The 57671-nt window shown below is 44.5% G+C and carries 47 protein-coding genes (2 of these 47 running past the window's edge); 16 read left to right on the top strand and 31 right to left on the bottom strand.

Annotation, left to right across the window (positions count from 1 at the left end; genetic code table 11):
* Positions 1–309 carry the 3' portion of a TMEM164 family acyltransferase gene (locus BLR82_RS20600; RefSeq protein WP_083334839.1) on the top strand. The gene continues 57 nt to the left of window position 1, outside the view, so 309 of the gene's 366 nt are visible here — the last part of the coding sequence; its start codon lies off the left edge, out of view; the stop codon is at positions 307–309.
* Positions 310–386: 77 nt separating this feature from the next.
* On the opposite strand, the gene BLR82_RS21080 is transcribed toward BLR82_RS20600, so the two are convergent.
* The 4 genes from BLR82_RS21080 to coxB all read right to left on the bottom strand — a co-directional run bounded on the left by BLR82_RS21080 (position 387) and on the right by coxB (position 3937).
* Entirely contained in the window at positions 387–524 is a 138-nt protein-coding gene (locus tag BLR82_RS21080) for a hypothetical protein (RefSeq protein ID WP_175486806.1), read from the bottom strand.
* 205 nt (positions 525–729) lie between these two features.
* A complete protein-coding gene (locus BLR82_RS12680) occupies positions 730–1302 on the bottom strand; it encodes a cytochrome c oxidase subunit 3 (protein ID WP_074599833.1) in 573 nt (190 codons plus the stop codon).
* Positions 1295–3214, bottom strand: coding sequence for a cytochrome c oxidase subunit I (locus BLR82_RS12675; RefSeq protein WP_074599832.1), 1920 nt, complete (start codon positions 3212–3214; stop codon positions 1295–1297). Before BLR82_RS12675 ends, BLR82_RS12680 begins: the two co-directional genes overlap by 8 nt.
* A 27-nt stretch (positions 3215–3241) precedes the next feature.
* On the bottom strand, positions 3242–3937 hold the full coding sequence (gene coxB / locus BLR82_RS12670; RefSeq protein ID WP_074599831.1) for a cytochrome c oxidase subunit II: 696 nt from the start codon (positions 3935–3937) through the stop codon (positions 3242–3244).
* 177 nt (positions 3938–4114) lie between these two features.
* On the opposite strand from coxB, the gene BLR82_RS12665 reads away from it, so the two are divergent.
* Positions 4115–4954: an STAS domain-containing protein gene (locus BLR82_RS12665; protein ID WP_074599830.1), complete on the top strand. Its 840-nt coding sequence runs from the start codon at positions 4115–4117 to the stop codon at positions 4952–4954.
* Positions 4955–5027: 73 nt separating this feature from the next.
* On the opposite strand, the gene BLR82_RS12660 is transcribed toward BLR82_RS12665, so the two are convergent.
* Together BLR82_RS12660 and BLR82_RS12655 are read right to left on the bottom strand one after the other, a co-directional pair.
* Complete coding sequence (locus BLR82_RS12660) at positions 5028–5336, bottom strand: phasin family protein (RefSeq protein WP_074599829.1); 309 nt, start codon at positions 5334–5336, stop codon at positions 5028–5030.
* A complete protein-coding gene (locus BLR82_RS12655; RefSeq protein ID WP_245693802.1) occupies positions 5337–7022 on the bottom strand; it encodes an ABC1 kinase family protein in 1686 nt (561 codons plus the stop codon).
* 242 nt (positions 7023–7264) lie between these two features.
* On the opposite strand from BLR82_RS12655, the gene BLR82_RS21485 reads away from it, so the two are divergent.
* Complete coding sequence (locus BLR82_RS21485; RefSeq protein ID WP_281242193.1) at positions 7265–8875, top strand: immune inhibitor A domain-containing protein; 1611 nt, start codon at positions 7265–7267, stop codon at positions 8873–8875.
* The gene (locus tag BLR82_RS21480) at positions 8823–9392 is read left to right on the top strand and encodes a choice-of-anchor J domain-containing protein (RefSeq protein ID WP_281242192.1); all 570 of its coding nucleotides are present in this window, start codon (positions 8823–8825) and stop codon (positions 9390–9392) included. The genes BLR82_RS21485 and BLR82_RS21480 overlap by 53 nt, the downstream gene beginning before the upstream one ends.
* A 1040-nt stretch (positions 9393–10432) precedes the next feature.
* Here the strand turns inward: BLR82_RS21480 and BLR82_RS12635 are convergent.
* The 4 genes from BLR82_RS12635 to BLR82_RS12620 form a co-directional block, all read right to left on the bottom strand.
* On the bottom strand, positions 10433–12751 hold the full coding sequence (locus tag BLR82_RS12635) for a glycoside hydrolase family 65 protein (RefSeq protein WP_074599825.1): 2319 nt from the start codon (positions 12749–12751) through the stop codon (positions 10433–10435).
* 95 nt (positions 12752–12846) lie between these two features.
* A complete protein-coding gene (locus BLR82_RS12630) occupies positions 12847–13638 on the bottom strand; it encodes a carbohydrate ABC transporter permease (RefSeq protein WP_425440902.1) in 792 nt (263 codons plus the stop codon).
* A 68-nt stretch (positions 13639–13706) separates the two neighbouring features.
* Entirely contained in the window at positions 13707–14921 is a 1215-nt protein-coding gene (locus BLR82_RS12625; protein WP_074599823.1) for a carbohydrate ABC transporter permease, read from the bottom strand.
* A gap of 116 nt (positions 14922–15037) precedes the next feature.
* Complete coding sequence (locus tag BLR82_RS12620; RefSeq protein WP_074599822.1) at positions 15038–16324, bottom strand: extracellular solute-binding protein; 1287 nt, start codon at positions 16322–16324, stop codon at positions 15038–15040.
* A 126-nt stretch (positions 16325–16450) separates the two neighbouring features.
* Between BLR82_RS12620 and BLR82_RS12615 the strand changes: the two genes are divergently transcribed.
* The 3 genes from BLR82_RS12615 to BLR82_RS12605 all read left to right on the top strand — a co-directional run bounded on the left by BLR82_RS12615 (position 16451) and on the right by BLR82_RS12605 (position 19634).
* Entirely contained in the window at positions 16451–17185 is a 735-nt protein-coding gene (locus tag BLR82_RS12615) for a helix-turn-helix domain-containing protein (RefSeq protein ID WP_074599821.1), read from the top strand.
* Between the two features lie 85 nt (positions 17186–17270).
* Positions 17271–18140, top strand: a complete 870-nt coding sequence (locus tag BLR82_RS12610; protein WP_074599820.1) for a fructosamine kinase family protein — start codon at positions 17271–17273, stop codon at positions 18138–18140.
* Positions 18141–18284: 144 nt separating this feature from the next.
* On the top strand, positions 18285–19634 hold the full coding sequence (locus BLR82_RS12605; RefSeq protein WP_074599819.1) for a YjiH family protein: 1350 nt from the start codon (positions 18285–18287) through the stop codon (positions 19632–19634).
* Positions 19635–19765: 131 nt separating this feature from the next.
* On the opposite strand, the gene BLR82_RS12600 is transcribed toward BLR82_RS12605, so the two are convergent.
* On the bottom strand, positions 19766–20767 hold the full coding sequence (locus tag BLR82_RS12600; RefSeq protein WP_074600080.1) for an acyltransferase family protein: 1002 nt from the start codon (positions 20765–20767) through the stop codon (positions 19766–19768).
* Between the two features lie 209 nt (positions 20768–20976).
* Positions 20977–21831, bottom strand: coding sequence for a non-homologous end joining protein Ku (gene ku / locus BLR82_RS12595; RefSeq protein ID WP_074599818.1), 855 nt, complete (start codon positions 21829–21831; stop codon positions 20977–20979).
* 145 nt (positions 21832–21976) lie between these two features.
* Between ku and BLR82_RS12590 the strand changes: the two genes are divergently transcribed.
* Positions 21977–23800: a DNA ligase D gene (locus tag BLR82_RS12590; protein ID WP_074599817.1), complete on the top strand. Its 1824-nt coding sequence runs from the start codon at positions 21977–21979 to the stop codon at positions 23798–23800.
* 1 nt (position 23801) lies between these two features.
* On the opposite strand, the gene BLR82_RS12585 is transcribed toward BLR82_RS12590, so the two are convergent.
* The gene (locus BLR82_RS12585) at positions 23802–25043 is read right to left on the bottom strand and encodes an aminopeptidase (RefSeq protein WP_074599816.1); all 1242 of its coding nucleotides are present in this window, start codon (positions 25041–25043) and stop codon (positions 23802–23804) included.
* A gap of 227 nt (positions 25044–25270) precedes the next feature.
* On the bottom strand, positions 25271–26299 hold the full coding sequence (locus tag BLR82_RS12580; protein WP_245693801.1) for a metal ABC transporter solute-binding protein, Zn/Mn family: 1029 nt from the start codon (positions 26297–26299) through the stop codon (positions 25271–25273).
* 674 nt (positions 26300–26973) lie between these two features.
* Here BLR82_RS12580 and BLR82_RS12575 point away from each other — a divergent pair.
* Positions 26974–27231 carry a hypothetical protein gene (locus tag BLR82_RS12575; protein ID WP_074599814.1) on the top strand — a complete coding sequence of 86 codons (258 nt, stop codon included), beginning with the start codon at positions 26974–26976 and terminating at the stop codon, positions 27229–27231.
* A 416-nt stretch (positions 27232–27647) separates the two neighbouring features.
* Here the strand turns inward: BLR82_RS12575 and BLR82_RS12570 are convergent, their stop codons facing one another.
* The 3 genes from BLR82_RS12570 to BLR82_RS12560 form a co-directional block, all read right to left on the bottom strand.
* Positions 27648–28097, bottom strand: coding sequence for an OsmC family protein (locus BLR82_RS12570; protein ID WP_074599813.1), 450 nt, complete (start codon positions 28095–28097; stop codon positions 27648–27650).
* Between the two features lie 212 nt (positions 28098–28309).
* Positions 28310–29077, bottom strand: coding sequence for a TerC family protein (locus tag BLR82_RS12565; protein ID WP_074599812.1), 768 nt, complete (start codon positions 29075–29077; stop codon positions 28310–28312).
* A gap of 319 nt (positions 29078–29396) precedes the next feature.
* Positions 29397–31130 (bottom strand): phospho-sugar mutase, encoded by a 1734-nt coding sequence (locus BLR82_RS12560; RefSeq protein WP_074599811.1) that lies wholly within the window; start codon positions 31128–31130, stop codon positions 29397–29399.
* Positions 31131–31458: 328 nt separating this feature from the next.
* Here BLR82_RS12560 and BLR82_RS12555 point away from each other — a divergent pair, with 328 nt between their 5' ends.
* Complete coding sequence (locus BLR82_RS12555; RefSeq protein WP_342721559.1) at positions 31459–32514, top strand: AI-2E family transporter; 1056 nt, start codon at positions 31459–31461, stop codon at positions 32512–32514.
* 167 nt (positions 32515–32681) lie between these two features.
* Here the strand turns inward: BLR82_RS12555 and ehuA are convergent, their stop codons facing one another.
* The 5 genes from ehuA to BLR82_RS12530 form a co-directional block, all read right to left on the bottom strand.
* Positions 32682–33452 carry an ectoine/hydroxyectoine ABC transporter ATP-binding protein EhuA gene (ehuA, locus tag BLR82_RS12550; RefSeq protein ID WP_074599810.1) on the bottom strand — a complete coding sequence of 257 codons (771 nt, stop codon included), beginning with the start codon at positions 33450–33452 and terminating at the stop codon, positions 32682–32684.
* Positions 33452–34162 carry an ectoine/hydroxyectoine ABC transporter permease subunit EhuD gene (gene ehuD, locus BLR82_RS12545; RefSeq protein WP_074599809.1) on the bottom strand — a complete coding sequence of 237 codons (711 nt, stop codon included), beginning with the start codon at positions 34160–34162 and terminating at the stop codon, positions 33452–33454. The genes ehuA and ehuD overlap by 1 nt, the downstream gene beginning before the upstream one ends.
* Positions 34159–34821: an ectoine/hydroxyectoine ABC transporter permease subunit EhuC gene (gene ehuC / locus BLR82_RS12540; protein ID WP_281242202.1), complete on the bottom strand. Its 663-nt coding sequence runs from the start codon at positions 34819–34821 to the stop codon at positions 34159–34161. Before ehuC ends, ehuD begins: the two co-directional genes overlap by 4 nt.
* A gap of 80 nt (positions 34822–34901) precedes the next feature.
* On the bottom strand, positions 34902–35792 hold the full coding sequence (gene ehuB / locus BLR82_RS12535) for an ectoine/hydroxyectoine ABC transporter substrate-binding protein EhuB (RefSeq protein ID WP_074599807.1): 891 nt from the start codon (positions 35790–35792) through the stop codon (positions 34902–34904).
* 791 nt (positions 35793–36583) lie between these two features.
* Positions 36584–37435, bottom strand: a complete 852-nt coding sequence (locus tag BLR82_RS12530; protein WP_074599806.1) for a GNAT family N-acetyltransferase — start codon at positions 37433–37435, stop codon at positions 36584–36586.
* Positions 37436–37566: 131 nt separating this feature from the next.
* Here BLR82_RS12530 and BLR82_RS12525 point away from each other — a divergent pair, with 131 nt between their 5' ends.
* Positions 37567–37749, top strand: coding sequence for an SE1832 family protein (locus BLR82_RS12525; RefSeq protein ID WP_074599805.1), 183 nt, complete (start codon positions 37567–37569; stop codon positions 37747–37749).
* Positions 37750–38046: 297 nt separating this feature from the next.
* Here the strand turns inward: BLR82_RS12525 and BLR82_RS12520 are convergent, their stop codons facing one another.
* Positions 38047–39900, bottom strand: coding sequence for a cation:proton antiporter (locus tag BLR82_RS12520; protein WP_074599804.1), 1854 nt, complete (start codon positions 39898–39900; stop codon positions 38047–38049).
* Positions 39901–40203: 303 nt separating this feature from the next.
* Here BLR82_RS12520 and brnQ point away from each other — a divergent pair, with 303 nt between their 5' ends.
* Positions 40204–41499, top strand: coding sequence for a branched-chain amino acid transport system II carrier protein (gene brnQ, locus BLR82_RS12515; RefSeq protein ID WP_074599803.1), 1296 nt, complete (start codon positions 40204–40206; stop codon positions 41497–41499).
* Positions 41500–41884: 385 nt separating this feature from the next.
* Complete coding sequence (recQ, locus tag BLR82_RS12510; RefSeq protein ID WP_342721554.1) at positions 41885–44044, top strand: DNA helicase RecQ; 2160 nt, start codon at positions 41885–41887, stop codon at positions 44042–44044.
* Positions 44045–44378: 334 nt separating this feature from the next.
* Here recQ and BLR82_RS21075 read toward each other — a convergent pair whose 3' ends face one another.
* From BLR82_RS21075 to BLR82_RS12480, 6 genes are all read right to left on the bottom strand, one after another.
* A complete protein-coding gene (locus BLR82_RS21075) occupies positions 44379–44546 on the bottom strand; it encodes a hypothetical protein (RefSeq protein ID WP_175486805.1) in 168 nt (55 codons plus the stop codon).
* A gap of 87 nt (positions 44547–44633) precedes the next feature.
* Positions 44634–45875 (bottom strand): aminopeptidase, encoded by a 1242-nt coding sequence (locus BLR82_RS12505; RefSeq protein WP_074599802.1) that lies wholly within the window; start codon positions 45873–45875, stop codon positions 44634–44636.
* A gap of 1037 nt (positions 45876–46912) precedes the next feature.
* Positions 46913–48796, bottom strand: coding sequence for an ABC-F family ATP-binding cassette domain-containing protein (locus tag BLR82_RS12495; protein WP_074599800.1), 1884 nt, complete (start codon positions 48794–48796; stop codon positions 46913–46915).
* A gap of 188 nt (positions 48797–48984) precedes the next feature.
* Entirely contained in the window at positions 48985–50403 is a 1419-nt protein-coding gene (locus BLR82_RS12490; RefSeq protein WP_074599799.1) for an alanine/glycine:cation symporter family protein, read from the bottom strand.
* 185 nt (positions 50404–50588) lie between these two features.
* Positions 50589–51245, bottom strand: coding sequence for a type 1 glutamine amidotransferase domain-containing protein (locus tag BLR82_RS12485; protein ID WP_074599798.1), 657 nt, complete (start codon positions 51243–51245; stop codon positions 50589–50591).
* A gap of 165 nt (positions 51246–51410) precedes the next feature.
* Entirely contained in the window at positions 51411–52229 is an 819-nt protein-coding gene (locus tag BLR82_RS12480; RefSeq protein WP_074599797.1) for a VOC family protein, read from the bottom strand.
* 365 nt (positions 52230–52594) lie between these two features.
* Between BLR82_RS12480 and BLR82_RS12475 the strand changes: the two genes are divergently transcribed.
* Positions 52595–52921 carry a winged helix-turn-helix transcriptional regulator gene (locus BLR82_RS12475; protein ID WP_074599796.1) on the top strand — a complete coding sequence of 109 codons (327 nt, stop codon included), beginning with the start codon at positions 52595–52597 and terminating at the stop codon, positions 52919–52921.
* Between the two features lie 133 nt (positions 52922–53054).
* Positions 53055–54653 (top strand): HsdM family class I SAM-dependent methyltransferase, encoded by a 1599-nt coding sequence (locus tag BLR82_RS12470; RefSeq protein ID WP_074599795.1) that lies wholly within the window; start codon positions 53055–53057, stop codon positions 54651–54653.
* 277 nt (positions 54654–54930) lie between these two features.
* On the opposite strand, the gene BLR82_RS12465 is transcribed toward BLR82_RS12470, so the two are convergent.
* Both BLR82_RS12465 and cls read right to left on the bottom strand, forming a co-directional pair.
* Positions 54931–55464, bottom strand: coding sequence for an acyl-CoA thioesterase (locus BLR82_RS12465; RefSeq protein WP_074599794.1), 534 nt, complete (start codon positions 55462–55464; stop codon positions 54931–54933).
* Between the two features lie 26 nt (positions 55465–55490).
* On the bottom strand, positions 55491–56933 hold the full coding sequence (gene cls / locus BLR82_RS12460; RefSeq protein ID WP_074600077.1) for a cardiolipin synthase: 1443 nt from the start codon (positions 56931–56933) through the stop codon (positions 55491–55493).
* 300 nt (positions 56934–57233) lie between these two features.
* Between cls and rarD the strand changes: the two genes are divergently transcribed.
* A protein-coding gene (rarD, locus tag BLR82_RS12455) for an EamA family transporter RarD (protein WP_074599793.1) crosses the window boundary here: on the top strand, positions 57234–57671 show its 5' portion. 480 nt of this gene lie beyond the right edge of the window; 438 of the gene's 918 nt are visible here — the first part of the coding sequence; its start codon is at positions 57234–57236; the stop codon falls past the right edge of the window.

The following is a 57671-nucleotide window of genomic DNA, read 5'->3' as shown; positions in this document are numbered from 1 at the left end:
AAGTTTTTCCTCCATCATATCGCCATTTCCTGGACAGGAATTTTTCTGGTTCTTTCCATCCCTATCCGGATCACCTTGGCATCGATGCTACGAGCGTTTTTGTTTCTAGTAAGTTATGCACTTGTAGTAGGAGTGCTTATCAATCCACTGACAGGAGCAAACTATTTGTATCTGGCAAGACCTGCGGCTGATACCCTGCTCAATCATTTCGGCAGCGGGATTATTTATTATATTAATCTAGTCACAGCAACATTTGTCGCCTTTGTTCTTTTGTATTGGTTAGCGAAGTGGTTCTCCGATAATAAATAATGGTTCACAGGGCCTTCTCTCTTTCCATAAGAAAAGCCTTGCAGCTACGGCTCCAAGGCTTAATCCAGGCTATCTATTTAAATGACAAAGTTCATTTGCTGTTGATCTTCTATATACCTTTCATACATCCATAGGACGAATTCCAATTCTTCGTTACAGAGTTCACGTTTTAACTCCTGTTCTATATTGCTCACAAATACAGTGTAGTCAATCATTCAGAGTTTATCCTCCTCATTCGAAAAAGTTGGCATCCCCCCACAGGTGCCTGAACGCTAAGTGTTTATAGTCTATTTTACTTTTAAAACGACAAATATTCAATGCTATTTTCAAAAAATTATAAAAAGTAAAGACAATTTTATTGAAATTTAGCGTAATTTATGCCTAGAAGAGAAAGTGTTGAATTAACAATAATGTATGCGCTTACACTATATATGGTATGTACACCACACATATGATGAATAACCATACCACATCTACGAAATGCCAATAATAGTGAAAGATTTTCTGCTTTTCCAGATACAGTGCGTATGGCAGATGTCGAAAGGATTGCAGGGTTAATACTACCATCCATAACAGACCGAACAATACATGAACTGCATGCAGGCCGGTCAGGATATAAAAGGAGGATAAAAAGTTATTTGCTGTAAAGGTATATCCCTCCGTCGCGTAGCTATAATACTCGTTTATTTCCAAAAAGAGAAAAATGGCTCCTAAGGAAAACGTGGCCGCCATCCCACTCCTGATGAAAAGCATACTCCTGCTGCTCAATCCTTTTTCGGCCAAAAGCAGCGTTGCACTGCTTGAAAGCAAGCATACCGAAGCCAGCAGTACCGATGGAACGGAATAGACATCCTGTGGCTTCGGCCCGGAGTAAGAAGGGGTATATACGATATACGTAGCAAACAAAACGGCAAACATAATCCCTTCTACGATAAGGTAAATAAAAAACCCCATCTTTTTATCCAAAAATAATGCCTGAACCTGTTTACTCATCGGTAACCTCCTCCCTTATCGTTTTTATACGTTCATCCCGCCACGTCCGCAGTAAGAACATCGCTAACACCAGAACACTGCTCAAGACTGCTAGTATCCACCACTGATAAATCATGGCCAGCGATAACAGCAAGAGGATCAATCCTATACATAGTGGCTGAATGGTTTTGACGGCTATCGGGGATGGCCGGGGCTGTTTTTGGATCAAGAGTCTCCTTTTCTCCTGCTTGGCATACCAGAAGGCATCCCGCTGGTCTATTACGGGCATTTGCGTAAACGGGTGTTCAGGAGAAGGGGATGGAACGCTCCATTCCAATGTCCGCCCCTGCCACGGATCTGCTTCTGCATGGTTCCCGGATCGCCAAGTGCGGATGATATTCCATACGAACACAGCCATTCCTACTCCCATGAGAAATGCTCCGATTGTGCTGATAAAGTTAAATACAAATAGGTTTTCGCCCCACTGGTAGGTGTATGTGCGTCGTGGCATCCCATTCAATCCGGTGATATGCATAATAAAAAAGGTTAAGTGAAAACCGGTAATGAACAGCCCTAAATGCCATAATCCGAGACGCCGGTCCAGCAATCTACCCGTTATTTTGGGGTACCAGTAATAGATGCCAGCAAAAATCCCCAATATCGTGGAACCGATAATCGTATAGTGAAAGTGGGCAACGACAAAGTGTGTATCATGAAATTGCATATCAGCCGCCGCGACGGACAGCATCACACCGGTGACCCCGCCCATTACAAAAGTAGGAATAAAAGCGAGCGCAAACAACATAGGAACCGTGAAACGGACCACACCATTCCGCATGGTAAACAGCCAATTGAACACTTTGATACCGGTAGGGATGGCGATCATCATGGTAGTGATCGCGAAGAAAGTATTAGCCATCGGACCAAGACCTACAGTGAACATGTGGTGCGCCCAAACCATAAACCCAAGAAAGCCGATCAGACAGAGCGATAGCACCATCGCAGTGTAACCGAACACCTTTTTCCGTGAAAAAGTTGAAATGACATCAGAAAAGATTCCGAATGCAGGCAAAGCCAAAATGTACACCTCTGGGTGGCCGAAAATCCAAAACAAGTGTTGCCAATACACAGGATTCCCTGCTTCACCAGAGAAAAAGGAAGTGTCAAACAGCCTGTCGAACATCAATAAAGACAAGGCAATAGTCAATACGGGAAAAGCGACTAAAATCAAGAAGGACGTGACGAGCGTAGCCCATGGAAACAACGGCATCCGGTTTAGTTTCATTCCGGGTGCCCGATGCCGCAGAATCGTGACGATCATATTGACAGCCGTCAGCGTAGTTCCCAATCCGGAAACCTGCAGGGCAAAGATATAGTAGTCATTCCCTTCTGTCTGTGTGTATGTATCGGTCGATAAAGGGGTATAGGCAGTCCAGCCGGCATTTGGCGAACTGTCCAGGAAAAAGGCCATATTGAACAGCATGCCTCCGGCCAAGAACATCCAGAAGCTCACTGCATTGAGGAATGGAAACGCCAAATCCCCGGCCCCTATTTGCAAAGGGACCACAATATTCATCAACCCGATTAACAATGGCATTGCTGCAAAAAAGATCATCATGGTTCCATGCGTCGAAAACACCTCATTGTACTTGTCTCCTTGAAACAACCAGAAGTTGTTTTCCGGAACAGCCAGTTGTGTGCGCATTAACAAAGCATCTACTCCACCCCGCAGAAAAAACAGAAAACCGAATAACACATTCATTGTGCCGATTTTCCGATGATTGGTCGTGCGCATATATTCCCAAACTATCGGCCATTTTTTTGTTTTGAACAACCATAGTAGGAGTATTGGTCCTATCAGCAGCATCAGTATCCAGGCAGCTATTACATCTCCGGGCATGTATAGTACGTTATCCCAAATAGACAATGTCATGTTCTACACCCTTTATTAAGTGAATTCTCATTTTCCCTGCAGCCAGGTTTGGTAAGCTTGATTATGCAATACGTTAGTGTCAAACGTCATCAGCGCATGGTTAACTCCGCAAAATTCTGCACACTTTCCCAGAAACGTTCCCGTTTTATCCGGTGTCACTTTAAACAAAATTTCTTTTCCAGGTATGACATCCTGTTTGCCGCCAAGTTCCGGAACCCAAAAGGAGTGGATGACATCCTCCGATTGCAAGTGAAGAACAGCTTGCTCATTAACTGGCAAAACCAGTTGATCAGACTGTCTGCCATTTTCATAGGTGAATGTCCAATCAAATCTTTCCGCTGTCACCTGTATATGAATTGCCCCCTCACCTGCGGCTGTACTATCTGCTTCGTTTGTCGTTTTTGGGGAAACCTGGTAGGTGATCATTACAGTAGGAATTGCCAGAATGGCCAACAGCAGAACAGGAAACAGTGTCCAGGTAATTTCCAGACGCTTATTGCTGTTGATTTCCTCCGGAACATCATCTTTGTTTTTCGCCGTCTGTTTGTATTTCCAGGCAAAGCGGAACAAAAGAATAAAAACTACTGCCATGACCACGATCATGATGGCAAAGCTCAAATAAATTAACATCGCCTGGTCCCCGGCAACCTGACTATGCGGGTTCAATGTCCTGATTTGGCAGCCGTTTAATAACAGAAGCAACACGATCCACGTTTTTCTCATTCCTATCCCACCCTTTTTCAGCCCCTAAAGGCAGTTACTTATTATTTATGGGGAAGTCCAAGCATCCCACCAACCTGCAACACGCCGGCACTGCCGTCTGAACAAGCGTTCCCAATAGCATAAACCGGGCATACCGGTTATAATGTATTCAAGCAAACTTACAAGGGGGGTGAAGACTTGGAACAAATCCAACAGCTCGCTTATTTTCAAAAGCATCTGCAGGAAAATGTCCAGCAGCTGACCGATTCACTGCTCCAAAAATTGTTTGAAAGCTTTCCGGACACTTTCCAGAACCATACAGAAAACGACCATGAGCTGTCGTATCAATTCTTGCATGACTTGATCTCTACGATTGCCGATTTACTGCCGGAAAATGAAGTTTCTAATCAAGAAGCTGTTAAATGGGGCCAGAAAACCGGCCATTTGTTGGTTGAACGAAAGAACAGTTTATCCGACTCATTGGCCAAATTGAGTGTACATAAACGAGTTCTCTGGTCTTTTGTGGAAGAGGTTGCTGCAGAAGATCAGTACCATGAAGCCCTGGAAACCATGACCAGAATTGACCAATTGTATAATCATATCATCCACGGGGTAAGCGTCACCCTAAAGGAAGAAGATGAACGAAAGCTGAGCAGTTTTGAAGAAAAATATCTAAAAGCCTCAACCCCGATCGTCCCTATTATGGACCAGGTAGCCATACTGCCAGTGATTGGTGAAATAGATGAAAAGCGGGCGGAAATCCTTCTGGAGGAGACCACCCAAAAAGCCAGCAAACTGTCAATTGACTGGTTGGTTATCGACCTTTCCGGCGTTGTTACGGTAAACGATTTGTTTGTCAATTATCTATATAAGTTGCTGGATTTATTAAAGCTACTAGGTATTTCGCCAATCTTGACCGGCATTAAACCGGAAATGAGTATGAGGGCGATGGAGCTAGGTTTGTTCAAGGACAAAGGAGTCATTACGAAATCCCATTTGAAGCAGGCCGTGGAAATGCTCCACCACCAGCAAAGCTGATAACTCGTATTCTCCTATCGATCATGGCGGCTTTCCCGTTAGGTTTTCGCTTCAAACGGGAAAGCCAGCACGTTTATTGTTCTTCTCCCTTGTAATGAACGTTTTCCAATTGTTGAAGTCTTACCTCCAGCTCCTTCAATTCCTCTTTTGTGGCGATTCCCAATTCATCAATGATTTTATTTTTTTGTTCATCCTGCTGTTCGCTCCATTCCGCCGCTTTTGATTCCCCTCTTTCGGTGAATTTTCGCAGCATTTCTCTTGCTTGTTTCACCGTCAATTCATCGTTCGCCACCATTTCATCCAACTTCTTTTTTAAGCTTTCTTTACCAAGTACAGCAGCTCCCAGTCCAAGCAAAAATCCTCTCTTCAGCAAATCACTCATTTACCAAAACCTCCTCTTATGTTTTAGGGAATGAATCATTTTGGAATGTTTTCTCGCCAATATGGCCAACAAAATGAGAAAAACACCGCTCGCGAATGCCCCGCCATGCAGGAGCAACTCAGACTCCAAAAACCATCCCACAGATAGCACTGCAGCTCCGATAGCGAGTAAGAAAAAACAGATGACCGCGTAAAATAAGTAGTATTGATGCATGAACTTGTAGCGCTGTTTGTTTTTTGCCCATTCACGGTCCCTTTCCCCATCGTTCATCCATTCAATCAATTCCCGGGGTAATGCCAGCAGCGGACGGGCAGATTCTTTGAACACTTCCGTATAAATAGATCCTTTTCCATTCTCTCCGGAGGCCCACTGTTTTACGACAGGACGCGCCCACTTAACGATGTCCATTTCCGGGTAAATCGATAGCAGTACGCCAAGCAGGATCGATGCAGCCCTGCCCAGAAAGGCATAATCTGCAGGGAGCTGAATCGGTTGTTCTTTCACAAATACCTGAAGATCCTCCATGATCTGCTCGAGTAATTCTCCCTGCATCCGCTGTCCTGCCTGCTCCTGATAGACATCAAGTGTTTTCTTCAATAGTTTTTTAATTTTTTCCGTATCATGATTTTCCAGTAGGAAATCCATTTCAAGCAATGCATGAACCACACGGTCGTAATCATCAAGGATGACTCCCTGCACAACACTCCGCAACTGCTTTGTATCTTCCTTCCGAATTTCCCCTGCCATTCCGAAGTCTAGAATGGCAATTGTTCCGTCGTGTTGAATAAGAATATTACCGACATGCGGATCTGCATGGAAGATGCCGGGGTTGATGAACTGATCGATGTAAAAGTCAAAAAGCGTCTTGGCCACTTGTTTTCGATCTATGTCGTATTCTTGCATAAAGGAAATATTATCGATTTTTTCCCCCTCGACCCAATCCATTACCAGTACCCGGCCTGTGCACAAATCATCATAGTATTCAGGAACGTGAATATACTCATTTTCCCGGAAACGGGTTTTGAAATAGTTGGCATATTTTAATTCTTGTTCAAAGTCCAGTTCCTGGCTCATTACGGAGACAATTTCCTTATATAACTTCTGTAAATCTGCCTTTTTCCCATAAGCTGTGAACCGGGATAGCAGCCAAAATACGATACGCAGTGCACGAAAATCCTTGTGAAAAACTTCTTCGACCCGATGTCTTCTTACTTTCACTGCCACAGGGGTGCCATTATGCAGCCTTGCCTTGTACACTTCTCCGATGGAAGCAGAAGCGACTGGATAACTGTCCAGGTCCGCAAGGTTGTCTTCCAGATTTGTCTCCCACTCCTCCTCGATGGTTTGCCGGGAATATTTAAAAGGAATTGATTTAACTTTGTCTGTCAGGCCTTGCAGTTCCTTTATAAAGGCAGCCGGCAGTAAATCCCTTCGCGTACTTAAAAATTGCCCGAATTTTATCATCAAGCCGCCTAGTTCCAAGGCCTTCTTGCGGTACTCCCTGGCTTGTTCTGCCAGCAACTTTTCCCACTTTTTATTGGTTTCCCTGTCCCAGACACGGTGTATAAACTGGAAACCGTATATTTGCAAGAGGAATTTCATTGTCATGAAAATGATGCTGTATATCCGATATAGTGTATTGTATTTCACTTGAACCACCATCCACTTTACACACTTTTTATCCAAGGCCGTTCCTGTTTATTAGTAATAGATACCCGTATCGTCAGCAGAAAAAACGAGCCATTTTTCACAAAGCTTGTCAGTGCCTATCGAATGAGCCGTGTGAGCAGTGCGATAAGCCTAGTCAGACTGCGAACGTTGTCGCGGAAATACTACCAAATAACTATTCATAATATTGCGAAAAATTAACTATAATGATAAGTGGCGGAGCATACGTATACATTTATATTTCGGGGAGGGAATGTTATTTGAAGAAAAAACTGACCGCAATCATTTCTACTAGTGTGTTGTCTTTTTCTTTGTTTGCTCCTGTTGCTTCCTATCAGACTGAAGCAGCAGAAAGCAATGAAAAATGGAACATCGAGCGATATGGGGATGTATTGGACATCAGTGCAGAATTGAACGAGAAGTCGAAAGATGAGGAGTTTCAAAAAGAAGCACCAAAGCTGATTAAACAATCAGCAGCAAAGGTGAATTTTAATGAGGACGAGGCAGCAAACAGTACAGCGGCCGATGAAGGATTTACGTATGATGGAGGAACCAAACTGTTTCTCGACCGCGACTTGGGTTTTAAAGAATTTACCTTGCGCAGCGTAGGCAGCAATGTGGAGATCTGGGTTGCGGAGGATCTTAGTTTCCCTGAGGGGGATCCCCGAGATCCACAGGTCGTAACCCAAGAGCAGGTAGACAAGCTGGCCAATGAGTTTGACGAAAATATTTATCCAAAAACAACTGCATTCTTTGGAACTCCTGATTCTCTCGACGGAAGCAATTCTCCGCTTCCGGAAATGGTCGGGCTCCCGGAAGGATACTACCAGTCGGAGGATGGCAGCGACAAAACGATTATGCTGGTTGATAATATCAAAGACGATAACTATCATGATCCAGACTACCCATTCTTTGTTGCTGGTTTTTTCTGGAGTACATTGGAAAACTATATCGATCGCAACATTATCACGATTGATGCCAATAATTGGGAAGAACGTCTGGAAAGTACTTTCTTCGCCACTACGATGCACGAATTCCAGCATTTGATTCATAGTGATAATGACAGTTCGGAAACGACTTGGCTCAATGAAGGCATGTCGACATTCTCTGAATATCTCGGAGGTTATGGGCACGATTATGGTTCTATCAACTTCTTGCTCGATCACCCGGAAAATTCCCTGGTGAATTGGGATGAACATGTGGGTGCTGATACAGGTCCAGAAACAATTGCTGATTATGGGCTTGTCTACTTGTTCACCTTGTACAACTACGAACAATTCGGTCAGGAATTCATCCGTGACGTTGCCACCAGTCCACTGCACGGTATTGAAAGCTACAACCAGGCATACAAGGATTTCGGAATTAAAGAAGACTTTCAAAGCGTGTACGAAAAGTTCGTCACTGCCTTATTAATCGATGAAAACCAGAAAGTGAAAGGCAAAAAAGGAATCTATGGCTTCGACTCGATTGATTTACGTGAAATTCCGGTAGAGGACGGCAAAGTAAGAGGAAATACTGTTAATTTTGAAGAAGCATCCTTGTATGAAAAAGACGGTGTACCTGCGTGGGGAGCTGATTACAAGCTGCTAGACTTTGAGGGGAAAATTGAAAACATTTCCTTTGACGGCGTTGACTTCCTGCCGAGTCCTTGGCAGACTGTTACAGATCCACTGGGATCAGATAATCAGGTTTACTGGGGAAATGATGGCGATGAGGCAGACAATAGCCTTATCCTTGAAGCAGATTTAACGGGAGTCTCCGAAGCCTCCCTTCAATTCGACCATTACATGGATATTGAAGAACAATGGGATTTCGGCGTTGTCCAAGTTTCAACAGACGAGGGAAAATCCTGGACCAGCCTGGAAAAATGAGCATACCAGATCGGACGTAGTCGAGGAAGGCTATCCAAAGATCAAAGAGAATGTGCCTGGATTCACCGGTTATTCTGATGACTGGCAAGAGGAAACATTTGATTTATCCGATTATGCTGGACAAAAAGTATATATATCTTTCCGTTACTTGACGGACTGGGGAACAACCGATTCCGGCTGGTTCGTCGATAACATTACTGTTCCAGAAATCGGTTTGTCGTATGACGGATCCTCGCTTGACGGACTGCAATCAAAAGAGGAGCTGCTTGAACAATACGTCAATTATTCTGTCACCTTCGTCAATGAAGATAAACACGGCAAGTTCAAGGTCTATCATGTGGATCCTTTCAATATAACTGAATCTGACGCCCTGAATTTGCGTAATTTATTTAAAAAAGGAACGAACTATATGACCACCTGGTATGCAGCTCCACAGGGAAGTATCGATCCTGTTCCTTTTGAATACAATATTGAATTAAAAGATAAGGGTCCAAAAAAAGCGAAAAAGCAGAAATAAGCATTCTGAATCACTGTACGTCGTGTGCTCCCCTCTTTTTACCATAAAGCAGAACCGCTCTGGTCTTTGCCAGAGCGGTTCTGCTTTTCTTCATTTTCCGGGAGTTTACCTGAACATGGCATATGAGGAGACTCTCAAAAATGATAGTTTCTTTAGGCCGCAGCCCGAATACACATCCGCTTTGCGCGGGTGACCCGTAAGCCTCCTCGAACTCCGTTCTGCGGGGTCTTACTTTGGCCACTGTTCCCGCAGGAGTCTCCTGTGTGTGCGAGCTGCTCTGTGCCATCTATCATAAGAGCATCTTTACCACATGTTTAAAGGCAAACCAGCTGCGGAAAAATGCGACACTCCTGCGGGAACAGCACCAGCTGAAGATCCCGCAACAAGCGGTATTTGCTTGTGAGGAAGCTGAAGCGGTACCCGCGGAAAGGGAGTGTTTTTCCGCAGCGCCGGGTTACCATCTCTCCTATTTCCCTTTATCTCCCCGAAAATGGCCGAAGTTCGACTAAGCCCGCCGCTTTGCGCGGCAACGCCGAACCACCCCCGTTGCGGGGGCGCACTTTTTCGTCGCTATTCGGTCGCTTCCGCTTTAGGTCATCTAGCTCCAGCTCCCAGCGACTCGTAAAACTTCCCTCGCCTCCGTACGATAAAGAAGACTTGCCGACTGGTAAACCAGAGGCTCAGTCGCCCTTATGCCCTTGGGTGAAAGTCAACATCGTCTTTACACCAAGGAGGGCCGATTAAGGGCGGGGTTTGCGCCCAACATCGCCATACCCCTTTGCCAGGGGCATGTTTCCTTTATCTCCTACGGAAATAACAGAAGTTCGACTAAGCCCGCCGCTTTGCGCGACAACGCCGAACCACCCCCGTGGCGGGGGCGCACTTTTTCGTCGCTATTCGGTCGCTTCCGCTTTAGGTCATCTAGCTCCAGCTCCCAGCGACTCGTAAAACTTCCCTCGCCTCCGTACGATAAGTCAACATCGTCGCTTACGCTCCGTGTTTCCTTTATCTCCTACGGGCGAGGTCCAGTTTTTTCGTCGCTATTCGGTCGCTTCCGCTTTAGGGTTAGGATCGATGACTAGGTCTTTTTCGGCTCTTAGGGTGTACTTCTCTCCGTTTACACATATCGGTAGATCTGGTCCTTCTAGCAAGTGAAGAACCAACTTGTTCACTTCTCTATCCACCTTGATTACCTGATGGTTGTACTGCACGTGGAACGAATAGCTTTCCCATTCATCTGGCAGCTGGGGAGCCATGTGCAAGCCGTCTTCTTTGATCCGCAAACCAGCAAAGCCAAAGACGATTGCCATCCAGGTACCACCCATGTTGGCCATATGCAAGCCATCCTTCGTATTGCCTTTTGTGTTATCCAGGTCCAAGCGGGCTGTCTCAATAAAATATTCATATGCCTTTTCCATGTATCCCAGCTTGGAGGCCATGATACTGAATACACATGAAGATAGCGAAGAATCATGGGTAGTGATTTTTTCATAGTAATCATACGTATTCACTAAAGTGCTATACTGCTGTTCATCCTCCAGTAAAAAATGCGCTAGTATCGTATCGGCTTGTTTACATACTTGGTATCTGTACAAAGTCAATGGATGATAATGAAGCAGCAGCGGCTTTTCGTCATCAGGTGTTTCGGACAGGTCCCATTTCTTCTTATGAAGAAACGAGTCATCTTGCGGATTGATATCCAATTCAGGGTCGTAAGGCAGATACATATTCTCTGCCGCCCGCTTCCAAGCTTCCAGTTCCTCTTCCACAAAGCCAATCTGATCAAATAGCTGTTCAGCAAGCCGCTCATCCCATTTTGGCAGCCGTTCCACAATTTTTGCTGCCCAGAGCAGGTTATGCTTAGCCATCACATTGGTATAATAATTGTTATTTACCAGACAAGTATATTCATCAGGCCCGGTCACCTCATCAATTGCAAAACTTCCATCTCGTCTAAAATGCCCGGTATCCATCCATAACCTTGCCGTTTCAATCAATAATTCCGCACCATAATCTAGCATGAACTGTTCATCATGGGTGGCAAAATAATACTGAATATAACTATAAGCTATATCCGCACTAATATGATACTGGGCAGATCCTGACGGAAAATAGGAAGAGCATTCTTCACCTGTTATCGTCCGCCACGGGAACAGAGCTCCCTGCCGATGTCCAAGTGTTCGCGCCCATTGCCTTGCTTGTTTAAGGATAGAGTATCGATAGATTAACAATTGTTTGGCCAATTCAGGATTGGTCATCAAGAAAACAGGAAACAAGTAGATTTCCGTATCCCAGAAATAATGACCTTCATAGCCCTCACCGGATAGTCCCTTGGCAGAAATGTTACTGAACTTATCGCGTCCAGACGATTGCAATAGATGGAACAGGTTAAACCGGATACCTTCCTGCAGCTTGGCTTCCCCTTGAATTTCCACGTCACTTCGCTCCCAGAAGAGCTTCAGGTAATCCTCCTGCGAACGTAGCAAGGTTTCAAACTCTACATCCAGCAGACGGTAGTAAATACTTTTGGCCCTATCTTTCAAGTCATCCCCGTGCCTCAATGTATCGACATAAATATTTTGCTTAATGATTTCTACCGCTTCCGTTTTCTTTTTATCAAACGTGTAAGAAAAGTAGATTTTTTGATCATTCTGTTCAATATCCGGTTCGATATCACTATTGTTTGGTAGATAGTGGCTTGTATGGCATCCGACTTGCAAACCGGAAGTTTCCGTTTCACACATGATATAGCCCGTTTCATTATGGACATCTATATCCTTCACAGCCAGGCTCTTCGAATGGCCGGCGGCGAGGCGGGGATCATCCATACTGATGTAATTCGAAATATCGCCATCAACTGTTGAGACAACTGTGACTTTGTCATTGAAATTTATCGGGTCGATGATCACTTTACTAATAAATAGTTCCCGGTGGATAAAGGAAACCATACGCTGAAAGGTAAGCTTCACTTCCTTGCCGCTAGGTGACAGCCAATGGATACTCCTTTCCGTATATCCTTTGTCCATGTGAAGAGTCCGCGTGTAATCAAGGATTTCCCCTTCTGTAATGGCGAATTTTTCCTTGTCGTCCCCAATATAAATGTCCATCGTCTGCGCATCGATGACATTGAGCATTTTCTGTTGTGTCGCAGGAAAACCGTAAAGCTTCTCGCCGTAAGAAATGTTGATCGTATCATGAAAAGCATTTAAGTACGTTCCGCGAATGGACTCAAACGAAGGGCCATACCCTTCTTCAAAACTCCCTCTCACACCGAGATAGCCATTACCTAAAAAGAATAGGCTTTCTTCATTTAAGAGATCGGTATCACGCAAGGAGTGGCTATATATTTTCCATGTCATGTGCCTAAACCCTCCTATGCAATAGTAGTGTTTGTTTTGATTACCATATAATAATTCATTTATTGTTACAAATTTCCCAATTTATTTCGAGCCTGCTACTCTTTGACCCCGCCTTGTGTGAGTCCATTGACAATCTGTCGTTGGAATAAGAGCACAATTACCAATGTCGGAATCGTCACAAGTATCGTAGCTGCAGCTACTTGCCCCCATAGAATTTCAAACTGGGTACGCAAAAAGGAAATGGCCACCGGAACCGTGTGATATTCCGAATTGGAATTGATGGTAATCGCAAGCACAAATTCATTCCAAGCGGTAATGAAGGTAATGATTGCAACTGTGAATACGCCAGGTGCCGCCAGCGGGAAGACGATTTTGTACAGCGTCTGGAAAGCTGAAGCACCATCAATTCGGGCAGACTCTTCCAGAGCCAACGGTATTTGGTTGAAATGGGTGACCAATATCCAGACAGCCATCGGCAGGGTGATCGATGAATACGGAAGTGTAATCCAATAACTATTCGTCCAACCCAAGTCTATGAATAAGTTATAAATCGGACCGATTACAATCATTTGCGGAAACATAGAAACGGCCAGTACAATGCCCAGCAGTAGATTTTTCCCTCGAAAATCGAAACGGGAAATCGCATAAGCAGCAAAAGTCGCCACTATTACGATATAAATAGTTGTTACACCCGAAACAATCAAACTATTACCGATTGCCCGCATGATCCCTTTTTCCAAAATTACATCAGCGTAGTGTTGCATGGTCGGATTATCCGGAATGATAGAAAACGGATTGTTCCCGTAAATTTCACCCGTCTGTTTAAAGGAGGTGATCAATATCCAAATAAACGGAAAAACGATAATTACCAAGTAAAAAATAAGCATTATCCAAAACGGCAAGCCAAAGCCTTTTTTCTCTGCACCTGCATTATTTGCCATCATGCTTCCCTCCTTTAATTTCTATCCATGATGTTCGTTCCAAGGAATTTGACATAAATAGTGGAAATGATCGCGACGCACACGAACATAATCATGACGACGACAGATCCATATCCAAAATTCGTCTGGCCGAACATCACTTTATACGAGTAAACCGATAATGTTTCAGTTGACCCGCCCGGACCACCACCGGTCAAAACGTAGATCAAATCGAATATACGGAATGCATCCAGTGTCCGGAATAATAAAGCGACGAGAATCGATGGCTTTAACAATGGCAAGGTGATACGGAAGAAATCCTGGATCCTGTTAGCTCCGTCGATTGATGATGCTTCATATAAGGAACCAGGAATATTTTGCAGGCCGGCCAAAAGCAAAATGGCCATATAAGGAGTGGTTTTCCAAACATCAGCCAAGATTGCTGCAGTCATCGCTCCTGCTCCTGTCTGCATTAAGTCCGTCGGCTCATCAAGCAGCCCAATATTGGAAAAAATTTCGGCCACGACACCCGCACTGCCATCGTACAAGTAGCTCCACATCAAGGCAGCAACCGCAGTCGGTATTGCCCAAGGAATCAAAGAAGTCGTTCGGATGAACCCTTTCCCTCGGATTCCCTGGTTCATGATCATAGCCATTCCGAGTCCAAGAACCAATTCCAAAGCGACGCTGGCAAAGGTGAAGACAAGGGTATGCCTGAGTGCATCTAACACAAAGTGATCCTGTAAGGCCCGTTTATACCCTTGAAGGCCGATAAAATTGGATTCTATCATACTGTTCTTGATATCTTCTACGAGCAGCGGCAAGTTCTCCTCCTGCTGCAGTTCATACTTATCGCCCAATGTCTGGACGGTGGCATCGGCGTTCTCATAAGCAGCCTCTATTTGCTCCTTTTGTTCACTGCTGATTGTTATAACGCCTTCTTCTTTATCAAATTCCTCGTCCAGGTTGTTTAATTGGTCGATAACTTCTTGCGCCCTAGCCTTATCTTCTTCATCTGTGATCGTTTCCATGTCCTGAGAAATGAAGCGATCGACATACAAGGATGTTTCCTTATATAAGTCGACGTTAAACCGTTCATTTAAATAAAGTCCTGATTTGGTACGATCATTCAACTGAAAGTCGAAGAAACTGTACGTAAAGGACTGGAGGACTGGCCACAGGGAAAAGATACCGATTAGCAACAGAATAGGAACAATAAATAAAAATTCTCGAAAACCCATTTTTCTCATAAGGCTCCGTCCCTCCCGACTCTTGTTATAAAGTGGTTTTTCCTGTTTATAACAGTGAAAGTGGAAAAGGGCCCTTACGAAAGAGCCCTTTTATTCCACCTGTATTTTTATGCTCCTTATTCTTCCTCGCTAGTGGCATCCTCGATTGTTTGGACGGCATTGTCCAAGCCCTCGCCGGAGCTCAAATATTTATGAACGGCCACCTGAATCTCGTTTGAAATTTCGGAGTAATCTGCTGAGACCGGACGTGCGATGGTGCTTTGAAGCGCATTTTGGAATCCTTCCATGTTCAGCAGTTCATTGGAATCCAGTACCTCCTGGTCTTCAAGCAATGGATTGTATCCAGGCAGGTAGCTTCCTTCTGTAGATAGAATCTTCTGTCCATCCGGTCCTGCCAGGAATTGAATAAACTCCCAAGCACCCTCTTTCACATCGGAGTTGGCGTTGATTCCCAGTAACCAGCCGCCGACAGACCCGCCATTCGGAAGCGGAGCTGCTTCGACGTTCTCTACGTCGACTGTTGCTCCACTTTCTTCCGGATTTTTAAGTCGACCATAGATATAAGGCCAGTTCCGTTCAAAAACGGCATTCCCGTTTTCAAAGGCAGTGGATGCCTCCCCTTCTGCGTAATTCAGAATATCATCAGGTGTCCAGTCAGCCGTAGTGAAGTCATACATCGTCTGCAAGCCCGATTCAACATCTTCGAATTGGTTGGTAAATTCATTGGCATTCACTGTCAGGCCTTCATATTGCTTGGATTGGTAAACAAACCCGTTACTGATGTCATTTTCTGACGCGTAACGCTCAGCCATTTCTCCAAGCTCTTCGTAGGTATAATCGCCGGAAATCAACTTCTCTGCATCCTCATCCGAAACAATATCACTCCGGAAGAACAGCAAACCTACATCCGGGAAGTATGGAAGGGTGTATTGTTTCCCTTTGTAATTACCGGATTTCATCGATCCTGCATTGAAATCATCGATTTTCAGACCTGCATCATCCATCATCATATCAATGGGCTCCAAATATCCAGCCCCGGCAAATTCTCCAGCCCAGACCACATCGAGCGACAGTACATCATATTCTCCCGCTTCGCTGGATAAGGAAGTAAGTAATTGATCGTGCATTTGCGCAGAGTCATTGGTCATCTGCGTCCATTCCACTTTATATTGATCCTGACTATTGTTAAATTCTTCAATTGCGGCTTTGGTTGCCGGTGTATCATCACTTTGTGCAGCAAACGTGATGGTGGTTACATCACCACTTGATTCGCTATCGGAACCTTCTGTTTCACCGGATGTTTCTTCTCCGCTTTCCTGACTGGATTCTTCGTCTCCCCCGCATGCAGCCAGTACAAGTGTCATGAGTGCAATAGCAAATAAAAATGACAGCCACTTTTTCATAGTGATTGACCTCCTTGTTATTTATATATATTTAACTATAATTGATTGTATAACGACAGCGCTTTCATTGAATACTAAAATTTTTAGATTGTTATCAAATTTTTAGATAGAAATGGAGAGAAAGCCATGGATCATTCAACCCAGAACCCGGTGGTTACCAGTTACCTGACAATGAAACTGGAAAACAGGAATAATGAATACTATCACCCTTCCTTTCTGCTGGAAAGTCAGCTACTTGCGGCTGTAGCCCAGGGGGACATCGAAAAAGCCACCCACATCATGCAAAGCATAAACAAAGACAGACGCCCTAAACTTGCCCACACCCCGCATCGCTCCATGAAAAATTCGTTGATCTGCTCCTGCACGCTATTAACCAGAGCGATCATCAACGGCGGAGTTGATCCGGAAACAGCTTTCACGCTCAGCGATACCTATATACTGGAAATTGAACGCATGGACAATTTACAAGCACTCGACCAGTTGGAATATGTAATGCTGTCCCATTTCATCCAAACCGTTAACACAGAAAAAAAACTGCCGTACGGGAAAGTGGTGAACCGGGCTATTACGTATATCCAATACCACATTCTTCAAGATTTAAACTTGGATTTGATCAGTAAATTCTGCTTTGTCCATCCCAGTTACCTGTCCCATCTTTTCAAAAAAGAAGTCGGGATTTCGATTGTAAAATACATCAACAAAAAACGGATTACAGAAGCAAAGTACTATCTTCTCCACACCACGAGCTCCATCTCGGAAATCGCCTTGTTATTCAAATTTTGCAATCAAAGCTACTTTTCATCCCAATTCAAGCTTTATGAAGGTATCACTCCCCGCGAATTCCGGAATCGGCATATGTAACAAATTTTAAGGTTATACCCTGGTTTATTAAGGTTATAAAATAGAATAAGTTCTTTTCGTGACAAAAATGAGAAAGGAGATTTTTGTGGAACAACTAATAAAAGAGAAACTGGTTGCTATCGGTGATTCATCAGCTGTACACAAAATACATCAGGTAGGCGGAGGTGATATTAACCAGGCTTACTATGTTCGCACTCGGGAACGGGAATACTTTATCAAAGGGAATAACAACATTCCCCCACACTTTTTCCGCGTTGAAGCAAAGGGACTTCGCTACATAAAAGAAACGAAAACAGTCGCTGTTCCTGAGCTGTTTGATTACGACGAACCGGAAAACGGAGAGACTGGTCTGCTTGTGATGGATTGGATTGAAGGTTCTTCCTCGGGATCAACGCCGGAACTGCTGGGCAGAAAAGTCGCAGCAATGCACCAGCACCAGAACAGCCAACACGGCTTTTCCGAAGACACGTTTATCGGGGCGCTGCCACAGCCTAATGGACTGTATGACAATTGGCTCACTTACTACCGTGAGCAACGGCTGAAGCCACAGTTTCATACCGCTATCTCACAAGGCAACATGCCGGAAACACGGAGAAAGCGGATGACCGTCCTTCTTGACAGACTCGACGACTGGATTCCTTCATCTGTCTCCCCCTCCCTACTGCATGGTGATTTGTGGGGCGGGAACTGGTTGCCCGGTCCGAATGGTGAGCCCTTCTTGATCGATCCTTCTATACTCTTTGGTGACCGGCTGTTTGAGCTTGCTTTTACCGAAGTATTCGGAGGATTCCCGGATGATTTTTACAAAGCTTATAAGGAAGCATCCCCTATACCGGATTATTATCCTGATGTAAAACCTTTGTACCAGCTATATTACTTATTGGTGCATTTGAATATGTTCGGGGAAGCATACGGATCACTAGTCGATCGTATTTTGAATGAATATGTTGGATAATGTAAAAAGATGTATATAAAAAATTTCACAAAACGGTTGGCTAATTAATGATTATGCATTAAAATGAATATTGCTGTATTTTTATACTTATCTTATTAGAATTTTATTGAAGAGATAGTAATCAACTCTTCAAGGGAGGACCCTATGAAAAACAAAAATTATTCATTGACTGATCATCTTAAGTTTATCATTCCATCATTGATCGGTATTTTTCTATTCATGACCCCTATTGCTGTCGACGGGGAAATGACGATTCCGATTGCCATACTGTCCAACTGGCTGCAGGATTTGTTGGCTGGTCAGCTTTCTGTCATTATGGTGATCATCATCTCGATCACAGCAATTATTAGTCTGATTGTAAAGCTGGCTGGAAAGCAAATGCTTGATGGCTATCCTTTTTTTCAGCAGCTATTCTATGTCAGTTGGTTTTGGCTGATCACCCGGATTGCGGCAATGGTTTTTGCCATCATGGTTTATTTCGAATTAGGTCATGAGGCGATTTATTCTGCCGATACCGGAGCTTTTATTCTTGGAGATTTGCTACATGTGTTATTTAGCGTATTCTTATTTGCCGGCTTGTTCTTGCCACTGTTATTGAACTATGGACTGCTGGAACTGTTCGGCACGATTCTTTCCAAGGTAATGCGCCCCTTGTTCAAACTTCCCGGACGCGCATCCATCGACTCGCTTGCCTCGTGGCTAGGAGACGGAACGATCGGTGTTTTGCTTACCAGCAAACAATATGAGGAAGGATACTATACCAAAAGAGAGGCTGCAGTTATCGGTACAACTTTCTCGATCGTTTCCATTACCTTTACCCTCGTGGTCGTTTCAGAAGTGGGCCTCTTGGATATGTTCCTCCCATTCTATGCAACTGTACTGCTGGCAGGTTTTGTAGCTGCTCTCATTATGCCGCGGATCCCGCCGCTTTCACGCAAAGCGGATACGTATGTAGACGACAGCGATCAAGTGAAAGATGAAGGGATTCCGGAAGGCCAGAACATCTATACTTGGGGGTACCGGCAGGCGGTTAACCGCGGTGGTCAGGAAACTAGCGTGATGAAATTTTTTAAACAAGGGGCCCAAAATACGCTGGATATGTGGATGGGTGTTGCTCCTGTTGTCATGGCGTTCGGTCTTGTCGCCCTGATTCTTGCAGAGTACACGCCGTTTTTTCAGTGGATCGGTGTTCCATTTATCCCATTGTTGGAAGTAATGCAAGTTCCAAACGCCACGGAGGCTTCTCAAACGATATTAGTCGGCTTTGCTGACATGTTCCTGCCTGCATTGATCGGAAGTTCGATCGAGAGCGAGCTTACCAGGTTCGTGATTGCTGCACTTTCCGTCACTCAGTTGGTTTACATGTCTGAGGTCGGTGGACTGCTGCTTGGATCCAAGGTACCGGTGAAATTTTATGAACTGGTGATTATTTTTCTTGAACGGACAATCATTACCTTACCGATCATCGTATTGGTGGCCCATCTCATTTTTTAGTCCTCTAAATCGTACGGCCACATTTCAGTTTTGGCCGGAGTGGGTACGGTGGCTAAGGAAAGACTCAACCTAATTGCGGATCTAAAAAATGACCCAGCCTGCATATCAGGCTGGGTCATTTATCTATGTCATCACCGCGACTTACGGTGGGAGAACAGTTTATCCTTCAACAGGGAAGCATTGCCTTCAATAAACGGCTGCCAAATCGTCAGCATTGTTTTGTTGGACAATAATAATACGATTGCCATCGAAACGGCAGCAAAGCCGATGATATCGACCGGATGGTTGTAGAAAAGCCAGTCTTCCTGGCGGATATATTGAATGAAAAAACCGTGAAGCAAGTAAACATATAGCGTCCGTTTCCCAAACTCGGTCCATAATCCTGACGTCCGGGGCACCCAGGCGAATATGCTAAAAGTCATAACCAGCGCAGAGGCATAGACGGCAAGTCTAGCAACTCCGCCCGAAGTGGACGCATCCATCGCTGCATACGACTTGGATCCGAGCAGCCAGTCTGTTGAAAAGTCAGGATATATACTTATAATCAAAATGGCGGCTGCCATGATGATAAGCGATACCGATTTCACCAGCTTGGTTTTGACGACCATTACCTGTTCTTTGGTCAGCCAATAGCCAAGCAGGAAAAACGGAAAAAAGACAAACGTTCTAGATAAACTGAACGAATGGCCAATAGTGTCAAAATAGCCGACCATTATTCCCACCATGACTGCTGCTGCAAGGCCTTTGAACATCGGCAGCTTGCTGAATACGATTAACAGCAGGTGCCAACAGAACAAGCTGAATAAGAACCAAAGGGACCAGTGGGGGTAAAAAGGTGCTGCCATCCAGTCCCCTTTTCCGATAAAAAAGTAATAGATGGTATAGAACAATTGGAAAATCATATACGGCAAAAGTAGTTTTTTCGATAACTTAACGATATACCCCTTACTTCCCGACCCTTTGGCAAAGAATCCCGATAGCAGGATAAACGCCGGCATGTGAAATAGATAAATCCAGTGATATAAAACATTGATTACTGCTGAATCGGTTTTTAGCGGTTGAATCAAGTGACCGAAAACAACCAGAAAAATCAGCAGGAACTTGGCATTGTCAAAAAACGCATCCCTCTTCATTGTCCTCATTCCTCCGCGAAAAAAAATCATCATGCATTTTGTTCCTGTTTAATTAATACCCATTCTACTCATATTTTCGCATCCTGAAGAACAATTTAAAGAGGTTGTTATCGAATTGTCATGTAACTTAAACTGCCTGTAAGAAAATGCAAATCCTTGCAAAAAACTTTACCCTGTTACAGTGGTAACAGGGTGGGGGACTGACCCCATTATGCATTTTTTTTCATTTTCTTTTTTGGTTTTTTCGGGCTGGTGGTTTTTTTCTTTTCGGCTGGTTTGTCTGGTTTATCGTTTTTGGCTCTATCCAGCGAGGCTTCGAGTGCCTCCATTAAGTTATGGACATTGTCAGGAACTGGCTTATCTTGAGCGGTCGCTGTTTCGTCTGCATTTTTCTTCTCTTCAATTAGATCGAGCAGTGCTGTCCGGTAATTGTCTTTATACTTTTCCGGATCGAATTCACTTGTCAGTTGATCAATCAACATTTTTGCCGTATCCAGTTCTTTCGGGTCTGCTTTGGCATCTTCAGGGACGTTCGGCACTTCTTTCACGTCTCTTACTTCGTCCGGATAATGGATGGTTTCCACCACCAATGTATTTTCGTACACTCTAATGGCGGCCAATTGTTCTTTAGACCGGATCACCATCTTGGCTACCCCGATTTTTCCGCTGTCGGCCAAGGCTTGTCTTAAAAGGGTGTACGCTTTTCCACCGCCCTCATTAGGTGATAAATAATAACTTTTTTCAAAGTAAATCGGATCGATTTCCTCGAGCTGTACGAAATCGACGATTTCAACGGCTTTATCCGTGTGCTCCTCCTGCAGTTCAGCCATCTCCTCGTCAGTCAGAACGACAAATTTGTTTTTCGCATATTCGAAGGCCTTGACGATCTCTTCCGATTCGACTTCCCTTTCGCAAACCGGGCAAACCTTTTGGTACTTGATAGGTGACTGACATTCCTTATGCAGCTGGCGCAATTTAACATCTTTGTTTTCTGTTGCGGCATGCAGCTTCACCGGGATATTGACCAGCCCGAAGCTGATTGTCCCTTTCCACATCGTATGCATGCTCATCCTCCTTTCTTGCTTCCACCTTCTTGTGCTTGAAGACTTAAGCTTATTTTGTCGAAAACGGCACTATTTATGACTAGTACCTACGGAAAAAGAAAAGACTAGTTACCATAATGATCACTGAATAAAGGAAGTTAGAATGATGAAATTGATGCAGCCAATTGCCAACGAGGCGATACCAAAAGGGAAGGATTGGGTATTTGAAACTAAATATGACGGATTCAGAGCAGTGCTCTACTGGAAAAAGGACAGCATCGAATTGATTAGCCGTAATGGCAAGGACTTAAGCAAGAACTTTCCAGAAATTCTTGCATATTGCCAGAAAGAGCAGCAACGTGTGGCCGAGCTGCTTCCGTTAACCCTTGACGGGGAAATCGCCATACTTAACACACCCTACCAGGCTAACTTTCCACTAATCCAACAGCGCGGGCGCTTTAAAACAGAAAGCACGATTGCAAAGGCAGCCAAAATGCGTCCAGCCCACTTCCTTTGTTTTGATTTGCTGTTACAGGAAGGGAAGGATTTATGCCTGTTAGCTTACCTCAAACGTAAAGAAAAACTGGCTGATTTATTTAATCAGCTGGAAGTAAGGCGGCCGGTTGATTGGTCCAAAAGGCTTGGCTACATAGAAAGTTTTGATAATTGGAAGAATCTATGGGTAAAAATCAAAGAGCATCGAGGAGAAGGCATGGTTGGGAAGCGGCGTGAAAGTCGTTATGTACCCGGAAAGAATCACCGCGATTGGCTTAAGGTGAAAAATTGGCGGGTAATTAGTTGTATCATCACTGGCTACTCGCTTTCCAATGGCTATTTTGATGCAGCTGTTTATCGTGATGGCACGCTCGTCTCGATTGGAAAATTCAAGCACGGGTTAGAGGGAGAAGCACTGACTATGATGAAAAAGTTGGCCGATTCTAAAGGGGAAAAGGCAGGGAATGAAGTTAAGCTGCCACCAGCGATTTGTGTCGACATCTATTGCCTTGATATTCTAGACGGTGAACTGCGCGAACCAGTTTTCCATGGCTTCCGGGTTGATTTACAACCTGAGCAGTGTACCTGGCAGCATGCAAAACAGAGACTGGCTATGCTGCCTTCAAGCATAAACTTGAGCAATCAGGAGAAGACATTTTATCCAAAACAAAAACTCGCGAAAGGAGATTTGGTTCATTATCTTCGGGAAATCTCCCCTTATATGCTTCCATTTCTAAAAAATAAAGCACTAACGGTCATTCGCTGCCCCGAAGGAGTGGATGGGGAGTCCTTCTTTCAAAAGCATTTACCAGATTATGCACCGGATTACCTGGCTGGAGATAAAAGCGGTAATGAGACCTTGCTCCATTGCAATTCTTCCGAAGCACTTGTCTGGCTCGGCAACCATGGCGCCATGGAATACCATGTCCCCTTTCAATATATGGGAGGGACTGACCCCATTGAAATCGTGTTTGATTTAGACCCGCCTTCCATTCGCGAATTCCGGCTTGCGGTCTATGCTGCACAGTTGTTGAAAAAGATGCTTGATCAGCTGCTGCTGCAATCGTTTGTAAAGACTTCGGGAAATAAAGGAATGCAAGTTTATGTACCCATCCCGGAAAACAGTCTTTCCTACAATGATACAGCGACTTTTACTCAAGCATTGGCAATGCTTTTGGTCAAACAGCATGATGATTTGTTCACTATCGAGAGACTGAAAAAGAATCGTGGCAACAGGCTTTATGTGGACTACGTTCAGCATGGCAGGGACAAAACATTAATCGCTCCCTATTCACCGAGAAAAAACGATGCTGGCACGGTATCCACGCCATTATTTTGGGATGAAGTCACCGAACGGCTTTCCCCGGAACAGTTCACGTTAAAAAACGTAGTCCATCGGGTACAAGAAAAAGGCTGCCCCTTTGCCGGGTATAACCAGGCAAGAGACAGCCAAAATTTAAGACAGTTAAAACAGTTTATTAGCAAGAGCACATAATTCAGGAAAACGATATCGCCCAGCTTCCGTTACGGAAAACCGGCTCTTTGCTACCGTCCTGTGTAACCCCGTCAATGTCCAACTGAGCCGATCCCATCATGAAGTCTTCGTGATTCAGACTATCATTGACCCCGTGCTTGTCCATTTGCTGCTTATCCATTTCAGGTCCATTTTCTATATTGGTTGGGTATGCTTTGCCCAACGCCAAATGACAGGATGCATTTTCATCAAACAAGGTGTTGAAAAAGATAATTTCAGATTGGGAAATGGGCGATTCGTGAGGAACCAATGCGACTTCACCCAATCGGCTTGAACCTTCATCCGTATCAAGCAGGTGCTGCAGTGTTTCTTCTCCTTTTTCTGCGGAAAAAGAGACAACCTTTCCCTCCTCGAAGGTCAAAGAAAAGTTTTCAATCAAATTACCACCATAGCTCAACGGCTTGGTACTTTTCACCGTTCCGTTCACCCCGTACTTGTGCGGCATGGTGAACACTTCTTCCGTAGGCATATTCGGGTTGAACTCGACTCCTTCTGCAGACTTGGCCGAACCGCCGTGCCAAATGTGATTTTCTGGAAGATCGATGGTCAAATCGGTTCCCTCTGCCCGATAGATAAGCTGCTTGTATTGTTTAGCATTCAAATACTCACGTGCTTTGCGCAGTGTTTCGTTGTGGTCCGCCCAAGCTTGAACTGGATCATCCAGATCAACCCGGGTGATACTGAAGATTTTTTCCCATAACTTTTCCTGTGCCTCTTCTGCAGGAAGATCTGGGAAAACTTTTTTCGACCAGGCCGCTGTCGGATATCCAACAATCGACCAGCACACCTTGTCATTCATGATATAGTCGCGGTATTCACTCAGCGCCTCACCGCCCGCCTTATTGGCCGCCGCAATTCGCTTGCCGTCGATATCCTTTAGTAAGTCGGGATTTTCTCCATAAATAGTAAGTAACGCGTACCCGTCCTTGACCATTTCCTCCAGACCTTGCGCCTTCCATTTCGGATAGTTTTCCAAAACTTCCATCGGAGCGTTTTTCATTTTCAAATAAGTAAGTGTTTCGTCGTTCCATTCTAAATGAACGTTTTTTGCCCCTGCCTGATATGCCTCTTTAACTACCATTCTTGTAAATTCGGCAGCTTCCACAGGAGCATTGATGATCAGTCCTTGTCCTTTCTGCAGGTTGACGCCTGTCTGAACCGCCAACCTGGCATACTTTTTCAATGCATCTGCATAATTACCCATCCTAAAAACTTCCCTTCGCTTTTTCTTCCATTATTCCATAAATCTTGAAGCAAAGATAGTAGACAATTGGAAAAATTCAATCGTTCTTCTTTCATTGCGCTTTCTACTACCAGCTGGCAACCGCCAAATCACTATGAAGTAAAAACAAGGAAGCAAGCCGCTTTGGAATAGTGGCTTGCTTTTCTCGATAAAAGATTTAACCGTTGGAGCGAACGAACTCCTGTTTATTATTTGATGGCTGTTTTTATCGTTTCCAGGTTTTTTTCCATCAAACTGAAATAGTCCTCATGGTTTTTAATGTCCTCTTCGGTCAATACAGCCAAATTGTGGACACGGAGTGTTTCAGCACCAATTTCTTTTTGGACTACCTCTGCGACTCGCGGGGTTACATTTTGCTCAAAGAGAATGTATTGCAAATCATGCTCTTCGGATTCCTCGATAATGGATTCCAATTGTTTTTGGGATGGCTCTTGGGCGGTCGATAAACCAGATACAGCAATCTGTTCAAGACCATACGCATCTTCCCAGTAACCAAAAGCAGCATGTGAAACGAGGATCTCCCGTTTCTCCCCGTTTTCCACCGTCTGATGGAAAGACTGATCTAATTCACGCAGTTTTTTCTCTAAATCAGCAAAGTTATCTTCGAATGCTTGTTGATGTTCTGGCATCAAGTCTACGAGACTGTCCTTAATGTTTTCAGCCAAGTCGATTGAACGGATAGGATCAAGCCATACATGCGGATCATAATCACCATGGTCATGCTCTGTTTCTGTTGCTCCAACGTCTGCGGCTTCTTCTTCGGCCTCTTCGCCCTCATGCTCATGGTCGTGTGCTTCTTCTCCGTCATGATCGTGGCCTGCTTCTTCTTCGTGATCATGGTCGTGAGTAGAAGCAAGCAGGGAAACACCATCAGCAGCTTCAACCATAGTTACATCCTCCGATTCTACCGCTTCGGAAATTGTTTCTGCATAGGATTCCATTCCATCGCCTATGTAAATAAAGGCATCAGACTTGGCAATATCGACCAATGTGTTGGATGTCGGTTCAAATGTATGCGCATCTGCCCCTGCCGGCAGAATCGATTCTACTTCCACATAATCCCCGCCAATTTTTTTCGCAAAGTCTTGTAAAGGAAATAGGGTTGTGTATATGGTCAATTTATCCTTTCCTTCATCTTCCTGTTGGACGGACGAAGTTCCGCATCCAGCCAGCAACAGGATGAAAAACAGCATACCAAACAGTACCTTTTTTCTCATCATCTTCCTCCCCCGAAAATATAGTTAAGTATTGTACCAAAAGAATTATATCGTAATGATTTCGTTTTGTAAATAGGAATTATTTCGTTTTACAGATGAGATGTACTTCCTAATACATGTTACTATTACACTGGCTGCACGGTCTGGTACTTCGCTTAAATAGGTAAAGACTATAAAAGTGATTGTAACCATTGCGGAAGGGGTTGCGAAGATGATATGTATGGAAGATGGAGGAACACTTTCTGTGGAACTCATGCCGCTACTGTTCAAATTGTGAAATTGGACCTGGTGTAAGACTTAGCTGACTTTGCCAATGCTAAGAAATCCGTTGACAACACAACCAAATTTGGCTTGGATTTAGATGGTCTGCTACCTTTTGATAATACAGCACCAAGACTAACTCTTTCGGTCTCGGTGTTTTACCCCTGGTATGCCAGGGTTCTAGGGATTACATATCATGGTAATAAAAAGCCTCTCTTCATGGTAGAGTAAAGTGGGTATCCCGACCACTTCTTTCACCATAGAAGGAGGTAATATCCTCTATTGAAATCTAATTAGTATAGGTGATGAATTTTACACAGACTAACTAATCTGCGTAAAATTTCCTTTTTATGGATTAAGAGTTGGCAGTTATACGACACTGATAATTAAAGTTAAGATGAGGAGATGATGAAATGATTGGTAAGTTTTCAACGGGATTTTTCGTATTAAGCATAGCTCTTTTTTTAATGGCTATGCGGGATATATTATCCCCGTATTTAGTTTTTAATACAGTAGTCATTGGTATAATTTTAGGAACCTTTGGCTTATTGAGGAAAGAACCTTTTAGCAAACTAGGAATCTGGTTGAACTCATTTTTTCTTATATTTCTTATAATCATGCTTTACATTCCACCGATGCTTCTAGGGGGGGTAACCATAAAAAGTAAGTAATCATTTTCTTGTGGAGGTATTGGGCGCATCATTATTCAGTTTGCAAAATAATATCTCTAACATACAAAAGTCCATTTCACCTTTCTTCTATTACAATTGCTTCAAGTTGTTAATAATTTGGGCCTACTCCTTTTTTTAATCGTTAATAATCATTTTTCTTAAGTTATCCTTATTCATCTTATCCTCAGTGGCCATATTAATTGTATAAAGAAAAAACGATGTTGTTCATTTGTATGGGAAGTCAATGTCTGATTAGCTTCAAAAATTTTTTGTGATAAGGGCTGCGTACAAAGCGAATTCCCCATGTCAATATACTCTGCCGAGGGAGGGTGGAGCTGCCATCCTTTTTTAATCAATAAAAAATGCCCAGGCAAAAGCTGCTTGAGCATTTCATGCAAAAAAACGATTTTTTAAAATCAGGAAGTAATGGACACATCAGGTTCTAACTGTAATTCTACGTTTCCCATTACCGCCCGGGAGATCATACAAGACTGCTCTGCCTTCTCGACAAGTTGTTTGGCTTTGGCCAATTCCGTTTCAGAGCTTCCTTGTTTAAGGACGACGGACGGACGATGAATGATTTTCTGATAAGTAAAAACCCCGTTTGTGACATCGACGATTCCCTCTGAGTTTAGATCCATACTCTCGAGCGGAAGGCCAGCACGCTCCATCATTGCGCCGAGGGTAATAATATAACAAGTCGCTGCAGCCCCCAACAACATTTCATCTGGATTTGTGCCCACTCCCGGTCCATCCATTTCCGGGGGAATGGATATCTTGGTTTTCAGGTTGCCTGCTTCAATGCGACCAACTGTGTTCCTTCCTCCTGGCCAGTCTGCCTTCAAATGAAAAGAGTGCGTTGCCATCACAAACTTCCTTTCTATCGCTGAGTCTGTCCTTATTGTAAAGCGCCCCCTGCATAAAGTGGAAATGAAATGCCTATTCGCTCCAATATAGAGACGTTGTGCAACTTATCATTCCACTAATAAACCGAACGAGTTCGAATGTTTAAGGTTTCGAATCATCGCCCGGTTTATGCGTTAGGCACTATGCTTTTGTCCCTACTTTTATCTGAGGCTTATGCTTGTTTTTCGGTTTCCTTGTTGCTGGATAAAAACCAGCCAGCTACGGCAATGGCAACAAGCACACCGTAGAAAATCAATTTCCAGACAGTAGAGTGGGCAAAATCATGCGGCAACACATGGATGGCATCATGAGCAAGCACGGTGATCAAAAGCTTGACGCCTACCCAGCCGACAATGATAAAGGCGGCAATTTCCAAACCGGGGCGATCGTGCAGCAGTTTGACAAACAAATTTGCGGCAAACCGCATGATAATCAATCCAATCATCCCACCCGCGAATACGACACCGAACTGGGCCCCATCCAAGCTTCCGATATCCGGTAGATCAGTGGGAGGAAGCGCTACTGCCAGTGCTACTGCGGCAAGAATCGAATCGACAGCGAAGGCAAGGTCGGCAATTTCCACTTTAAGAACCGTCGTCCAAAACCCACTTCCCTTAGCTTCAGCTTCGATTTCCTCTTCTTCGTTACCACGCTTGGAGAACTTATCATATAAATGCTTGATAGCGATAAATAATAAGTAGGCAGCACCAATCGCTTGTACCTGCCATACGTCGACCAAAAACGAAATGATGAATAAAGAACCAAATCGCAGGACAAATGCACCTGCCAAACCGTAGAACAATGCCTTTTTTCGTTTATCATCTGGTAAATGCTTGACCATGATTGCCAGCACTAACGCGTTGTCTGCGGCCAAAATACCTTCCAGTCCTACTAAAACAATAAGTACCCAACCATATTCAATCACTAATTGAAGATCCAATGCTTAAACAACTCCTCCTGTTTTTGCTTTTTTAGCCCAAAAATAAAACGGCCTCCACCGTGACCCGGTAAAGACCATAAAAAGAGACCTTTACCCTGGTGGTAAAGGTCTCGCTAACAACGATGGTTGCCAATTAAGCCGGAGATTGACTCTCGAAATGACGACTTAAATTGTACAGCTACTCCCCTTTAGATGGTTATATCATAACATTCCCATCAGCAAAGTCAACAAATTTATCAGAAATTGGCCAACTTTGGCGGGAATGCCCTCCAGGACACAATGTTATCGTTGCCCGGAACAGTAAGCCTTATTCATGATTTTACGCTTGGATCACCGCGTCGATTCGTTCTTTCATTTGCTGCTTCAGCTGTTCCAGTAGCTGCTGGCTATCTTGCCTGCTCGAACTGGATACACCGTAGTAGCACTTGATTTTCGGCTCCGTACCAGATGGACGAAGACATACCCAGCCGTCTTTATCCAGCAGGTACTTCACGACATTCTCCGCCGGGAGATCGATTTGCTCTATCTTACCCGTTTGTACATAACGGCGTTCCGATGTTTGATAGTCCTCGGTCGCGATGACTTCCAGACCTCCGATTTCTGTAAGAGGATTTTCCCTGATATCCTCCATAATCGCGGCGATTTGTTCAGCACCATCCTTCCCTTTCAATGTCAGGGAGGACATATCCTCGAAATAGAAACCGTGCTGCTCATAGAGCCCTTCCAATGCCTCCAGCAATGTTTTGCCTTTCTGCTTCCAATAACTGGCCATTTCGCAGGCGATCATAGTGGATTGAACCGCATCTTTATCACGGACGAAATCGCCGATCAAGTAGCCATAGCTTTCTTCGTAGCCAAATAAAAACGACTCATCTGTCGATTCAAATCCTTTGATTTTTTCACCAATATATTTGAAGCCTGTTAATGTATCGATTGTTTCCACACCATAATGACTGGCTACTGTCCTGCCTAGTTCCGTGGTGACAATCGTTTTGATCATTTTGCCATTCTGTCTGTCAGACTCGCTGGTATGCGAAAGCAAATAATCGAGCATCAATGTACCAAGCTGGTTTCCAGTCAGCACTTGATAAGATCCTTTGCCATCTTTGACGGCCACGCCCAGCCTGTCTGCATCGGGATCGGTTCCGACAAGAATATCGGCATCCCGCTGCTTTCCTTGCTGAATGGCCAGTGTGAACGCTTGATGTTCTTCCGGGTTTGGTGAATCGACGGTTGAAAATTCCGGATCCGGCTTCGCTTGCTCTTCCACGACATGAACGTGTTTGAAGCCCAGTTGCTGCAGCCCATTCAACACCATGTCGTGAGCGGTCCCATGCAGTGGTGTGAATACAATTTGCAGAGAACTGTCGTAGTCCTGATTCCCCGGATTCATCCGAGAAATGGTTTTCAACTGCTCTAAATAAGCAGCATCTACTTCCTTGCCGATCCAGTTAAGCAAGCCTTGATGCTCTATGTCCTGCTGACTTGCGACCGGAATTTCCAGTTCATTGTCGACTTTTTGCACATTGGCGATCACTTCTGCCGCCTCTGCCGGAGGCATCTGACCACCATCTTCATTGTACACTTTAAAGCCATTATATTCCGGTGGATTGTGGCTCGCCGTTATCATGATACCAGCTGCCGCCTGTAAATGCCGGACGGCAAAAGACAACACCGGCGTCGGACGGAGTGATTCATACACGTGTGCTTTAATGCCGTGCGCTCCGAGAACTCTGGCAGATTCGACCGCAAACTCCTGGGATTTATACCGTGAGTCATAGGCTATAGCCACCCCGCGATCAGCACAGTCCTTAACATTTTCTTTTACATAGTTGGCGAGACCTTCCACTGCCTTGCGAATCGTATAAATATTCATCCGATTTGTACCTGGTCCCAGCATTCCGCGCATGCCGCCGGTACCAAATGTCAATTCTTTATAAAAAGCATCCTCCAGCTCTTTCTCTGACCCTTGCATTTCTTCGAGTTGTTTTTTTAAAGCCGGATCAAGCTCAGGAAAGGCCGACCATTTGTTGTATGTAGTTCTCCAAGACATAAATATCCTCCTTCACGATAAATACCGATTACTAAAAAAAGCTTACCATAAAGTGTCGATTTCCTCTATTTATCCACGACAAATACATACCCGGATTTCAACGGGTTTACTCATTCTTTCATCAGAAAATATTGGATATAGGCAGCGACGTGCTTCAAGGTCATTCTGTTTACGATAGAGAAACCTTGTGAGCTGGACTTCAAAATAAATCCAATGAAATTTTTTCTGTTCTCTCTTTTCTTCCCCCAATTTGTTATATAATAGGGAAAAACACTATATAAGGTTGTGGTCGCACTTGTCAATCTTCCAGAAAAAATGGGTTCAGGGTTTGATTGTAGCTATCCTGATCTTCATGCTCGTTTATTTAATTTCGATTACCAAATTCATCTTTGCACCTGTAGGAGCTTACCTGCTTTCGATTGCTGTACCGATTATCGGAGCCGGACTCCTCTACTACATAACCATGCCGCTGGTACGCAGACTGGAGCAAATGCGGATTAATAGAATCCTGGCGATTATCATCGTATTTCTCCTCATTATCGGCGTCATTTACTTAACATCCAACTTTATTGCACCGATTGTGCAGGAGCAATTCACCAGACTTACTGATAACATACCGAAAATGGTTGAGAGTGGCGAAAAGTTAATAGATAACTGGCGGGACAATCAGGATATGATTCCAAGTCAAATAGACACCACGATCGAAAATATTACCAACAATTTAAATGATTATGCCCAAAATTTTGTTGGATTCTTGATTGATTTTCTCGGGCAGTTGTTCGGGTTCTTATTCGCCTTTGTCCTGATCCCGTTCTTCCTGTTCTTTATGTTGAAAGATGGGCACAAGTTTGTACCTTTCGTTTCCCAGTTCTTAAGCATAAATAAAGCGGACAGCTTCAGGCGTCTCGCCGACAATATCAACCATACACTGGCTTCATTTATACAAGGACAGTTTATTGTCAGTGTTTGTGTCGGCTTCATGTTATATATCGGCTATTTGATTATTCATCTGCCCTATTCACTTACCTTGGCGTTGTTTGGGCTGATCATGAATTTCATTCCGTTCGTCGGTCCCTTTTTATCAGCCATTCCTGCTGTACTGGTTGCCTTCTTCCAGGATCCGATGATGGCTGTGTGGGCGATACTCGTGATGGTGATTGCACAGCAAATTGAAAGCAACTTGATTTCACCGAACGTGATGGGGAAGGTTTTGTCGCTTCATCCCTTGACAATCATTACATTGATTTTGGCTGCAGGCAGCATCGCTGGCTTTATCGGACTGTTGTTCATTATACCTGCTTATGCGGTGGTAAAAACGATAATCTCCCATTTCTATCATGAGTGGCAGAAAAAGCAACCGCAGGATGACCAAAAAATCTTTTAACTTGTTCACACAAAGCTTTTTTCGGGAATTCCTTTTAGTTTTAAACACAATTTTAGAACGAAATCGGTATAAACCCGCTTCTCCCGAAAGCCCAGTAAAGATGTTAAAAAACGATAAAACAAAAAACGGCATGGTTCCGGTGCTTGATCGGAACCATGCCGTTTTTATCAGGAACGAAAACGGCTGAGAAACGAATTCAATCGTTCGCTCTCTGAGTTTTCCAATACTTGCTCAGGTGTACCCTGCTCAGCAATCCTGCCTTCGTCCAGGAACACGACCCTGTCGGCAATATCACGTGCAAAATCCATCTCATGCGTAACAAGCACCATGGCCATTTCGCCTTCTTTAGCGATATCACGAATGACCTCCAATACTTCACCGACCAGCTCGGGATCGAGAGCGGAGGTGACCTCGTCAAACAACATGATTTTCGGGCGCATCACCAATGCTCTTGCCATCGCCACCCTCTGTTTCTGACCACCTGAAAGCTGGCTTGGATAATCGTCAAGCTTGTCTCCCAGTCCTACCTTTTCCAACATTTCCACGGATCGCTCTCTGGCTTCCTTTTTAGGCACTCCTTTTACATTTATCGGAGCAACCATACAGTTTTCCAGAATGCTCATGTGCGGAAACAAATTAAAATGCTGAAACACCATGCCAATATCACCACGAACCTGGCGTAAATGCTTTTCATTGGCCGGGACAAGCTCCCCGTTCTTTTCCATATGCCATAAGTATTGGCCATCGACAACGATGGTGCCGGAGGTCGGCTGTTCCAAAGTCATCAGCATACGGATGATCGTGGTCTTACCGGAGCCACTCGGTCCAATTAGCGCCACTTTTTCCGCCGGAGCGATTTCCAGATCAATTCCTTTTAAAACTTCCACATCACCAAATGATTTGTGGACATCATTATATACTGCAATTGGTTTTGCCATCACGTGACAACTCCTTTATCTATTTTGCCTGTCGGGTTACTTTTGTCGAACCGGCGATTCATTTTCTGTTCAAGCTTGCGGAATAGTACGGCTGTCGGATAACTCATCACCAGGAAGAACAACGCGACTAAGGTCAACGGCTCTAAATACGCAAAGTTCTTTGAACCAAAGTTGTTTGCCATATGAAGCATGCCGGCAACACCGATTGTGGAAGTCAACGGTACTTCCTTGAACATGATAATCAAATAGTTGCCGAGCATCGGGATTGTCGGCGGGATTGCCTGTGGCAAAATGATTTTTGTCCATTTATCTTTTAATGACAAGTTCAATGCCGTAGCCGCTTCCCATTGCCCTTTATCAATCGACTCAATACCTGAGCGATATATTTCAGCTATATACGTACTAAAGTGAACACCGAGACCAATGATAGCCACCGTGATCGGGTCCAATGTTAAACCGACATATGGAACCATCGGCCATGCATAATACAGAAAAAACAATTGGACCAACGGCGGTGTTGAACGGATGAATTCCATAATGAACGCAACGACCATTTGCAATGGCCTCCAAGGAATCCGTCGTACAAAAGTCCAGACAAAACCAAACAACATGGCAAACAAATAACAGGCTATTGTAAGTCCCAGCGTAATCCACATACCCTGGAAGATAGCGGGTAACGATTCAACTACATAATTCCAATTCCAAGTCATTCACTAGCCACTCCCTTCGATGATTGTTTTTCTGCCCAACGAGTCAGCCATATCAACGGAAGCGCTAAAATAAAGTAAAAGACCAGAATCAGAATATACACAGTCGGTGCCAGTGACAGGTGCGTACTTCTGAATATGTCTCCATGATAAAGTATATCTGTCAGTCCCACCAGGGAAACCAAAGACGTAGCCTTTAGCATCTGAATCAGGTAGTTACCGAATTCAGGAAGCATCATCCGTACTGCCTGGGGTAAGATAACAAGCCGCATACGTTGAAATCTCGACATATTCAAAGCAGTAGCAGCTTCTCGCTGTCCCTTGGCAACAGAAAGAATCGAGCCGCGGACAATCTCAGACATATAGGCACCATAGTTCATGGCAATGGCGATTACCGCTGCCCAAAAGTCACTGGCCAAATGGATATCGAAGAGCCCAGGAAGTGCATAGTAAAACCAGAACAACTGGACAATCAAGGATGTTCCCCGGAATACCTCTACATAGAAACCGGTGAATTTCCTTATAAAAATATTATTCGACAACCTGCCAAACCCAGCGATAAAGGCGACTAAGTATGATAATATCGCCGAAGCGATCAGTACAGTTATCGTTATGTTGATCCCCTTCATTAATACGGAGAAGATTTCAGTAAGATCACTAATGCGGATTCACCCTTTCTTTACCGGGAAAAGCAGGCCCCCTGACACGAGGGGGCCTGCTTTACATTATTTTTTCTCCCCTATTATCCTTGACAAAGTTCTTCGGTAGTAATGTCTTCAGTAATGACATTGCTTTCTTCTGAAAAACCGAATGGTTCAATCAAACCGGCAATTTCACCGTTGTCTTTTAATTTTTGTAACTCTTCGTTGTAAGCTTCTCTCAAGTCATCATTGTCAGGATGGAAAACTGCTGCACCATAGCTTGGCACGCCTTCGATGTCCGGCTGTTCAAAGCCTTCAACGAATTCCAATGCATCTGTGTCGGCAGATTCCAGCGCCATTTTAATCGTCATTTCCGTACCAGTGGTTGCCTGGGCACGTCCAGATTCAACAGCAGAGAACGTTGCCGGAATATCCGGAGCTTCTGAAATCTGATCTTCGCTTACACCTTCCTGCTGCAGAAAGTCGATTTCCGTAGCACCTGACATAACAGATACGGTAATGTCCTCATTGTCCGCTATGTCCTTATAACTGGTAATATTGTGAGGATTACCTTTTTCGACGATAAGGCCTTCCCCATATTTAATTTCCGGTTCACCGAAATCGGCGTTTTCGCACCGTTCAGGCGTGATAGCCATACCGGCAGTCGCTACATCGAATTTACCTGCCTGCAACCCTGGAATCAACTGGCTGAAATCAGCAAGCTGGCCTTCTACTTCATCGATACCGAGATTTTTAAATACCTCTTTAGCGATGGCTACAGCTTCTCCTTTCAATTCTCCATCTTCCTCATAAGCGTACGGCTTTTCATTGGCAAAACCAATAGTTACTTTACCTGCATCCTGAAGCTCGGCCAGCTTACCGCCGTCTCCATCACCACTGGCATTTCCGTCACTGCTGTCGTCAGAACCACATGCTGCCAGTGCAAAAATCAACACTAAACCTAGTACTAAACCCGATAAGTATTTTTTCATTAACTAATTAAACCTCCCTGAAATTCATAAGTAAAAAAAGCATTTGCTGTGCACTTGAGCAGACGCTAATTAGTAAGTAAAAATAATTCTTGTTATCCGTATGGATTTCACCTTCAGCTGAATGTCACGCGAGCAGAAACACCTCCACCACGGATAAAAGAAGTGAAGCACAATTTCGGAGAAATGCTTGGAGTGCCTATAGGCATATATATAACTTTATACCTAATATTTACATTCTTCAATCTATGAATATTCTGATTAAATCGAGTCATACAGCATATAACCAGCTGATTCCGTTATATCTCCAAGATATTTATATTTGCTTGAATAAGATAGTAAATACTCTAAAATTCTAACTAAACAGAAAATTCCATCCGATTGCAATAAAGATCATATCAGGCATCAAATCAGGGATTTTCATTCTTTCTAGGACTCTGGGCATAGCAATCGCAAAAGGCTCTTGCTTTGCATACCCGAGAAAAACATCAATTATATAACACGCATCATGATGCCGCTTAAATTAGCATTGGTGGGCGTCTATTCTTTTTCCACTGAAAAGTTTTCTCTTCTTGTCTAGATTTTTTATACCCCGAAACCAGAAAAAAGCACCCGTTAACGATAGAAAAGATCCGTCCCCTAAGCCATCTAGCGACTTTGGGGCGGATCCTTTTGGAAGGGCAATTTGCCGCTCGTCTCTTAAACATCTATTCTATTGACCCTCTTTCTGCCTGCTTACATCGATTCCTTCTGTTGAACAACTTGCTTAGAAACGACACGACAGCGTGTACCTTTTAACGAAAGCTATACATGACGGACTCACCGACTACGTGATAGCCGATCCTTTGATATATTCCATTGGAAGTTGGGTTCGTCTGGTCCGTGTACAAACTGCAAAACAGATTTCCGTCATCAAGCAGTTTTTGGGAAAGAGCGGCAACAAGCGCCGTGGCATATCCATTCCGCTTATAAACGTCCGGTGTATAAACGGCATTGATGGTGACGCCATTTTTCGTCTTTCTTGATTGATTTGCCATCGATACGGGGCGGCCATCCACCACCCATAGATAGACGGATCGAGACCCAATAAAATCCTTGGCCATTTCTCCTGCCCGCACATCGTCCATTGATACCTTTGCCTCTTTGCCAAAGCCGATCAACCAAGCTTTGATCAATGCCTCATCCTTTTCATCAGCAGGGATGAGATGGCCACTTCCTTTTTCTACTAAATGCACCTCATCAAGCCTGTAAATAAGCTGTTTCATTTCCACTTCTGCTTTTTCCCCAGTTAGTTGCTCCCATTTGGCTGCAAACTGCTGGACTGCTTTAACAGGACCCACCACACCAGGAAGTTGAATGCCCTGGTGATAAAGATGGCGGGCAATAAGACTTAAAATTTCCGCCCGGCTCGTTCCGATATCGGGAAGAATCAGATTGTGCGGCGGCGTTTGAAGAAAAACATATACCAGTTTACCTGCTTCTTTGACCATCCCCAAATATGGCGGGGCTTGATCTTGTGTACTTCCACTTTCCATCACCCTGTTCAGAATCCCTAACCCAAGATTGTTACAGGCTTCTTTTTCTACCAGCAAGGATTCTGCCTGTTCAAAAAAATCACTAACATCTTCTGTTTGCAAGATTTCCATCCCTGTTCCCCCTCGCACTCTTTCTAGTAGTTTAACCTATCTCAGATACACTTTCTACTGCTATTTAGAGAGCCTGCTGGTTGACGAGGACTTCCTGCTGACATACAGTTTTATTAAAGGGAGTGGTTATCATGACAAAAAAAGAAATCGAAAACCGGATCAGTGAATTAAAATCTGATTATATGCGGATTCAAGCCGACTTGGAGAAACTTGACTCTGTCGGAGGAAATACTGCCAATGCGGAGAGACAACTGGCTGATATGGAACAAGAACTAGCCAGTCTGAACGAGCAACTGGATGAATTGGAAGCGTAAACGGTTGGTCAAACAAACCCCAGCATAGAAAAAACTTAATGGTAAATAGAGATTTGCTGCATCATAAGCCAGCTAAGCAAAAGCTTGAGGATTTCGCAATCAAAAAAGCCGGGGGCTAATTGTTCGTTTTACACTACACATATCCCGTCCTTCGAATGGCTTAGCATCAAAACTGAACTTTATCACGCTGCCATGAAAAATAGCAGCCCAATTCATTAGTGAATTGGGCTGCTGCTTGGTGTATAGTTACTTTTTTGTGATCAAATAGAGCGGTTGAGGTACGCTTAGTCCACTTTGCTACTGATTGTTTTGTTCCTGGTGCTGTTGGTCTAGCCTGGCTTTTATTTTATTTACTTCCTTGCTGGGTGGCGTCAGACTGACTACTACGTCTCCAGGTTCTGCCTTTAATTTTATTTCATCGGTATAATACTCCACGTTCCCAGATACGCGCAGGACAAACAGCAAAATGGTGCCATGGACACGGTCATCAAGATAGGCTGGGTATGTGTACTGTTCGGTAATGTTCGTCTTTCTCATCACATAGCCTTCATCTATCTTGCCGCATAACCCTTCCAATGATATATTTTCCGAGAACAAGACCCGGCCTGCTATCGTAGGGTCCAAGTCTTCCACATGATCTCCGCGTTCTCTTTGAATACTCAGCTTGAAGACGTTGTTGCGACCGAACGCCGGAACAAACGCCGTAGCAACCAAGGCATTATATGAATCAAATTCGGTCGCTGAAATCAGATAATCGTATGGTGTCATATCAATCCGGTAATCTGTCTGCTCCGACAAAATTTCCCCGTGATGAAAGGTGACTCCGGCATTCCTCGCTTTTGAAAGCCGCTGCCAGGAGGAGTCAGACACAATCACCGGAATGTTCATTTCTTTGAGAATTTTCGCCAAAGCAACGGTAAAGCTGTTGCTGCCAATAATCATGGTTCCAGGACGTCCTTCCGCAGACAGATTCAGTTTTCCGGCCAGCCAGCTGATAGAAAACCCATGGGCAACAACGGTAAAAAACACTAATGCAAAGGTGATAGAGGTCACCAGCGCTGCATCCTGGTAGCCTTCATCGTATAAAATGGAGGCAAAATAGCCTGAAACAGTTAGCGCTACAATTCCCCGCGGTGCAATCCAGCCGACAAGCAGCTTCTCCGACTTGGATAAGTCAGTGCGAATCGTTGATAAGAAAATCGACAGCGGACGGACGATAAACAACATCAACAGTACGTAGCCAATAATCTCCGGCCGGAATATTTGCAATAGCGTTGCCCTAGTAAGGGATGCTGTCAGCATAATAAAAATCGTCGAAATCAACAAAATCGAAATATTTTCTTTGAAGTGCCGCATATCCTGTATGGACGAGATGCGGATATTAGCCAGTGTCATCCCCATTGCTGTCACTGCAAGCAGACCTGTCTCATGCGTAATTTCATCGGCTATCGTGAAACAGGCAATTACTGCTGCAAAAACGAGAGGAGATTTTAAATACTCCGGTACGTGTCCTGTTTCAAACATCCAGCCGATCCCCCTGCCGAACGCCCATCCGAGAATGACAGCGAACAGAGAAGCCAGCATGAACAAAAATAAGGATAATAGACTGTGGCCGTCATTGGTGAGAACCAGAATGACTTCCAGGGCCAAAATCGCAAGGAGCGGACCGATTGGGTCGACAATGATCCCTTCCCATTTCAAGATCTTGGCGGGTCTTGGTTTCAATTTCGACTGCCGCAATAACGGCAAGATGACGGTCGGACCCGTTACGATGAATACCCCGCCGATCACAAACGAAACAGCCCAGGATAAACCACCAACATAGTGTGCTGTTAAGGAACCTAGTATCCATGATAAAAAGGCTCCAACAGTGACAATCCGCATAACGGGTCTTCCTAATCCTCTAATATCTTGTAAGCGAAGATTCAAACTGCCTTCGAACAGGATGATTGCCACAGCTACAGATACAATCGGCCGGTATAAATCTCCGAAATCTTCACTTGGATTCATTATTCCAAGTGTCGGTCCTACTAATAATCCTGCTACCGACATAACCACAATGGCGGGAAGACGATAGCGCCAGGATAACCATTGCGAGCCGACACCGAGCGCGCCTATCAACATTATCTCTAATAAAAGGGAATCGCTCATAGCACTTTTACCCCTTTCTGCATTAAATTCGTACGATGTAAAAAGATATCTCATAGTGTAAAGTGGCGTGTTGTCCTTGTAAAACGGTTTGTTTATCAGACACCGGATTTCGACATGATATGAAGTACCTATATTCCGTTGTCAGCACGTTGATATTTTTCTTCATTATTCCATGTATCATTGACAAATGGCTAACCCGTTGGTAGTATAGTTCTGCTTTTTCATATTTCAAAAAAATGCAACGTTTTTATTGATGATACAGCTAGTTCATTTGGTAAGAGCCTGCTTACGGAGGAATGCAGCTTGGTGAAACAGACATTTTTAATAGGTTTTATGCTATTTGCCCTGTTTTTCGGGGCAGGAAACTTAATTTATCCTCCTACCTTAGGGTTGGAGGCAGGTACTTCCTTTTGGCCTGCCATGATTGGTTTTATCTTAACCGGGGTTGGGCTGCCTATCCTTGCAATAGTTGCAATCGCCCTTATCAGGGATCAAACATCCGAATTGGGAAGCAAGGTTCACCCATTTTTCGGACTGTTGTTTACCTCGATTATTTATTTGGCAATTGGACCTTTTTTCGGTATTCCCAGAGCGGCCAATGTAGCTTTTGAAATGGGTGTGCTTCCGTCTGTACAGGCTGGCGCAGACCACGCCTTGATACTGGTCCTGTTTACGGTTGTTTTTTTTGGTTTGGTTTACTGGTTCAGTCTAAACCCTTCCAAACTAGTCGATCGAATCGGCCAATGGTTGACTCCTGCTTTATTGATTGCCGTGGCGGCGCTTTGTATCGGCAGCTTTTTTATCCTGCAGTCCCCATCCAGCACGCCGAGCGAGAAATACCATACAGCCCCTTTTTTCAGCGGCTTTGTAGAAGGATATTTAACCATGGATGCCATTGCTGCACTGGCATTTGGCATCATTGTCGTAACCGCCTTTAAGGACAACGGTATCCAAAGCAAAAAAGCATTGGTGACATCCACTTTAAAGGCAGGGATGATATCCGGGATTGCCCTGACACTCGTATATGGTTCGCTTGGATGGATTGGCGCCAAAATGGCAACTCAAGGTAATTTCGATAACGGTGGTCAGATACTATCCAGTGCCACCCAATTGGTATATGGGAATTTCGGACTCTTGCTGCTTGGAATTATTGTAGCACTTGCTTGTTTCACTACATCCATCGGTTTAACCGTTGCCTGCGCTCAGTACTTCGCCAGGACTACTCGTTTTTCGTACAAGCAAATCGCAGCTATTGTCAGCATTGCAAGTTTTTTGATTGCCAACCTCGGACTGAATCAAATTATCGCCATTTCCGTGCCTGTACTGGTCGCCATTTATCCGATCGCCATTGTGCTTGTCCTGCTCACCTTCCTGGACAAGTGGTTTGAAGGATCGGTGCTCGTATATCGAGGTGCAATCCTGCTGACAGCTGTTGTCAGTATCTACCAGGGTCTGACCGAGTTCGGATTGGAAATGACTGCCCTCCAACCATGGATCGAACAGCTTCCTCTGTTCTCTGTCGGTCTTGGCTGGCTGCTACCTGCCGTGATCGGCGCATCGATTGGCGGATTTATCGACCATAGTCGAGAAACTTTTTAGCTTAAAAAGCAGCAAACGATGCACTGATAACAAATAGGGCCGCCCGCCTGCAAGGGCCGCCCTATTTTTGTTTTCAAATCTTTTTTATGTTAGAGCAAATTTATCGTTAGTCATTCCACAAACGTTCCTCTCCATTTATATGCTGAACTTGCACGAAAATCCAAGGACCATTATCCACTGTCCTGATTTAGATGGGATTTTCAAAAATTCATCTTTATGTTCTTTCTTATAACCATGTTGACAACTTCTCCCCTATTAACGGCAAATTTAAACATGATGAATACGGAGATATTTAAAAATAGGCAATTCTCGTCCGTAGAGAATCGTGATAGGATAGTAGTATTGATTTTTTTCAATTTGGAACTTAAAGAAAAGGATGAACACCATGATAATGGAAAAAGCCCAACACATACTTGAAGAATACTTTGGTTTTCCAAGCTTCCGGCCGGGCCAGCAAGCTGTGATCGAATACGTGACCAGCCAAAAGAATGCGCTGGCCATCATGCCGACAGGCGGAGGAAAATCACTTTGTTATCAAATCCCCGGGCTCGCCCTTGAGGGAACCGCCATTGTCGTTTCGCCATTGATCTCATTGATGAAAGACCAAGTGGATGCCTTGTCCTCACTCGGCATACCAGCCACCTATATAAACAGCACGTTAAGCTCCGAAGAATTCCAGGACCGGATGCAGCAGCTGCGGGCTGGCCGCTATAAATTCGTGTATGCAGCACCCGAGCGATTCGAATCACCTACGTTTATCGAGTCAATCAAATCGATCAACCTATCCTTGGTTGCCTTTGATGAAGCCCACTGTATTTCTCAATGGGGACACGATTTCCGCCCCAGCTATCGATCAATCGTGCCAACTTTGGCCAAACTGCCTAATCTTCCGGTAATTGTTGCCTTGACTGCCACTGCTACCGATGAAGTGAACTATGATATCCGCAGACTGCTGAACATTGAAGACGATCATGTCATCAACACGGGCTTTGCCAGGGATAATCTATCTTTTCATATCGTCAAGGGCAGCAGTAAACGTGACTTTGTGCTTGATTATCTGAAAGAGCGTCCAGCAGAATCTGGAATTATTTATACATCCACTAGAAAACAAACGGATACGGTCCATCAGCTGCTCGTAAGCAAAGGATACGCCGCTGCCAAATATCATGCCGGGCTTTCCGAACAGGATCGGAAACAGGCGCAGAATGCCTTTATTCAAGATGAAAAAACGATCATTGTTGCCACCAATGCGTTTGGCATGGGGATTGATAAATCGAACGTCCGCTATGTGATTCACTACGCTCTGCCGATGAATATCGAATCCTATTATCAGGAAGCTGGCAGAGCAGGCAGGGACGGAGAACCTAGCGATTGTATCCTGCTTTTCTCCGGCCAGGATATCCAGCTGCAGAAGTTTCTCATCGAGCAATCCCTGATGGATGAAGAAAAGAAAACAAAGGAATATAAAAAACTACAGGCGATGATCAATTATTGTCATACCCATAGTTGCTTGCAAACGTACATCCTTCATTACTTCAATGATTATTCCGCCGTGGAAGACTGCGGCAAATGCAGCAACTGTCTTAACAGTGACAACCGGGAAGACATGACGAGAGAAGCCCAGATGGTTCTGTCCTGCATTAAGCGCATGGACGAAAGATTTGGCGCCGGATTAACGGCCAAAGTGCTGAAAGGCTCGAGAGATAAAAAAGTAAAGGACTTTCAATTTGATCAGCTGTCGACTTATGGACTGATGTCTCAATATACCGAAAAGGAATTGACCAATTTCATTCACTTCCTCGTGGCAGAGAATATTCTTTCCACAGGGGACGACCGCTATCCGATTCTTAAGCTGACCAAACATGCAAAAGAAGTACTGCAAGGCCGTAAGCAAGTATGGGTTCAAACCGGTTTTGCCAGAAGTACGGCTGCAGCCGATTACCACGAAGCCTTGTTCGAGGAGCTCCGGCAGTTGCGCAAGCAGATAGCGATAGAAGAGAAAGTACCACCATATGTTCTGTTTTCTGATGCAACATTAAAGGAGATGGCCCGTCACTTCCCACAAACAAAAGAAGAAATGCTCCGTGTAAAAGGGGTAGGGGAGAAAAAGTTCGAACAGTATGGCGAGCCTTTTCTTCAAGCAATTTTGCCATGGGCCGATAAAGTGGAGAAAAAACAAACCGATAAAAACTCTGTCGTTTCGAGCCAAGGTATTCTGGAAAAACGGGAAAAGGCTGACGAAAGACCGAGTCACCTCGTAAGCTATCAGCTATTCTTGGATGGATCCACCTTGGCAGAGATTGCAGCTTCCCGCGAAATCACCGAGCAGACGGCCGCCAATCATTTATTCAAGGCCTATGCCGAGGCAAATCCGCTAGATTGGGACAGGCTGTTTACAAAATCGGAGGAAGAAGAGGTGCTTGCCGCCCGCAAGGAGCTGGATGAACCAAAACTCAAGCCCATCAAAGAAATGCTTGAATCAGATATCAGCTATACGGCAATCAAAGCTGTTTTAATCAAGCACGGAATTCTGCTTAATCGCTAGCCTTTTGGTGAAAAGGATAGATAGCAACGAAGCGATAGCGCAGTACATGGAGCTAGTGCCATGGAAATGCATTGCTTAACGTTGCGTTCTGTTTTCAGTTAGTATTTTCTTCCTTGCTACACATATATTTTCATGGTTTTATTCAATTAACTTACGTGGCTTCTACTTGGAAAGTGATATGCATCCGATCCAAACAGAAGAAAAGTAAAATGTTGAAAATCACGTTGTAGTATTTTCAAAAGAAACTTGATCGATGCAAATTGTCCTAATGGAAAAAGCACGCGGAGAAGCAGAAACTCTTCCGCGTGCTTTTTTCAGTAGGAATGAATTTTTTTCAAATCCCGGTGGTTGTATCTTGGTTATGCCGTTCCTGACAATCTTTGCAAAGCTTGATTTTTTCCTCTTGTCTTGTCGACAAGAGCTTTCCGCAACTCGAGCACTTATGGAACTCGTTAGCGTTCGATTGAAAGCCGATCATCTCGCCTTCATTCCGTCTTACCATGGGGAACTCTCCTTTCGGTCGTTATCGAAAAACACCGAATCTTAACAAGATAATACCCCGGTATGACGAGTATCAAACCGAAACTACTTATGCATCGAAGTCCAATGCCCAGCTCCCCTTCCGAAATACTGGTTCTGTGCTGCCGTCTGCAGTCACGCCATCGATATCAAGTTCAGCTGAGCCAATCATGAAATCCACGTGAGTCAAGCTGTCATTGACCCCATGTTTGTCAAGCTGCTCGTCGTCCATTTGCGAACCGCCCTCCAGGCTGGTCGGATATGCTTTGCCCAAAGCAATATGACAAGATGCATTCTCGTCATAAAGCGTATTATAAAAGATGAGACCAGATTGGGAAATCGGAGATTCGTGCGGAACAAGCGCAATTTCGCCAAGACGTCTTGCCCCTTCGTCTGTGTCCAGTAAGTGCTTCAAGGTTTCATAGCCCTGGTCAGCCTGAAAATCGACTACCTTTCCATTTTCAAAAGTCAAACTGAAACCGTCAATCAAGTTACCGCCATAGTTCAGTGGTTTGGTACTGGAAACCGTTCCGTTCACCCCATATTTGTCCGGCAATGTAAAGACTTCCTCTGTCGGCATATTCGGGTTGAAATCCGTGCCCTTTTCTGTTTTCGCTGAACCGCCTTTCCAAATGTGCCCTTTCGGAAGCTCCAGCTCAATATCTGTGCCTGGTGCTTTATAAACCAATTTCTTGTATTGTTTTCTATTCAAAAATTCGCGTGCTTTCCGCAAGGTCGCATTGTGCTCATCCCAAGCTGCTACAGGATCTTCTTTGTCGACGCGGACAATCTTGAAGATTTGCTGCCACAAGCTTTCCATTGCTTCCTCTTTCGATTGGTCCGGAAAGATTTTTTGCGCCCAATCACCAGTAGGAATCGATATGATCGACCACGGAATTCTGTCATTCATGGTGTATTGGCGAAATTCCTTCATCGCTTCTGCATTGGCCTTGGAAGCCCTTGCTACTTTGCCTGCATCGATATCCTTTAATAAATCCGGGTTCGTCGACCGGATAGACAAGACCGCTGCCCCCTCTTTAGCGAAGGACACAAGCTTGTCCACATGCCACTGAGGGACATCAGTCAATACTTCTTCTGGTGCATTCTCATATTTAAGCAATGAAATTTCGTCATCCGCCCAATTGATATGTACATTCTTGGCACCAAGTTCATAGGCTTTCCGGACGACGATTCGGGTAAAATCCGCGCCCTCAATCGGCGCATTGATCATCAAAGTTTGGTTTTTTTGCAGATTGACACCGGTTTTCAGTGCCAGCTCCGCATATTTTTCTAAGTTTTTTAACTCTGCCATTGTTTTTCCCTCCAAAAAAAATCGATCTGTCAGTCTGTTTTCTTCACCTCTCTATTATTTCACAAAAAACGGAAACTAACAAAATTTTCTTATTATTCTCGTTGCAATTCATTCAGCGAAAAAGCGTCGCGGTGGGATAGCGGTCTACATAACGCTTGGCACGGTTGCAAGTGAAGCTCCCTAAACTTCACCAGCTTGCCCACGGTATTCTCCTCCTGGTTAGTCTCCAAACGATTTCTTGGAGGTACAGGATATTCCCGCACCACCTTTCCATCAAAGAAAAACTTCCACTTCAAATAAAGTGAATCTATATTATAAACTGTTCTCCTAATAATTTCGGCTTTCGTGAAAAATATAAAACGCCACATAATTTGAATGCGCCTTCCTAACTTCTTGCTCTTATTGAGAGGGAGTTCGGCGCTGCGGAAATACCCTGTGCTTTCCGCGGGCGGCTGGTGAGCTTCCTCGAGCTAACGCTCTGCGGGATCTCACCGAGGCCTTTCCTCCCGCAGGAGTCTTCGGGTTTTTCCTTCGCTAGGAACAGCTTCCTGTTTATAAATGAGGGTACTAGACATTGCTTGGATTCACTTGGTACTCCATGAACCGTCTTATCAAAAGACATAGCTGGGAGAACAAGCAGAAAGTCTAAGAAAAGGAGAAAAGACGGACCCCCACTGTCTTTTTATGAAAAGAAGAGCCTATTTCCTGACAACCGTTTTTAAGATAGCTTGTTGAGTCTCAAGGAAAAGGGTTTCTACACTTGCGACATTCAGCATGCTTCTTAGCGCAGGTAGCTTACGCAGACTCCTGCGGGAACAGCGCGAGCTGAAGATCCACTTGGGAAAGCGGTTTTCTTTACCAAGTTAGCTGAAGCCGCGCCCGCGGAAAGCGAAGTATGCTGCCGAAGCGAGGGTTAACACTCTTATTTAAATAGGCAATGGCAATTTACATTACAGTTACTGCGCAGTTTCTTTCTAATGTGGCCAAAAATTTTAAAAACAACTATTTGTGGGAAAAGGGGCAAACGCTCTGATTTTTTATTGATTATCCATTTCCTCGACTAACAGCGAAAGTTCCTCCCAGCGTTCCATCGCCTGCTCCAAGTCAGCTTCCAGCTGCTCCTGTCGGGTATAAAGGTCCTGGACTTTTCCGAGGTCGCTTCCAGCCTGTTCAATTTCTTTTTTTACCGTCTCCAGTTCTTCTTCCAACTCAGTGATTTTATCCTCTATCCCTTCCCATTCCTTTTGTTCATGGTAGGAAAGTTTTTTCTTTTTCTTGCGTGGAGAAGCGGTTTGTTTGGCCGTATTTACTTTCGGCTGCTGATGGGATTTTGCCTCCTCCAGGTAATCACTATAATTTCCGTAAAAGAAATGGATATCATTCTGGCCTTCAAAAGCGATCAGACGGTGGACAACCCTATCTAAGAAGTAACGATCGTGTGATACGGTGATCACAACACCGGGAAATTGATCAAGATAGTCTTCGAGCACGCCGAGCGTCTCTGTATCCAGGTCGTTGGTCGGCTCATCGAGCAACAGGACATTCGGTTCCCCCATCAAAACCCGAAGCAAATACAGCCGTCGACGCTCCCCACCGGACAGCCTGCTGACATAGGTCCACTGCTGTGACCTGGGGAATAGGAAACGTTCCAGCATTTGCTCGGCGGTTATCACTTCTCCTTCGACATTGTGAACGACTTCAGCAGCCTCTTTTATATATTCGACGACACGCAGTGACTCATCCATTTCCGTATGATCCTGCGTATAATAGCCGATTTTCACAGTAGGCCCGATTTCCATTATTCCGGAATCGGGTTCCATTCTTCCTGCCATGATATTTAGAAGCGTTGTTTTTCCGCTACCATTGGGCCCGATAATACCGATTCGATCTCCCGGAACCACGAGATAATCCAAATCGGCAATATAGGATGTGCCTGCATAGGATTTGCTGATTTTCTCCAGCTCGATCACTTTTTTGCCCAAGCGTTGTGATCCGACCTGAAAATCGAGTTCCTGACCGCCTGTATCAAATGTGACTTGCTTCATTTCTTCGGCGCGCTGCTTCCTGGCCTTCTGCTTAGTAGAGCGTGCTTTTGCCCCACGGCGCAGCCATTCCAGTTCGCGGCGGAGAGTGTTTTTATGTTTTTGTTCATTCTGCTGCTCCAAAGCTTCCCGTTCTGCTTTCTTCTCCAAAAACGTTTCGTAATTGCCCTCGTACGTATATAAATTCCCTTTATCCAACTCATAAATCCGGTTGGTAATCCGATTAAGGAAATAGCGGTCATGTGTTACGAGAATCAAGGCACCTTCATATTGTGGCAAGTACCCTTCCAGCCATTCGATCGTTTCATTATCCAGATGGTTGGTCGGCTCATCGAGAATCAGCAAGTCTGCCGGCTGGATCAAAGCTCGGGCGATTGCCGTCCGCTTTTTTTGCCCGCCCGACAATTCGGCGGTTTTTTTCGAATAATCAGTAATGCCCAGTTTGGTCAAGATGGTTTTGGCGGCCGTATTAGCGCCCCATGCTTCCTGTTCATCCATGGATTGCTGTGCCTTCAACAGCTTCTCCTGTAGAGCCGTATTTTGCGGCTGTTCTTCAAGCTGTTGAAGTGTTTCTTCATATTGCCTCATGGTACGCATGATTGTCGATTCACCTTGATAGACCTGTTCCAGCACGGTTAAGCCATCATCTAAGTCAGGCTCCTGATTCAAATATTCAATACGAAACTCGTTGGCATGTTTAATGGTTCCACCCTCATTGGGCTCGATTCCGGCTATCACTTTCAGCAATGTCGATTTACCGGTTCCATTCACACCAATCAAACCGATTCGTTCCTTTGGTTCGATGGTAAATCCGATATGGTCGAACAATACCTTGTCACCGAAAGATTTATATAACTGTTCTACAGATAGGATACTCATTCAATCACTCATCCTTTTATGATTTAAAACGATATCCTTTCAATTATAAAGGATAATCAAAAAAGTTAACAATAACTGCCGCTGTCTCCCTTTGCTTAGGTTCAAAACTGGAGGAAGCATCTAATTGCAAAAGGCTGCCGGAACCGTTTCCGACAGCCTGATGAACTACCTTCCTCTCTTTTTAATGCTTACTGTTCTTTTTCAGAAGTCTGGTGTTTCCCCCAGTATTCTATTCCGGTAACACCATCAAGCGTTTCCCGGTAAAAGACAGGATCCTTGCCTTGCTTCTTTTGACTTAGATAGTCCGCCAGTGTCCGGTAAGCAACTTTTGAAAGCATGGCAATCGCATACAAGTTGATCAATGCCATGATCGCCATCGACAGATCGGCCAAGTTCCAAACAAGGTCGAATTCCTGCAAGGCGCCAAAGGTAACCATAAGCAGTACGGCCACTCGGTATACAGTCAGAGCCGACTTGCTCGATTTGATGAACTCAATGTTCGTTTCTCCGTAATAATAGTTACCAAGAATGGAGGAATAAGCGAACAGAAAAATAGCAATGGCTACAAAAACTGCCGCCCAGGATCCCAGCTGTGATTCGAAGGCACTCTGGGTAATCTGAATACCTTGCAGGGTGCTTCCGGCATATCCTTCTGTTGTCAAAATGATCAATGCAGTCGCACTACAGATGACCAGGGTATCGAGAAACACACCTAGTGTCTGGATGAGACCCTGCTTGACCGGATGTGTGACCTCTGCTGTAGCGGCGGCATTTGGCGCACTACCCATACCTGCTTCGTTGGAAAATAAACCACGCTTGATTCCCATCATGATGGCCGCTCCGAAGCCCCCACCGGCAATCTCCCGGATTCCAAAGGCATTGGCGAAAATCAACTGGAACATTTCCGGAATGGCAGTGACGTTCGCCAGAAGAATATAAATGGCGAGCAATACATACATAATGGCCATGAATGGAATGATGAACTGGGTCACTCTGGCGATACTGCGTAAGCCTCCAAAAATAACCACCGCTGTCAGGACAACCAGGATGGCTGCCATCCATCCCGGACTGATTCCAAACGATTCCTCAAATGCAAGGCGGATTGTATTGGACTGTACAGAATTAAACACAAGACCATATGTAAACGTTATAATAATGGCGAATACGATTCCGAGCCAGCGTTTCTTCAGCCCTTTTTCCATATAATATGCCGGGCCGCCGCGGTATTGGTTCTTATCTGGCACTTTATACACTTGTGCCAGGGTACTTTCCACAAAACTGGTAGCCCCGCCAATCAAGGCGATGAGCCACATCCAGAAAACAGCGCCAGGTCCACCGGCAGCGATGGCAGAAGCAACTCCCGCCAAGTTTCCGGTTCCGACACGCGAAGCTGTACTGATGGTAAATGCTTGGAAGGCGGATGTTCCCTTCTTCCCTTTCGCACTTATCGTCCGCTTATCAAATAACACCCGGAACATTTCCGGTAATAGCTTAAACTGCACAAACCTCGTGCGAATAGTAAAAAACAATCCCAGCCCGATCAAGACTGCTATCAACACGTAGCCCCATAGAAAGTCATTCAAAGTGGATAATATATCAGCAAACATACCGTTCCTCCTACTCCTTCTCGTCACCTGCTATCCTATGTAAAAAAACTAACAGCATCTATTTTTTACCCGTCCTGCCAGCCAGGCAAACCAACAGGCAGGCCCACTTATTCTTTCATAGTAAGCACGAGCGAGGATATCCCCGCTCGTGTAATTTGCCTCTATATTATCCTATCGGAGATAGGTTATTTTAGCAAATCGACGAATGCGTTGGCAGTCGACACACTCGATTGAGGATTTTGCCCGGTTACGAGATTTCCATCGGTAACCGTGTAATCGGAAAATGGCTGTCCTTGACTGAACTCCGCTCCCTCGTTTCTCAAGCTGCTCTCCAGTTTGAACGGAAGCTTATCCATCAACTTCATCTGTTGTTCCTCTTCATTCGTGAACGCTGTCATGCGACGTCCGTCCGCCAATTTACGCCCATTGTTAAGCGTTACATTGACAAAACCAGCCGGACCGTGACATACAGCTCCGATTGCTTTGTTTTTCTCTGCAAAGTCGCTTAATATTTCCTGGAGCGCACCATTGTTCGGAAAATCCTCCATGGTGCCATGGCCGCCAGGAAGAAAGATTCCGTCAAAGTCGTCTGGACTTTGTGCAGCAAGGTTTTCCGTATTCTCTAGCAATTTAACCGGTTTTTCCCATTCATCCGGCGCTTCATCTTCATAGCTGTTCGGATCAAGCGGGACATTGCCGCCACTCGGGCTTGCTACCGTGATATCGAATCCGTTCTTTTCAAAAATGCTGTATGGCTCACCGTATTCAGACAACCATAGTCCTGTTTGATGGTCTCCCATTTGTTGGGAAGAAGTAACCACCATCAATACTTTTTTTCCCATATGTGACGCCTCCTTCGATAAGGCTGGATTCACTTTTGCTATTCCATTTTCCACCCGATGTTAAACATGGTGCATGCATAAAAGGGAAGCGCCAGGAGTGACACATGCGGTTCACCAATTAGCTATAAAAAAAGCTGTCGCTTCAACGCGCGACAGCTTTAGAGCTTATGATTGGAAACGATAGATGACACCAAACGGATCGGTAATACTTCCGTCCATCCCGATCGTTTCCTGCCGGAGAAGCCGGTCAAAGTCATTTTGACTTACATGTGCAGTTACTGAACGTAAGCCGATCATTCCTGGTTCAGGAAGGGCCGCTCCTTCTCCATGCCAAGTATTTAAGCCAATGTGGTGATGATAGCCTTCAGCAGCAACAAACAACACTTGCGTTCCGAGCGCGATGGTTGGAGAAAATCCCAATTGTTCTACATAAAACTGTCGTGCTTTTGAAATAGAGGAGACATGAAAGTGCAAATGTCCGATCGTGGTCCCCTGCGGAAATCCGTGCCATTTTTCAGCTGAATGCAGCAGGTTCTGGACTTTTAGCGGATCAGCTGCTACAGGTAGTTCACCGTCCATCCCTTTCCATTCGCTCCTGTCCCGATCGGCATATACTTCGATTCCGATTCCGTCTGGGTCTTGCAAATAAATGGCCTCACTAAACCCATGATCAGAGGCACCGACAAGTGGATAGCGCTTCTCTATTATGTGCTGTAAAAAGGCTGCAAGGTTTCTCCGTTCGGGGACAAGGATAGCAAAATGGTAGAGCCCCGCCATATTTTCCGATGGTTTAATCGCTTTGCTGTCTGCATATAAACGCAACAGGACCGTGTTGTCCGGTGTCCCTAGAACAGCGGTGTTTGCTTTTGCCTCAAGAATGGAAAACCCTAGTGTATACCGATAGAAATCGAGTGACCGAGCTAGATTGTTTACCGTCAATTCGACTTCTTGCCATTGAAAGGCTTGCAAATTATCCTGGTTCATATTTACTATACCTTCTTTTTATGTTATTCTTAAAATAGTTACTTTTAGTAAGTAAGTGTATATTAGTAATATATTCCCGTCAATCTTTTTTAAAAAAGTTTTGCCTGAAAGATGGCGCACACAAAAGATGTAGGCCTATCTATCCGATAGTTCGAATTGAAGGCAGTATGAGACTTAGCAGGAGGGGGCTAAGTGAGACCACGCGAGCAAGATCATCAGTTGGTCCGTGGAAAGCGCAGGGCTAAGCATGGTTTAGCAATTGTGTGCGTACAAAAACAGTGTCCCGTAGTTTTCAGACTTCTTATACTCCCTTTTCTACTGGTGAATAATAAGATATATTAGTAAGTAAGGCAGGGGTGATATAGATGCAAGAGTTATGTCCTCGTTTCGAAAAGGCCATGCAGCTGTTCGGCAAACGCTGGGTGGGACTCATCTTGTTTGAGCTTCTCGATGGGGAAAAACGCTTTTCTGAAATGGAAGCGGAACTGCCAATCAGCGGCAGACTGTTATCCGACCGATTAAAAATGCTGGAACAGGAACAAATCGTGGAACGCAATGTGTACTCGGAATTTCCTGTCAGGATTGAATATAGACTTACGGATAAAGGAAAAGCCATGGAGCCAGTCATAAAAGAAATAAAAACCTGGTCCGAAAACTGGGTGGCTGCAGAAGAAGTCAACGAAACTTTATAATAGATGCAATCCAGCCGCTTCCACAGGAGCGGCTTTTTCTCCGTATAAGCGAAGTAAAAGATTAGTGCGTCGTGCCGACTAGCTTCGGCGCTCCTCACGGATGTTTAATCACGTTAAAGGTGTGTGCACAGTATTGAATGATCACAGTCAGGAAATTACCAATCACTATTGTCGGCAGGTAGACGCCGATGCCCGAAAAAAACTCGGTCAATATTTTACACCAAGCAATATTTCGGAAGTAATGAAAGCCTGGATTCTTGGCAATCCGGACTGCAGACATGTCGTAGACCCGGCTGTCGGTCTCGGAGAGCTTGTTACCGGTCTGCCCGGGAAGCTGACTGTGACGGGCTATGATATCGACCAGCAGATACTGACTTTTGCCCGACGACGCCTGGAAGCAGATAGAGCGAACGTCCGTCTTGTTGAACAGGACTTTTTAAAACTGGACTGGGAGAATACCTACCAAGGCATTATATGCAATCCACCCTATATCCGTTTCAAACACTATTCCGAAAAACAGGATTATTTACAATTGTTCAAGGAAAAACTTGGCATAAAGTTGTCCGGTTTCACCAATATATATGCATTGTTTTTGCTGAAAGCCATTCACCAGTTAGCCTACGATGGCCGTGCTGCCTTTATCATTCCTTCTGACTTTTTAAACGCTGACTACGGTGCGCCGATTAAGCAATACTTACTACAACAGCAAAACCTTCACGCTGTCGCGGTCACTAATTTTACGAAAAACTGGTTTGACCAGGCGGCTACGACGGCCGCACTCTTCTTTTTCGATAACAACCGGAAAAGCTCGACACTGGAATTCATTCACCTTAACAACCACGAAGAACTGGCTCAACTGAATGAATACATAAAAGTTTTTGGAGAACGGCCGCCCATCGGCCGGGTGTATAACTATACTGATTTGGATCCTCATTCAAAATGGCGCGGGTACTACCAGCCCTCCATTGAAAAAAACTACCGGCATATGAAACCAATCGCTGAATTTGCCAGGGTCAACAGAGGAATCGCGACAGGAGATAATAAATTTTTTTGTATTTCGGAAACTACCCGGAAGGAATGGCGGCTGGAAAAGGAAAATTTCCTTCCGTGCCTTTCCAAAGCTAGTCAAGTGACAGGGAACTTCTTCTTTTCCGACGACTATAAAGCACTAGTCGATTCAGGGGCTCCGGTCCTATTGTTGAATATTCAGGAAAGCAATCCCTCCAGTGGGCAGGTACGGGCCTATTTGGCTCATGGAGAAGCTTCCGGCAGCAGTACAAGGTATTTAACAAAGCGTAGGCGTCCATGGTACAAGAATGAAACAAGACTGCCGCCCGATATTTTTATTTCCACCTTCAGTCGAAAAAAGGTGAAATTCATCCGTAACGAAGCCGAAGTCAGGAGCTTGACCTGCTTCCATGGTTTGTACATGCTTCCGGAATACCGGGAAAAGCTCGAATTGTTGATGGCTTATTTTATGACGGGAATTTCCCAGGAGATATTGGAGGAATGTCAGCGCCAGTATGGAAAAGGACTGAAAAAGCTGGAACCAAATGATATTAAGCAGGCCATGGTCGTAGACCTGGATGTGATAACAGACGCAGAAGCTGCGGAAATCAAAGCGATTTACCAGAAGATAAAAAAGGATCAGTTGCAAGATTCAGAAAGAATGGCTCAACAGGAAGTACAAGAGCTGGAAGAGATTTTTGAACGGATTTTACAAAAGCATTGAACACCCTTCCCAAACTTATCAGCGTTGCGGACTATGTACTCCAGCGAGGCAGCCCTGGTCTGAAGACCTCGGAGAAAGCGTCCTTTGTGCTAAGGAAAGGCACAATAATTCCAGAAATTTTCCCTGCCAAAGCTTGCTGATTAGTGAATATTGAAGACGTGGATCGAAGCGTCATAGCACGTTTTATCCTGCAAAGCTTGTTCCTTCCGGGCGTATAAAAAAGCAGCTGCAAACTTGGACTCAGTTTGGCAGCTGCTTTTCATCTCTAATGGAGATCCTATTTTTCGTGTCTCGTATTTTCATTCCAAGGAAAGCCAGTGCCAAATGTACGAGCCATCTCTTTGGAATTACTTCTCCGCTGTTTACGGAGTTCCGCCCGTTTCGGGGCTTCTTCGTGTAAAAATTTCTCTTCTTCCGATTCCGGGTAGACCGGCGGCACCGTAACCGGACGGTTATCCGGCCCAATAGCCACCATGGTGACAAATGCTGTGGTACATACTTTGCGCTCGCCGGTATCCAGATCCTCTGTTACCGCTTTGATAAATACTTCCATCGATGTTTTGTGCGTCCAGGTTACGAAAGCTTCCAAACAAATGGTATCTCCTTCTCTTACCGGCGCCAGAAAATCGACCGAGTCGGTGGACGCCGTTACAACCGGCTTACGGGCATGCCTCCTGGCAGCAATAGCTGCCACGTCATCGATATGGGCCATCAGCCTGCCGCCAAACAATGTACCATGGCTATTTGTATCTGGTGGTAGAACATGCGAATTTTTCACTGTCAATGAAGCGACACAAGGTTTTGCTTCCATCGTGATTCCTCACTTTTCTGTTTAATTTATAGGATTGGCGAAAGCAGTCGGGCAATCGCCTCTTTGATTCGAATCCATATGGACCGCTGTAAATAAAGCTTATAGGACAACTGACTGGAATGCAAAATATCCTCATTGAACTTTTCTGCTAACTCACCGGCAACTTGCCGGTCATAAAGGAACGCATTTACTTCAAAGTTCAATTTGAAACTGCGTACATCAATGTTGGCTGTACCAATTGAGGCTATCTTTTCATCGACCACAATAGTTTTGGCATGAAGAAAGCCATTCTGATAAATATAAACATCTGCACCTGCTTTTAACAGGTCACCGATATTGGAATAAGTAGCCCAATAGACAAACGGGTGATCCGGTTTGTTCGGTATCATGATCCGCACATCAACCCCGGACAATACCGCAATTTTCAAAGCATCTGCCAGACTGTCGTCGGGAATGAAATAAGGCGTTTGGATATAGATGTATTCCTTGGCAGACATAATCATTTTGATATAGCCGTTTTTAATTTGTTCCCATTCCGAATCCGGGCCGCTGGAAACAATCTGGATTCCCACTTCTCCAGTCGGCTCGGCCGCATAGTACCGTTCTTCATACAATATATCGTTTCTGGAGGCTTGGTTCCAGTCCAGAATGAAACGGGTCTGCATGTTCCTTACCGCGTCGCCGACGATTTTGAGATGGGTATCACGCCAATAGCCGAATTTTTTGTTGTACCCCAAATACTCGTCACCGATGTTGAATCCGCCAATATAGCCAATTTTGCCGTCAATGATGGCAAGCTTCCGATGGTTGCGGTAGTTGATTTTCAAATTGACCTTGGGAATCAATGGTGGAAAAAAGGCCTCGACCTCTGCTCCTGCCGCCTGTATTTTGCGGATATATTTCCTGCTTAATTCCCTTGAGCCCATGTCATCATAAAGAATCCGCACCTGGACGCCTTGTTTGGCCTTTTTGATCAATGCATCGGCCAACAGTTCTCCAAGTCGGTCTGCCCGGATGATATAATATAACAGGTGTATATGGTCCTCTGCTTCTTCGATGTCCTGGAGCAGGGAATGAAATTTTTTCTGGCCGTCCGTAAAAACCTCGACACGGTTATCTTGGGTGAGGATGGCATCATCATTGCGTAAATGTAAGTAAAATAAGTCCTTATAAGGAATAAGACTCTCATCCTTATACTGAAAGCTCCCCTCTTCCAAAGCCCGCATTTGTGCCTGGACGGCAGTTTTGACACCAAGTCTGCTTTTGGTGTCCCACGTAAAGATTTTCTTATTACTCAGCTTGCGGCCAAAGATTAAATAAAGAAAGAATCCAGCGATTGGTATAAATAACAGTACCATCAGCCATGCCCAAGTTGATGAAGCGTCCCTTCGTTCTAAAAAGACAATTGCCAGTGCCAATAAGATGTTGAAAACTAAAATCGACCCAATGATATAAGGTAATATGATCATGATATCGATCACCATGTTTCTCCCCCCCTCCGCCATTATGTAGAAAGCGTGTTGTGAATGATTCGATTTGCCAGTCGATAAGGGCATTAGCAGTGTAATTATACTCTTCTCTCCGTATTTTTCCAAAACTATTTTCTTGCAAAGCTGTGTTCCTTCCCCGTAGAGCGTTAATCAATCTAAAATAATTGATTTTTTGGCTCAGGGGTTCTAAACTTACTCTATTCACTTTGCTTTAGTTTCTCTATACCTAAGCATATCGGAAAGAACCAATAGAAATTTAAAGAAAAAGAGGTTGACGTTATGGAAAATAAAGAATTCAAAGCAGGCGTCCTTTATACGGCCGCTGCTTATATTTTATGGGGCTTTCTGCCGATTTACTGGAAACTTGTGCAAAATGTTCCTGCTGGTGAAATTCTTGCACACCGAATTGTTTGGTCCTTTGTCTTCATGGTCTTATTATTGTCCTTTTCAAAAAAATGGAGACCGTTCATCCGGGAATGCAAGCAAATCCTACGTGACCGACAACGACTGGTTGGCATTACACTTGCCTCGATTGTCATCAGTATCAATTGGCTCGTATTTATCTGGGCCGTCAACAGCGACCATGTTGTACAGGCGAGTCTCGGCTACTATATCAACCCGTTGATCAGCATTATTCTCGGAATGGTCGTTCTAAAAGAAAAGCTGACGAAGTGGCAGCTGGTTTCCTTTTTACTAGCGGCAGCAGGTGTCGTTAAC

This window comes from Sediminibacillus halophilus (assembly GCF_900103695.1).
Lineage (GTDB): Bacteria > Bacillota > Bacilli > Bacillales > Amphibacillaceae > Sediminibacillus > Sediminibacillus halophilus.
The sequence above is the reverse complement of the archived record's forward strand: the minus strand, read 5'-3'. Positions and strand labels throughout refer to the sequence as shown.

What these genes read in the sequence shown, in the direction of transcription:
- BLR82_RS21080 (WP_175486806.1), bottom strand. Translation starts at nt 524, where the DNA reads ATGATTGACTACACTGTATTTGTGAGCAATATAGAACAGGAGTTAAAA.
- BLR82_RS12680 (WP_074599833.1), bottom strand. Translation starts at nt 1,302, where the DNA reads ATGAGTAAACAGGTTCAGGCATTATTTTTGGATAAAAAGATGGGGTTT.
- BLR82_RS12675 (WP_074599832.1), bottom strand. Translation starts at nt 3,214, where the DNA reads ATGACATTGTCTATTTGGGATAACGTACTATACATGCCCGGAGATGTA.
- coxB (WP_074599831.1), bottom strand. Translation starts at nt 3,937, where the DNA reads ATGAGAAAAACGTGGATCGTGTTGCTTCTGTTATTAAACGGCTGCCAA.
- BLR82_RS12660 (WP_074599829.1), bottom strand. Translation starts at nt 5,336, where the DNA reads ATGAGTGATTTGCTGAAGAGAGGATTTTTGCTTGGACTGGGAGCTGCT.
- BLR82_RS12635 (WP_074599825.1), bottom strand. Translation starts at nt 12,751, where the DNA reads ATGACATGGAAAATATATAGCCACTCCTTGCGTGATACCGATCTCTTA.
- BLR82_RS12630 (WP_425440902.1), bottom strand. Translation starts at nt 13,638, where the DNA reads ATGCTTATTTTTTACTTGGTAATTATCGTTTTTCCGTTTATTTGGATA.
- BLR82_RS12625 (WP_074599823.1), bottom strand. Translation starts at nt 14,921, where the DNA reads ATGAGAAAAATGGGTTTTCGAGAATTTTTATTTATTGTTCCTATTCTG.
- BLR82_RS12620 (WP_074599822.1), bottom strand. Translation starts at nt 16,324, where the DNA reads ATGAAAAAGTGGCTGTCATTTTTATTTGCTATTGCACTCATGACACTT.
- BLR82_RS12615 (WP_074599821.1), top strand. Translation starts at nt 16,451, where the DNA reads ATGGATCATTCAACCCAGAACCCGGTGGTTACCAGTTACCTGACAATG.
- BLR82_RS12605 (WP_074599819.1), top strand. Translation starts at nt 18,285, where the DNA reads ATGAAAAACAAAAATTATTCATTGACTGATCATCTTAAGTTTATCATT.
- BLR82_RS12600 (WP_074600080.1), bottom strand. Translation starts at nt 20,767, where the DNA reads ATGAAGAGGGATGCGTTTTTTGACAATGCCAAGTTCCTGCTGATTTTT.
- ku (WP_074599818.1), bottom strand. Translation starts at nt 21,831, where the DNA reads ATGCATACGATGTGGAAAGGGACAATCAGCTTCGGGCTGGTCAATATC.
- BLR82_RS12590 (WP_074599817.1), top strand. Translation starts at nt 21,977, where the DNA reads ATGAAATTGATGCAGCCAATTGCCAACGAGGCGATACCAAAAGGGAAG.
- BLR82_RS12585 (WP_074599816.1), bottom strand. Translation starts at nt 25,043, where the DNA reads ATGGGTAATTATGCAGATGCATTGAAAAAGTATGCCAGGTTGGCGGTT.
- BLR82_RS12580 (WP_245693801.1), bottom strand. Translation starts at nt 26,299, where the DNA reads ATGAGAAAAAAGGTACTGTTTGGTATGCTGTTTTTCATCCTGTTGCTG.
- BLR82_RS12575 (WP_074599814.1), top strand. Translation starts at nt 26,974, where the DNA reads ATGATTGGTAAGTTTTCAACGGGATTTTTCGTATTAAGCATAGCTCTT.
- BLR82_RS12570 (WP_074599813.1), bottom strand. Translation starts at nt 28,097, where the DNA reads ATGGCAACGCACTCTTTTCATTTGAAGGCAGACTGGCCAGGAGGAAGG.
- BLR82_RS12560 (WP_074599811.1), bottom strand. Translation starts at nt 31,130, where the DNA reads ATGTCTTGGAGAACTACATACAACAAATGGTCGGCCTTTCCTGAGCTT.
- ehuA (WP_074599810.1), bottom strand. Translation starts at nt 33,452, where the DNA reads ATGGCAAAACCAATTGCAGTATATAATGATGTCCACAAATCATTTGGT.
- ehuD (WP_074599809.1), bottom strand. Translation starts at nt 34,162, where the DNA reads ATGACTTGGAATTGGAATTATGTAGTTGAATCGTTACCCGCTATCTTC.
- ehuB (WP_074599807.1), bottom strand. Translation starts at nt 35,792, where the DNA reads ATGAAAAAATACTTATCGGGTTTAGTACTAGGTTTAGTGTTGATTTTT.
- BLR82_RS12530 (WP_074599806.1), bottom strand. Translation starts at nt 37,435, where the DNA reads ATGGAAATCTTGCAAACAGAAGATGTTAGTGATTTTTTTGAACAGGCA.
- BLR82_RS12525 (WP_074599805.1), top strand. Translation starts at nt 37,567, where the DNA reads ATGACAAAAAAAGAAATCGAAAACCGGATCAGTGAATTAAAATCTGAT.
- BLR82_RS12520 (WP_074599804.1), bottom strand. Translation starts at nt 39,900, where the DNA reads ATGAGCGATTCCCTTTTATTAGAGATAATGTTGATAGGCGCGCTCGGT.
- recQ (WP_342721554.1), top strand. Translation starts at nt 41,885, where the DNA reads ATGATAATGGAAAAAGCCCAACACATACTTGAAGAATACTTTGGTTTT.
- BLR82_RS21075 (WP_175486805.1), bottom strand. Translation starts at nt 44,546, where the DNA reads ATGGTAAGACGGAATGAAGGCGAGATGATCGGCTTTCAATCGAACGCT.
- BLR82_RS12505 (WP_074599802.1), bottom strand. Translation starts at nt 45,875, where the DNA reads ATGGCAGAGTTAAAAAACTTAGAAAAATATGCGGAGCTGGCACTGAAA.
- BLR82_RS12495 (WP_074599800.1), bottom strand. Translation starts at nt 48,796, where the DNA reads ATGAGTATCCTATCTGTAGAACAGTTATATAAATCTTTCGGTGACAAG.
- BLR82_RS12490 (WP_074599799.1), bottom strand. Translation starts at nt 50,403, where the DNA reads ATGTTTGCTGATATATTATCCACTTTGAATGACTTTCTATGGGGCTAC.
- BLR82_RS12485 (WP_074599798.1), bottom strand. Translation starts at nt 51,245, where the DNA reads ATGGGAAAAAAAGTATTGATGGTGGTTACTTCTTCCCAACAAATGGGA.
- BLR82_RS12480 (WP_074599797.1), bottom strand. Translation starts at nt 52,229, where the DNA reads ATGAACCAGGATAATTTGCAAGCCTTTCAATGGCAAGAAGTCGAATTG.
- BLR82_RS12475 (WP_074599796.1), top strand. Translation starts at nt 52,595, where the DNA reads ATGCAAGAGTTATGTCCTCGTTTCGAAAAGGCCATGCAGCTGTTCGGC.
- BLR82_RS12465 (WP_074599794.1), bottom strand. Translation starts at nt 55,464, where the DNA reads ATGGAAGCAAAACCTTGTGTCGCTTCATTGACAGTGAAAAATTCGCAT.
- cls (WP_074600077.1), bottom strand. Translation starts at nt 56,933, where the DNA reads ATGATCATATTACCTTATATCATTGGGTCGATTTTAGTTTTCAACATC.